Here is a 57671-nt window from a genome sequence, read left to right as displayed (position 1 = left end):
CGACCGTCTTCGCGGACCTGTCGCGGCGCGTCGGCCTCGACGACATCCTCGACTTCCTCGCCGCCACGGGTGGACTGCCGGCCGTGGCGAAAGCGGCCTGACCGGCCATGGCGCGCCTGTTCCTGAAAGCACCGCTCGCCATTCTGGCCGAAGGGGCCGAAGGCGGGCTCGTGGTGGAGAACGGTCGCATCGCCGAACTCGTCCGCAGCGGTGGCGAACCCTCCGCGCCTGTGGACGAGACCGTCGACGCTTCCGCTCACGTCGTCCTGCCCGGCCTCGTCAACGCGCATCACCATTTCTACCAGACGCTGACGCGCGCCCATCCCGCAGCCGTCGACAAGGAGCTCTTTCCCTGGCTGCAGGCGCTCTATCCGATCTGGGCGCGGCTCGATCCGGAGAGTTTTCGCCTGTCGGTGCGCCTCGCGCTGACCGAACTGCTTCTTTCCGGCTGCACCACGGCAGCGGACCACCACTACCTCTTTCCGCCGGGGCTCGATCGCGCGATCGACATCGAGGCGGAAGAGGCGCGGGGCCTGGGGATCCGCGTGACGCTGACGCGCGGCTCGATGAACCTATCGGCCAAGGACGGTGGCCTGCCGCCCGATAGCGTGGTGCAGGACGAGGACGAGATCCTCGTCGATTCCGAACGCCTGCTGTCGACGCTCCACGAGCCCGGCGAGGGGGCTATGGTGCAGGTGGCGCTCGCGCCCTGCTCGCCCTTTTCTGTCACGAAGAGCCTGATGGAGAAGAGCGCCTCGCTCGCCGCGCGCTTCGACGCCCGACTTCATACGCATCTCGGCGAAACCGAGGACGAGAACCGCTTCTGCCTCGAGCGCTTCCAGTGCCGCCCGGTCGACTATCTGGAGGAGGTCGGTTGGCTGGGGCCTCGGACCTGGCTAGCGCACGGCATTCACTTCACCAGCGAGGAGTGCCGGCGTCTCGGCGCGCACCGGGTCGGCGTTTGCCACTGTCCGACCTCGAACGCCGTCCTCGCGTCCGGCTTCTGCCCGACGGCCGAACTGGAAGCCGCCGGCAGTCCGATCGGCCTCGGCGTCGACGGCTCGGCCTCGAACGACAGCGCGAACATGATGGAGGCGGTGCGCCACGCGCTGATGATCAACCGCCTGTCGCGTCGGTCCGCGTCGGCGATGACGGCGCGCGACGCGATCCGCTGGGCGACGGAGGGCTCGGCCGCCTGTCTCGGGCGCGCCGACATCGGCCGCATCGCCGTCGGCGCCCAGGCCGATCTCGCCCTCTTCACGTTGGATGAGCTGCGCTTTTCCGGCGCGCACGACCCGATCGCCGCGCTTGTCCTTTGCGGCGCGACGCGAGCGGACCGCGTTATGGTGGCGGGCCTCTGGCGCGTCCTGGACGGCCGACCGGTCGGCGTCGATCTGGCGAAGCTCCGCCGCGAGCACGGCGAAGCGGCACGCCGCTTCGCCTGAGGGCCGTCAGTTGCCCTGCGGGAGGGCGTAGGCGATCACCGAGTCGCCGCGCTTGGTGCCGAGCGAGCCGTGGCCGCCGGCGACGACGAGCAGGTACTGCCGCCCATCCGCGCCGCGATAGGTCATCGGGGTCGCCTGGCCGCCGGCCGGCAGGCGCGACTTCCAGAGTTCCTCGCCCGTCGTCACGTCGTAGCCGCGCACGTAGTAGTCGATCGTGCCGGACAGGAAGGCGACACCGCCCGCCGTCATCATCGGCCCGCCGAGATTGGGCACGCCCATGCGGAAGGGCAGGGGCACGGGCGAGGCGTCGCGCGTAGTGCCGTTCTTGTGCATCCAGGCGGTCTCGCCCGTGGTGAGGTCGACGCCCGCGACATAGCCCCAGGGCGGCTGCTGGCAGGGCAGGCCGAGCGCCGAGGTGAAGGGGCCGAGCTTGATGGCGTAGGGCGCGCCGAAGTTCTCGTTGAGCGCCGGCAACGCGCCTTTCGGCTGGTTCGGATTGACCACGAGCGACTTGTCGTCCGGACGCGGCACGAGACGCGAGGTGAAGGCGAGGTAGGTGGGCGTCGCGAACATCACGCCACGAGCTGGATCCACGGCCACCGAGCCCCAGTTGAAGACGCCGAAATTGCCGGGATAGATCAGCGATCCGTCCAGCGAGGGCGGCGTGAAGCGCCCGCCGTAGTTCAGCCCGTGGAAGGCGATGCGGCAGGCGAGCTGGTCGAACATCGTCGCGCCCCACATGTCGCGTTCGCGAAGCGACGGCGGGTCGAAGGAGATGGCGGATTTCGGCTGGGTCGGCGACGTGCGGTCGGGTGCGACGGCGCCGCCGGGCGCGGGCTTCTCGACCACGGGCATCACCGGCTCGCCGGTGCGCCGGTCGAGCACGAAGATTTCGCCCTGCTTGGTTGGCTGCACGAGCGCCGGCACGATCTCGCCTCCGATCGGCAGGTCGATGAGGCTCGCCTGCGCGGGCACGTCGTAGTCCCAGAGGTCGTGATGCACGGTCTGGAAGTGCCAGCGCGGCTGGCCGGTGCGCACATCCAGCGCGACGATGGAGGAGGAGTACTCCTCGACCTGCGGAGAGCGGTTGGCGCCCCACTGATCCGGCGGCTGGTTGCCAAGCGGCACGTAGACGAGGCCGAGCGCCTCGTCCGCGCTCATGATCGACCACGAGTTCGGGCTGTTCGGCGTATAGGTCTGGCCTTCGCCGATGGGTTGCGTGTCGTTCGGCTTGCCGGAATCCCAGTTCCAGAGAAGGTTGCCGGTGGTGATGTCGAAGGCCCGGATGACGCCCGACGCCTCGGCGGTGGACACGTTGTCGAGCACCGTGCCGCCTACGATCACGCTGTTGCCGGCGACGATCACCGGCGAGGTCGAGTAGTAGGAGCCGGGATTGACGTTGGGCATCCGGTCCCAGAGGTCGATCTGCCCGTCGCCGCCGCCCGCGTTGGAACAGACCGCCCCGGTTTCCGGGTCGAGGATCACGATGCGTCCGTCGGCGGTCGGCATGAAGAGCTTGTCGTCGCAGGTCGCGGTGCGCGCGTTGGCGACGGCGACCGGCAGGCCGGGGTCCGTGTTGCCGCCGGACTGGTCGACCGGTGCACCGTTGGAACCGTTCGGCGTCGAGCCGCTGTCCTGCGGGGCGGTCAGGCCGCCCTCGGCGGACAGCTCGGTCGCCGTGCCCTGTGGTGCGGGCGCGGCGGCTTGGCTGGCGGCCGCTTGCGGCGCACCCGTGGGCTGGCCGGCAGCGTTCGCCGCCTCCGCGCGCTGGTAGGACAGGCCGCGGCAAGTGAGATGCTGAAGCGCGAGCTCGCCCTGGATCACCGGATCGTAGCGCCAGACCTCGGCGCCGGTCGTCGCGTCGAGCGCGATGACGTTCTGATGCGGCGTGCAGAGATACAGCCGCTCGCCGATCTTCAGGGGCGTGACCTGGAAGGTCGTCTCCTCCGGATCGCCCGGCTGCGGTTCGTCGCCGGTCTCGAAGGACCAGGCGACCGCCAGCGACGACACGTTGGCCGGCGTGATGTCGGCGAGCGGCGAATAGCGCTGTCCCATCTGGCTGCGGCCATAGGCGAGCCATTCGCCTTCGGGAATGCCGCCGTCGCCGGCACCGACGCGCGTGCCGGGAAGCTCGCCCTCCTTGGCGTGAAGATCGGTGAACCACGAGCTTGCCGCGACGCCGACGGCCACGAGCAACGAGGCGGTCAGGACCGCGCCGTGGCCCTTCAGCGGCGAAAGTTTGCGCTCGCGTCCGTCCAACGCGTCGGCGACGGTGCGGGGGCTCAGCGGGCGCGTGACCCAGGGCAGAAGCAGGAGGGCGCCGATGACGAACACCACGTCGCCGCGCGCCGCGAGCGGCCACCAGTCGAAGCCGACCTCGTAGAGCGCCCAGATCAGCGTGCCGATCACCAGCACCGCGAAGACGCTGAGCGCCTCGGGCCGAGCGCGGTGGAGGAGAAAGGCCGTCGCGAGAAAGAACACGGCGGCGACGACGTAATAGGCGGAGCCGCCGATCGCGGCGAGCCAGCCGCCGCCGAGAAGCAGCGCGATGCCGCACAGCCCGACCAGCCAGGTCATGACGCGCAGAAACGTTCGGGAGGTTCGGGTCGGCATCGGATGTCCCTCTGGGTCCCGTGCGGACCCATGCCCGGATGGCCTGCGACCTCCTCGCGAAGCCGTGAACCAGAGCCGGTCTGCGCGGACATGTCGCGATGATGCGGCGCGTCAAGCGCTCCGACGACTCAACCGTCCACGAGAACCGGGGCTTCGAGGAAGAACTCCGCCAGATTGCCGCCCGATCCGCCTCGATCGACCACCAGGAAGTCGGACCGTTCGCCCAGCGCGATCAACGGGTGGTGCCAGGTGCCGCGCGCATAGGAGACCCCTTGCGACCCGTCGGCCAGGAAGGCCACCGGCTCGCCCGGCCGCCCGTCGCGATCGGGCGCCACGACGACCAGGTAGCGACGCCCCTCGAGCGGCATGAAGGCCTGGCTGCCGAGCGGATGGCGTTCCAGCATCTCGACCCGGAAGGGCAAGTCGAAGGGCTTGCCGCGGAAGATCGAGATCAGCGCATGGCCGCCGCCCGAGGCGACGTCCACCGGCGCGATGTCGTGGAATCGCGTCGTGGTGCCGTTGTTGATGAGGCGGATCTCGGTGCAGTTGTCGGGCTCGATCACCTCGCCGAAGGGGCGGAAGGCCTCTGCCGTCAGCGGCTGGGCGGGTATCGTCCTGAGAGTCATGCGGCAGGCGCTCCGAGAATGGCGTCGAGGCGCAGCCGCGCGATGCGCTCCACCTCAGTGCAGGCCGTGCGGAACTCGGTCTCCTCGTCGTTCCCGACCCGCGTCTCGAAGCTGGCGAGGATGTCGTGCTTCGAGAGGCCTCGCACGGCGATGATGAAGGGAAAGCCGAAGCGCGTCTGGTAGCGCGTGTTCAGCTCGGTGAAGCGGGCGAGTTCGTCGGGCGTCAGCCGATCGAGCCCGGCGGAGACCTGTTCGGCCGAGGACTCGGCCGTCAGTTCCCCCGCGAGCGCCAGCCGGCCCGCAAGGTCGGGATGGGCGCGCAGGACGCCGAGCCGCTCCTCGCGGCTGGCGCGGCGGAATTGGACGCGGAGCGCCGAGGCCAGCCCTTCCGCCGTGTCGTTGGCGGCCCCGAGGCCACGCTCGAAGGCGCGCTCGGCGATAAAGGGCGAGTGCTCGTAGACCCCGCCGAACAGGTCGAGGAACACGGCGCGCTCCATGCGGTGCGGGCTGATCGTCTCGCGGTAGGGGAAGCGGGCGCGCCAATGGCGGGCGATGTCGGCCCGCGTGGCGACCCAGACGTCGGGCTTGGCCCGGACGTAGTCGAGGAAGCGTGCGAGCGCCGCCGAGCGGCCCGGCCGGCCGACGAGGCGGCAATGAAGGCCGATGTTCAGCATCTTGGCCGCGCCGGCCTCGCCTTCGGCATAGAGCGCGTCGAAGGCGTCGGTGAGATAGGTGTAGAACTGCTCGCCCGTGTTGAAGCCCTGCGGCGTCGCGAAGCGCATGTCGTTCGAGTCGAGCGTGTAGGGCAGGACGAGGATGGGCTTCGATCGGGTCTCCTGCCAGTAGGGCAGGTCGTCGGCATAGGCGTCGGAGACGTAGAGGAAGTCGCGCTCGGCGGCGAGTTCCAGCGTGTGTTCCGACGAGCGGCCGGTGTACCAGCCGACCGGCGCCTCGCCGGTCACGGCCTCGTGGAGGGCCAGCGCCTCGTCCATGTCGGCGCGCTCGGCCTCGATCGCGTGGTCGCGGTAGTCGATCCACTTCAGCCCGTGCGAGGCGATCTCCCAGCCGGCTTCCCGCATGGCCGCTACCTGTTCGGGGCTGCGCTCCAGGGCGGTGGCCACGCCGTAGACCGTGACCGGCATCTGCCTCTCGGTGAACAGGCGCCAGAGCCGCCAGAAGCCGGCGCGCGCGCCGTATTCGTAGATGGATTCCATGTTCATGTGGCGCTGGCCGGGCCAGGCCGCGGCGCCGACGATCTCCGACAGGAAGGCTTCCGACGCCTTGTCTCCGTGCAGGATCGCGTTCTCGCCGCCTTCCTCGTAGTTCACCACGAACTGGACGCAGATCCTGGCAGGGCCCGAGCCTTGCGGATTGGGCCATTGCGGGTCCGGCGCGTTGCGGCCGTAGCCGCGGAGATCGCGAGGATAGGACGTGGTCATCAAGGTGGCCTCGGATGTGTCGCGTCGATCCCCTTTCGATATGCGCTTATCGCCCTCGTTGCCAAGCGCGCGACCATGCGAAGCCTTCCAACCTTTCCGCTGGACGAGGCCGCGAAAACGGGTGCAAACTGGCCAGTCGAATGCCTGAATACGGAACGGACCCTCTCGCCATGGCTGACACGCAACCCGGTTCCGGCCGGCTGACGACGCATGTTCTGGACACCGCGCAAGGGTTGCCGGCGCGCGGGCTGGAACTCGTCCTCCACCGGCTGGAGGGCGAGCGGCGGGATCTCGTGGGCGAAGGGCGCACCAATGCGGACGGGCGCTGCGAGGCGCCGCTGATGCAGGGCGATGGTTTTCGCCACGGCACCTACGAGATCACCTTCTTCTGCGGCCCCTATTTCGACGCGCAAGGCGTCGCGCTCGCCGAGCCGAAATTTCTCGACGACGTGGTGATCCGCTTCGGCATCTCGGAGGACCGGCACTACCACGTGCCGTTGCTCCTCTCGCCCTTCGGCTACTCCACCTACCGGGGCAGCTGATGGCGCCGATCCGCTTCATCCTGAACGGCCGGGAGCGCGTGGTGGAGGGTCTGCCCCCGACCACCACGGTCCTGCAGTACCTGCGCGGCCCTGCCGAGCGCCTCACCGGCACCAAGGAGGGCTGCGCCGAGGGCGACTGCGGCGCCTGCACCGTGATGGTCGAGGAGCCGGACGGGAGGGGCGGCCTGAAGCGCCGTGCGATGAACGCCTGCATCCTCTTCCTGCCGGCCCTGCACGGGCGCGCGGTCGAGACGGTGGAGCACCTGGCATCCGGTGATGGGCTTCACCCGATCCAGGAGGCGATGGTGGAGCGGCATGCGAGCCAGTGCGGCTTCTGCACGCCCGGCTTCGTGATGCAGCTCTATGCCGGCTGGCGCACGGGCGCCCTCACCGACCGCCAGTCGGTCAAGGACGTCGTCTCCGGCAACCTGTGCCGCTGCACCGGATACGGGCCGATCGTGGAGGCGGGGCTCGATCTCGCCAAGGTGCCCGTGCCCGACACCCGGCCCGAGGACGCGCTGCGCTCCGAGGCGCTGGAGTCGCTGCGCGGCCCCGATCTCTTCCACTACGAGGCCGGCGGCGCGACCTGGCTGTCGCCTACCCAAGTGGACGACCTCGCCGACACCTATGCCGCCCATCCGACGGCGACGCTGGTGGCAGGCGCGACCGATGTCGGGCTTTGGGTGACGAAGCAGCACCGCACCTTCGACACCCTGATCGACGTGTCCCGCGTCCAGGACCTGCGCCATGTCGAGGAGGGGCCGGAAAGCCTGTTCTTCGGCGCCGCCGTCACCCATGCCGACGCGCGCGAGCGGCTGGCGGAGCTGCATCCCGATCTCGGCGAGGTGATGCGCCGCTTCGCCGGCTATCAGGTGCGCAATGCCGGGACGGTCGGCGGCAACATCGCCAACGGCTCGCCGATCGGTGACCTGCCCCCCGTTCTGATCGCGCTCGGCGCGACGCTGTATCTGCGCCAGGGCGACGCGGTGCGCCGTCTGCCGCTGGAGGACTATTTCCTCGAATACGGCAAACAGGACCGGCGCGAGGGCGAGTTCGTGGTCGCCGTCGAGGTGCCGCTCCTGAAGGAGGGCGAGCGCTTCTCGGCCTCCAAGATTTCCAAGCGCATGGATTCAGACATCTCGGCGGTGCTGGCCGCCTTCCGGCTCGGCTTCGACGGCGAGCGTGTGGTGAGCGCGCGGCTCGCCTTCGGTGGCATGGCCGGGACGCCGAAGCGCGCGCTGGGCGCGGAAGCCGCGCTGGTTGGTCGGCTCTTCGACGAAGCGGCGGTGCGGGACGCGGCGCAGGCGCTGGCACAGGATTTTCAGCCGCTGAGCGACATGCGCGCGACGGCGGACTATCGCCTCAAGGCGGCAGCCAGCTGCCTCGAACGCTTCCGGCTTCAGCTGTCCGGGGTGCCGACCCGCATCGGGGAGGTCGCGTGATGGACGAGACCCGCATCCAGGACCGAGGCGAAGCCGGCACGATCGATCCGGTGTCGCTCGACGAGGCACCCCCCGCACACCGCGCGCGCCTGAACGGCGGCGTCGGCCAGCCGATTCCCCACGACAGCGGCGCCAAGCACGTCACCGGAGCTGCCCGCTACACGGACGACGAGCCCGAGCTGCCCGGCACGCTCCAGGTCTTCATCGCCATGAGCCCGCGCGCCAACGCCAAGGTTCTCTCGATCGACCTCGCGCCCGTGCGCGCGGCCGCTGGTGTCGTCTGCGCGCTGGGCGCGGGCGACATTCCCGGCACCAACGATTATTCGCCCGTCTTCGGCGACGACCCGATCTTTGCCGAGACCCACGTGCACTATGTCGGCCAGCCGCTCTTCGCCGTGGCCGCGAGCGACCTGCGCACTGCGCGCATGGCCGCCAAGCTCGCCAAGGTCGAGTACGAGGACGCAGCGCCCGCTGTTACAATCGACGAGGCGCTCGGCGCCGCGGATGCCGCGGGCGAGGATCTGCTGCCCGCCCACGAGATGCGGCTCGGCGACGCGGGAGCCGCGATCGCGGCCGCCCCGCATGTCGTGGTGGGCCGGGTGGAGACCGGCGGGCAGGATCATTTCTATCTCGAAGGCCACATCGCCTACGCCGTTCCGCTCGAGGATGGCGACGTTCTCGTGCGTTCCTCGACGCAGCACCCGTCCGAGGTGCAGCACAACGTGGCCAAGGCCCTCGGGCGTCCGGACAACGCGGTCACCATCGAGGTGCGCCGCATGGGCGGCGGCTTCGGCGGCAAGGAATCGCAGCCCGCTCTCTTCGCCGCCGTCTGCGCGTTGGTCGCGTTGAAGACGGGACGGCCGGCGAAGTGCCGTCTCGATCGCGACGACGACATGGAGATGACCGGCAAGCGCCACGAGATGCGCACCGACTACCGCGTCGGCCACGACGGCGAGGGGCGCATCCTCGGCGCCGAGTTCCGGCACGCGGTGCGCTGCGGCTATTCCAAGGATCTGTCCGGTGCGATCGCCGACCGCGCGATGTTCCACGCCGACAACGCCTACGACCTCAAGGTCGCACTGATCCATTCGCGCCGCCTGAAGACCAACACGGTCTCCAACACCGCCTTTCGCGGCTTCGGCGGGCCGCAAGGGATGGTGGCGATCGAGCGGACGATGGACCGCATCGCCTTCGACCTCCAACTCGATCCGCTGGATGTGCGCAAGCGCAACTTCTACGCCGCGATGGGGGAGGGGGCGCCGGGGCGCACTCCCTATCACATGGCGGTCGAGGATTGCGTGATCGCAGAGATCGTGGCCGAGCTCGAAGCCTCCAGCGACTACCGCACGCGGCGCGAGGCGGTGCGCGCGTTCAACGCGTCGAGCCCGGTGCTCAAGAAGGGCCTGGCGCTGACGCCGGTGAAGTTCGGCATCTCCTTCACCACCTCGCACCTCAACCAGGCCGGCGCGCTGGTCCACGTCTACAAGGACGGCTCGGTCCACCTCAACCACGGCGGCACGGAGATGGGGCAGGGCCTCTTCACCAAGGTGGCGCAGGTCGTGGCCGAGGAATTCCAGATCGACGTCTCGGACGTGAAGATCACCGCCACCACCACGGCCAAGGTCCCCAACACCTCGGCGACGGCCGCATCGTCCGGTTCCGACCTCAACGGCATGGCGGCTCAGGCCGCCGCCCGCACCATCAAGGAGCGCCTGATCGACTATGCCGTGTCGCGCTACGGCGTGGCGCGCGACGCGGTTGAGTTCGCGCCGGGCCGGGTGCGGATCGGCGCGAAGGAGCTGCGCTTCCGCGACCTCGTGGGCGAGGCCTATCTCGCGCGGGTCTCGCTCTCCTCGACCGGTTTCTATGCGACGCCCGGCATCGCTTACGACCGCGAAACGGCGAGCGGCAAGCCGTTCTACTACTTCGCCTACGGCGCCGCCTGCTCGGAGGTGGTGATCGACACGCTGACCGGCGAGAACCGGCTCACGCGCGCCGACATCCTGCACGACGTCGGGCGCTCGCTGAACCCGGCGCTGGACCTCGGCCAGATCGAGGGCGGCTTCATCCAGGGGATGGGCTGGCTCACGATGGAGGAGCTATGGTGGGATAAGGCGGGGCGCCTGCGCACCCATGCGCCCTCCACCTACAAGATCCCCACCGCCAACGACCGGCCGGACGACCTGCGGGTGAAGCTCTGGGACAAGGGCCGCAATCCCGCCGACACGATCTTCCGCTCCAAGGCCGTCGGCGAACCGCCCTTCATGCTGGCGCTCTCGGTCTTCTCGGCGCTCGCCGACGCGGTTTGCGCCGCCGGCGACTATAGGCGTTTCCCCGATCTCGACGCACCGGCGACGCCCGAGCGTATCCTGGCCGCCGTCGAGACGGTGCGGAGGGCGTGAGCTTGCTCGCCGACCTGAAGGCTGCGCTCGCGGCGCGCGATCCCGCCATCGTGGTGCGGGTCGAGAAGGCGGACGGCTCGACCCCGCGCGAGGCGGGGGCCACGATGCTGGTCACCGCGACCGGCCATTTCGGCACGGTCGGCGGCGGCGCGCTGGAGATGGAGGGGATCGCCGAGGCGCGGCGCATGCTGGCGGCGGGCGAGCGCGACAGCACGCTCGACATCCCGCTTGGTCCTGCCATCGGCCAGTGCTGCGGCGGCCGCGTCGTGCTGGGCCTTCAACGCGGCACCGCGGCCATGCTGGAACGGCTGGAGCAGGCCGACGAGACGGCGCGCCTCGCCTGGCCGCATGTCTATCTCTTCGGTGCCGGCCACACGGGCCAGGCGACCGCGCGCGCGCTGGCGCCGCTCCCCTTGCGCACCCTCGTGATCGACACGCGCGCCGATCGGCTGGCCGAGCTGCCGCCCGGCATCGAGCGGCGCCGGTCGGCATTGCCGGAAGCCGAAATCGCGGATGCTCCGAAGGGGTCGGCCTTCGTCGTGATGACCCACGACCACGGCCTCGACTTCCTGATCGCGGCGGCGGCGCTCGCGAGGGACGACGCGGCCTATGTCGGCATGATCGGCTCCGCCACGAAGCGCGAGAAGTTCCGCCGCTTCCTCATGGATCGCGGAGAGGGGGCACGATTCGGCCGCCTGACGCTGCCGATCGGCGGCACGGCGGTGCGCGACAAGCGACCGGCGGTGATCGCGGCCATGGTCGCGGCCGAACTCGTCGTTCAACTTCTTGGGCAAAACATGGATCAGGATTGCGCAGGCTTTGCGCCTGCGTAAAGTCAATGCAATAACGAAGGCGGGTGTCCCGCCGGTCGGAGTTCCATGGCGCATCGTCTTGAATTGAAGGGCATTTCGAAGCGCTTCCCCGGCGTCGTCGCCAACGACGACATCTCGTTTTCCGTCGAGCCCGGTCGCATCCATGCGCTGCTCGGAGAGAACGGCGCGGGCAAGTCCACCCTCGTAAAGATCATCTACGGCGTGCAGCAGGCCGACGAGGGCGTGATGCTGTTCGACGGGCGCGCCGTTCGGGTGGGCTCGCCGCGCGAAGCACGGGGTCTGGGCATCGGCATGGTGTTCCAGCACTTCTGCCTGTTCGAGGCGATGACGGTGCTGGAGAACATCGCCCTCGGCATGGACGATCCGCCGCCGCGCCGCGAACTCGAGGCGCGGGTCCGCGACGTCATGGCCGCCTACGGCCTCGGGCTCGACCCGCATCGCGAGGTGCACACGCTCTCCGTCGGCGAACGCCAGCGCATCGAGATCGTGCGCGCGCTGCTCGGGCGTCCGAAGATCCTGATCATGGACGAGCCCACCTCGGTCCTGACCCCGCAGGAGGTCGAGGCGCTGTTCGGCGTGCTGCGCCAGCTTGCGAGCGAAGGCTGCTCGATCCTCTACATCTCGCACAAGCTCGGCGAGATCAAAGCCCTGTGCTCGTCCGCCACGATCCTGCGCGGCGGGCGCGTCGTCGCCTCCTGCGACCCGCGCGAGGAAACAGCCCGGTCCATGGCCGAGCTGATGATCGGCGGCTCGCTGAAGACTCTGAACCCGAAGGCATCCGGCTACATCGGTGCCGTACGGCTCGGCGTCGAGGAACTCAGCGTGCCCGGCGACCCGCCCTTCGGCACGAGCCTGAAGGAGGTCTCGTTTTCGGTCCGCTCCTACGAGATCTTCGGCATCGCCGGTGTCGCGGGCAACGGGCAGAACGAACTTCTGGAAGTACTGTCGGGTGAGAAGCTGGCCGGCGTCACCGGATCGATCGAGCTTCAGAAGACGCGCGTGGAGCGCGAGGGCGTCTCCGCCCGCCGGCGCCTTGGCCTTGCCACCGTGCCGGAGGAGCGCAACGGCCATGCCGCCGTGCCGGCCCTGTCGCTGACCGAGAACGCCATCCTGTCCGCGCGCGCGCGCAAGGGGCTCAGCCGTCGCGGGATGCTGCGCCTCAAGGCTGCGCGAGACTATGCGACGAGCGTCATCTCGGCCTTCTCCGTCAAGGCGACGGGCGAGGCGGCGTCGGCCGGCAGCCTGTCGGGCGGCAACCTGCAGAAGTTCATCATGGGCCGCGAGATCGGGCAGGAGCCGGAGGTTCTCGTCGTATCCCAGCCCACCTGGGGCGTCGACGCGGGAGCGGCGTCCTTCATCCGGCAGGCGATGATCGATCTGGCCGGACGCGGCACCGCCATCGTCGTCGTCAGCCAGGACCTCGACGAGCTCCTGGAGCTCTGCGACCGCATCGCCGTTCTCAACGAAGGCCGCTTGTCGGAGGCCATGGACGTGAAGGGCATCTCGATCGAGCGCGTCGGCCTGCTGATGGGCGGGCTCCACGGCGAGACGCAGCCCGACGCCGAGGCCGCCTGATGGCTCTGCGCTTCGTACCCCGCCGCGAGCCGAGCCGCGCGATGCTGTTCGCGACGCCGGTGCTGGCCGTCGCGCTGACGCTTCTCGTCGGCACGGTGGTGTTCGGCCTCCTCGGCTACGACGGGCTGGGCGCTGCGCGCGAGATCTTCGTGACGCCGCTCTTCAACCCCTACCGCTGGCAGGACCTCCTGGTGAAGGCGGCGCCGCTCGCCACCATCGCCATCGGCCTGTCCGTCGGGTTCCGCGCCAATGTCTGGAACATCGGGGCGGAAGGCCAGTACGTCATCGGTGGGCTCGCCGGCACCGGCATCGCGCTTCTCACCATGGACATGGATGGGATCTGGATCCTGCCCGCCATGATCGCCATGGGCGTGGTCGGCGGCGTGGCCTGGGCCGCCATCCCGGCCTTCCTGCGCAACCGGCTCGGCGTCTCGGAAATCCTGTCGTCGCTGATGCTGAACTATGTCGCGATCCAGATCCTCTACTACCTGATGCGCGGGCCCTGGAAGGACCCGATGGGTTTTAACTTCCCGCAGACGGCGATGTTCTCGTCCGCGCAGACGCTGCCCATCGTGGTGCCGGGGACGCTGATCCACATCGGCATCCCCGTGGCGCTGGCGCTGGCGCTGGCGGTCTGGTTCCTGATCGCGCGGACGATCGCGGGTTTCCAGGTGCGCGTCGTCGGCCTCAGCCCGCAGGCCGCGCGCTATGGGGGCTTTCGCGAGTCGCGCGTCGTCTGGCTGTGCATGGCGCTCGGCGGCGGCATGGCGGGGCTCGCCGGCATCTTCGAGGCGGCCGGGCCCTTCGGCCAGATGGTGCCGAGCTTTCCCGTCGGCTACGGCTTCACCGCGATCATCGTCGCCTTTCTTGGCCGTCTCCATCCGATCGGCATCGTGCTGGCCGCCCTCGTTCTGGCGCTGACCTATGTCGGGGGCGAGAGCGCGCAGACGACGATCGGCCTGCCGGCCGCCGCCATCGGCGTCTTCCAGGCTATGATGCTGTTCTTCCTGCTGGCGGTCGACATCCTGGTCCGCTACCGGCTGACCGCCGGGACGGGTGCCCCCGCGCCCGCGCCGGTCGCGCCTGCGCCGGCGCCTAACCTTGCCCCCGGGACCAACTCCGGACGGGGAGCCGCCGCATGAGCCCCGAACTCTTCGTCGCCATTCTGGTCGCCGTGGTGGCGTCGGCGACGCCGATCCTCATCGCCGCGCTCGGCGAACTCGTGGTCGAGAAGTCGGGCGTCCTCAACCTCGGCGTCGAGGGCATGATGCTCATCGGCGCGGTGACGGGCTTCGCGGTCTCGGTCACCGTCGGCTCGCCCTATGCCGGCGCGTTGGCCGCAATCGTGGCGGGCGCCGCGTCCTCGCTGATCTTCGCCTGGCTGACCCTGACGCTGACCGCCAACCAGGTCGCGACGGGCCTTGCCCTCACCATCTTCGGCACCGGTGTTTCGGCACTGGCGGGCGCCGGGTTCGTCGGAATCACAACGCCGGTGCTGGGCTCCTTCTTTCCCGCCGCGCTTGCCGCCGACCCGATCTGGCGCGTCCTCTTCGGCTATTCGCCGATCGTCTACCTCTCGCTTCTCCTGACGCTCGGCGTCTGGTGGTTCCTGAGGCATTCCCGCGCCGGCCTGATCTTGCGGGCGGTGGGCGAAAGCGACAGCTCCGCCCATTCGATCGGCTACCCCGTCCTCCGGGTGCGCTATCTCGCGGTGCTGTTCGGCGGTGCGATGGCGGGGCTCGCCGGCGCCTATTATTCGCTGGTGCTCACCCCGATGTGGGCCGAGCGGCTGACGGCGGGACGCGGCTGGATCGCGATCGCGCTCGTGGTCTTCGCCTCCTGGCGTCCGGGCCGCCTTCTTCTGGGGGCCTACCTTTTCGGCGCCGTCATCACGCTCGAACTCCAGGCCAAGGCTGCCGGCTGGTCGCTGCTCGCGCCGGAGTTCCTGACAAGTCTTCCCTATCTCGCGACCGTGCTCGTGCTCGCCCTCATCTCGGGCAGCGCGCGGACGCGAAACGCCGCGCCGGCCTGCCTCGGCAAGCCGTTCCGGGCGACCGCCTGACCGACAACTTGCCCTCCCAAGGAGCCCTCATGAGCCTCTTCACCCGCCGCCAAGTCCTCCTCGGGGGCGCCGCGATCGCTGCCGTCACCGCGCTCGGTCTGCCGGCCTTCGCGCAGGTCTCCGACCGTCCGGTCAAGGCCGCCTTCGTCTATGTCGGCCCGGTCGGCGATTTCGGCTATTCCTTCGCCCACGACCAGGGCCGGAAGTATCTCGCCGAGAAACTCGGCGACAAGGTGCAGACGAGCTTCGTCGAGAACGTCGCCGAGGGGCCGGATGCCGAGCGCGTCATCCGCCAGCTCGCGCAGGACGGCAACGACATCATCTTCGCCACGTCCTTCGGCTTCATGAACCCGACGCTGAAGGTGGCCAAGCAGTTCCCGAACGTGAAGTTCGAGCACGCCACGGGCTACCAGACCGCGCCGAACATGGCGGCCTACAACTCCAAGTTCTACCAGGGCCGCGCCGTGCTCGGCACCATCGCCGCCATGATGTCGAAGACCGGCAAGGCTGGCTACGTCGCCTCCTTCCCGATCCCGGAAGTGGTGATGGGCATCAACGCCTTCACGCTCGCCGCACGCAAGGTGAACCCGGCCTTCGAGACGCAGGTCGTCTGGGTCAACTCCTGGTACGACCCGGCGAAGGAGGCGCAGGCCGCCGGCGCGCTGCTGGACCAGGGCGCCGACGTCATCACCCAGCACACCGACAGCCCGGGCCCGTTGCAGGAAGCCGAGAAGCGCGGCGCCATCGCCTTCGGCCAGGCCTGGGACATGAAGAGCTTCGCCCCCAACGCCCACATGACCGCGATCGTCGACCAGTGGGGCCCCTACTACGTCGACCGCGTCAACGCGGTGATCGACGGCTCGTGGAAGACGCAGGACGTCTGGCTCGGCATGAAGGAGGGCGAGGTCGAGATGGCTCCCTTCAACGACAAGATGCCGGCCGACGTGAAGGCCGCCGCGCAGAAGGTCGTGGACGACACCAAGGCCGGCACCTACGAGGTCTTCACCGGCCCGATCAAGGACCAGTCGGGCGCCGAGAAGATCGCCGCCGGCACCCGCATCCCGGACGGCGACCTCCTGAAGATGGACTGGTACGTCGAGGGCGTGCGCAACTAAGGCTTCGTTTCGCCTCGCGACCCACTTGCCCGGTCGATCCCGGGCAGGGCATTCTGGAAGCATTCGAGGGGCGTCCGCGCCCTTCGAACCCAACGCCTGCCCCTCCCACCGTCTCCTGAACGGCGAGGGGCCGCTGAAGGCACATCGGATCAATGTGGGGAGCGTCCGCGACAAGGGGGCGGCGTTCCGGGGCTCATCCCATGTGGACCTATTTCGCCGAATGGCTGCAATTCGGCGTGCGCTGGCTGCACGTCATCACCGCGATCGCCTGGATCGGCTCGTCCTTCTACTTCATCGCGCTCGATCTTGGACTGCGCAGGCCGCACGGGGCGCCGATGGTCGGTGTCGGCGGCGAGGCCTGGCAGGTCCATGGCGGCGGCTTCTACCATATCCAGAAATACATGGTCGCACCGCCGCACATGCCGGAGGACCTGACCTGGTTCAAATGGGAGAGCTACGCGACCTGGCTCTCGGGCTTCGCGCTCCTGTTCCTCGTCTACTATCTGGGCGCCGAGCTTTACCTCGTCGACCCCGCGAAGGCGGACCTGCCGGTCTGGGGCGCGTCGCTCATCGGCATCCTCGGTCTTGCGCTTGGCTGGATCGTCTACGACGCGATCTGCAAGTCGCCCTTGCGCAACAACGATTCCGCGCTCCTCGGCGTCCTCTTCGTCTATGTGGTGGCGGCGAGTTTCGTGTTCAGCCAGATCTTCTCCGGACGCGGCGCGATGCTGCACACCGGCGCGATGATCGCGACGATCATGACGGCCAACGTCGCCATGTTGATCATCCCCAACCAGAAGATCGTGGTGGCCGACCTCAAGGCCGGCCGCACGCCCGACCCGAGCCTCGGAGCGGCCGCCAAGCAGCGCTCGCTCCACAACAACTACCTGACGCTCCCCGTCGTCTTCCTGATGCTCTCCAACCACTACCCGCTGGCCTTCGCCACGCAGTGGAACTGGGCGATTGCCGGCTTGGTGCTCCTGATCGGCGCGGTGGTCCGGCACTTCTTCAACACCATGCACAAGACGGGGCAGCAGCTCTGGTGGTGCTGGGCGGTGGCGGGTGCGCTGTTCGCCGCCGTGATCACGCTGTCCGGTGCGCCGGGTTGGCGCGCCGCCCCGGGTTCGGAGCCGACGGCGGCCGAGACCAGCCTAGACTTCCCGGCCGACCCGCAGGTCGCGCTCGCCCGTTCGGCCGACTTCACTGAAGCCGAGAGCATCATCCAGTCGCGCTGCTCCATGTGCCATGCCCGCGCACCCCTGTGGCCCGGCATCGGCCATGCGCCGAAGGCCGTTCTGCTCGAGACCGGTCGCGACATCGTCCTCAACGCCTCGCTGATCGATCGACAGGCTGTGCGAAGCCATGCCATGCCGCCCGGCAACGTCACGGGCCTGGAGCCGCAGGAGCGGCTGGCCCTCGCTCGCTGGATCCGATCCGGCGACGGCACCTGGCGGCCATAAGAGACCGAACCCATGACCACTATGTCTTCAGCCGGCGGCACGCTGGCCATTCGCGCGCGCGTCCTGACCTATCACGCGCATCCGCTCGTCGAGGGCGCGCAAGGCTCGCACCGCTACGTCGAGGACGGGCTCGTCGTGGTGCGCGACGGGGTGATCGAGGCGGTGGGGGAGGCGGTCGATCTCCTGGCCGATCTCGATCCCGCCATGCCTGTCGCCGACCACCGTCCGCACCTTCTGATGTCCGGCTTCATCGACCCGCATCTCCACATGCCGCAAAGCCAGGTGATCGGCTCCTTCGGCACGGAGCTGATGGAATGGCTGTCGAAATACACCTTCCCCGAAGAGTCGCGCTACGGCGACCCGGCGGTGTCGGACGCTGCCGCCCGCTTCCTGATGGCCGAACTCCTGCGCAACGGCACCACGACGGCGGTCGCCTTCTGCACCTCGCATCCGCAATCGGCGACGAGCTTCTTCACCGAAGCGGATCGGCTGGGCCTGCGCATGGTCGGCGGCAAGGTGATGATGGACCGCAACGCGCCGGACGCGCTTCTCGACACGCCCGAGCGCGGCTACGACGAATCGAAGGACCTCATCCGCCGCTGGCACGGCAACCGACGCCTCTCCTACGCGATCTCGCCGCGTTTCGCGCCGACCTCGACGGAAGCGCAGTTGGAGGCGACGCAGGCGCTGGCGGCCGAATATCCCAGCCTCCATATCCAGACGCACCTCTCCGAGAACGCGCAGGAGATCGCCTTCGTCGCCGAGCTTTTTCCCTGGGCTGAGGATTATACCGCCGTCTACGAGCGCTATGGCCTCGTGCGTCCCAAGGCGCTCTTCGGCCACTGCATCCACCTGTCCGAGCGCGAGCGTGGCGCGCTGGCCGATGCGCAGGCGACCGCGGTGTTCTGCCCGACCTCCAACCTTTTCCTCGGCTCCGGCCTCTTCGACCGCGACGCGGCGCTCGCGGCCGGCCTGAGGACCGGCATCGCCACCGACATCGGCGGCGGCACGTCCTATTCGATGCTCACCACCGCGGCCGAGGGGTACAAGGTGCTGGCGCTGCGCGGCCAGAAGCTGCGCGGCCATGCGGCTTTCTACATGCTGACGGCCGGCAATGCCGACGCGATCGGGTTCGGTGACCGGATCGGGCAGGTGGCGCCAGGCTTCGAAGCCGACTTCGCGATCCTCGACACGACCGCGACTCCCGCGCAGCGCCGCCGGGCTGAGCGGGTGGAGACGTTGGAAGAAGAACTCTTCGTCCTGATGACGACCGGCGACGAGCGCAACGTCGCCGCGACCTATGCCAACGGGCGCAGGGTCCATGTGCGGGATGTGGCGGGCGAGCTGCCGGCGCGGCTCGACCAGCCGGCAGCCGCGCAAGGGTTTGCCGGCGGGCTGCAGGACGGGACGGCGCAGGAGCGCTGACGAAGCACCTCGCGGGGTTTTGTCGTCGGCGAGACGCCTCGTCGGGCTGGGCCTCTGGCTTCCGCCATCCCCTTCGGCCTATGGCTGAAGCGGAAGGGGCGTGGCCCCTGCAACGGAAAGGGTGACCCATGCGACTGGTACGATTTGGCGAGCCGGGAGCCGAGAAGCCCGGTCTGATCGATGCCGAGAACCATCTGCGCGATCTGTCGGGCGAGATCGACGACATCGCGGGGGCCGTGCTTTCGCGCGCCGGGCTCGAGAAGCTGCGCGCGCTCGATCCGAAAAGCCTGCCCAAGACCGACCCGAGCCACCGTCTCGGCGCGCCCGTCGGCGGGACGCGCAACTTCGTCGCCGTCGGCCGGAACTACGCCGAGCATGCCGCCGAGACGGGTTCCGACGTTCCGACGGAACCGCTGCTCTTCAACAAGGCGGTGTCGTCGATCGCGGGCCCGCGCGACGGCGTCGTGATCCCCAAGGGCGCCAGCCAGGTTGACTGGGAGGTCGAGGTCGCGGTCGTCATCGGCGAGCGCTGCTACCAGGTGTCGAAGGCGCAGGCGATGGATCACGTCGCCGGCTTCTGCCTTTGCAACGACGTGTCGGAGCGCACGTGGCAGAAGGAGCGCGGCGGGCAGTGGCTGAAGGGCAAGAGCGCGCCCGGCTTCGGGCCCCTCGGCCCATGGCTGGTCACGGCCGACGAGATCGAGGACGCGGGCAAGCTGGAGCTCTGGCTCGACGTCAACGGCCAGCGGATGCAGACCGGCTCCACCGCCGACATGATCTTCGATTTCGCCACCATCGTCTCCTATGCCTCCGAGTTCTTCGCGCTGGAGCCGGGCGACATCGTCACCACCGGCACGCCGCATGGCGTGGGCGCCGGCATGAAGCCGCCGGTCTTCCTGAAGGGCGGGGACATCGTCACGCTCGGCAACGCCCATCTCGGCGAGCAGCGGCAGGTCTTCTCCGCGTAAGGGGGGACGATTCCCTGAGCGGCTAGACAAAGAAAGGGCCGGGCAAAAAGGCCGTCTGCACTGGAACCGGCGCGCCCGGCCCCTATTCCTTCTGCGCGTCGAGGCGGGCTCATCAAGCTGCCCGCCCGGCCCCTCGACTGGCAGCAGGAAGGTCCGTTCATGTCCCAGGCCGTATCCGACTCGAAGCCCAAGAAGCGCGAAGCGGCCGGCCGAAAGGCATCCGCCGCGGCCTCGCTGGAGCGCCTGCAGCGTCTGGCTGCCGATCGCGTCGCCATCGAGGGCGTCGAGCCCGAGATCGACGGCGGTCGCTTCGCGGTCAAGCGCGCGGAGGGCGAGCCGCTCACCGTCACCGCCGACATCTTTTCCGACGGGCACGAGATCATCGCAGCCGCGCTGCTGACCCGTGGGGTGGACGACGCCCATTGGCAGGAGACGCCCTTCGCGTTCGTCGCCAACGACCGGTGGGGCGCGACCGTGCGCTTCGACAAGCCGGGACCCTATCGCTACACCATCCTCGCCTGGCGCGACACGTTCGCGACCTGGGCCAGCGACACCCGGAAGAAGCGGGACGCCGGCGTCGATATCGCGCTGGAACTGCGCGAGGGTGCGATCCTTCTGGAGAGGGCTGCCCGGTCGGGGCGCGGCACGAAGGAGCAGGGGAAGGCGCTGAAGGTGCTGCGCGAGCGCATCGCCAAGCTCGCCGCCAAGGGTGACGCGGAGGCCGTCTATGCCGCCTTCGAAGAGGAGACGACGATCGCGCTCCTTCGCGACGTCGGCCTTCGCGAGAACCTGTCGTCCTACGGCAAGGAAGTGCCCGTCTGGGTCGACCGCGAGCGGGCGGCCTTCTCGTCCTGGTACGAGTTGATGCCGCGCTCGCAGTCGGGCGACGTCAATCGCCACGGCACGTTCGACGACGTGATCGCGCGCCTGCCCGACATTCGCGAGATGGGCTTCGACGTCCTCTACTTCCCGCCGATTCACCCGATCGGCAAGACCAACCGCAAGGGCAAGAACAATTCGGTCACGGCGGAGGAAGGCGAGCCCGGCAGCCCCTATGCGATCGGCTCCGCGGAAGGCGGCCACAAGGACCTTCATCCCGAACTCGGCTCGTTTGCGGACTTCCAGCGGCTCGTCACCCGCGCGGCCGACCACGGACTCGAGATCGCGATCGACTTCGCCATTCAGTGCTCGCCGGACCACCCCTGGATCAAGCAGCATCCGGACTGGTTCGACTGGCGACCGGACGGCTCGATCAAATACGCCGAGAACCCGCCAAAGAAGTACCAGGACATCGTCAACGTCGACTTCTACCGCGATGGCGCGATCCCCTCGCTCTGGCAGGAACTGCTCGACGTCGTCTTGTTCTGGCTCGCCAAGGGCGTGCGCATCTTCCGCGTCGACAACCCGCACACCAAGCCGTTTCCCTTCTGGGAATGGCTGATCGCCGAGGTGCGGGCGGTGGACCCGGGCGCCGTGTTCCTGGCTGAGGCCTTCACGCGGCCCAAGCTCATGAAGCGGCTCGCCAAGGTCGGCTACAACCAGTCCTATTCCTACTTCACGTGGCGCAATCAGAAGTGGGAGTTGCGCGAGTACCTGACCGAACTGACGCGCGAGGAATGCGCCGAGTTCATGCGGCCGAACTTCTTCGTCAACACGCCGGACATCAACCCGCTCTTCCTCCACACGAGCGGGCGGCCGGGCTTCCAGATCCGCCTGGCGCTGGCGGCGACGCTCGCGGGCAATTACGGCGTCTATTCCGGCTTCGAGCTCTGCGAGTACGAGCCGCTGGTGAAAGGCAAGGAGGAGTACAAGGACTCCGAGAAATACGAGATCCGCGCCTTCGACTGGAAGCGGGAGGGCAACATCCGCGAGGACATCGCCTTCTTCAACCGGATCCGGCGGTCCGAACCGGCGCTCAAGGACTTCCGCAATCTCGAGTTCCTCAATTTCTGGAACGACAACGTCCTCTACTTCGCCAAGCGCACGGCCGACCGCTCGTCCTATATCCTCGTCATGGTGAGCCTCGATCCGCACAACCCGCAGGGTGGCCATTTCGAGGTGCCTCTGTGGGAACTCGGGCTGGGGGACGACGCTTCCGTGAAGGTCGAGGATCTTGCCGACGACCGGCAGTTCGTCTGGGTGGGCAAGATCCAGCATTGGTGGTTCCGCCCGGACGAGCGGCCCTACGCCGTGTTCCGGATCTCGGCCTGACCTTCGGGCGCTCGGGGCCGCAGGCGCGGTCCCGCCCGGTGGCGTGAACCCCTAGCGAGAGTGCCAGCATGACCCACTCATCCTCCAGGCCGGACGACGGGCCGAGCGCGGGCTTCGACCCGGCGTCCCTGTCCCCGGCTGCGCTCATCGAGTTCGCCGGGCGGCAGCGCTGGTTTGCCGGCCGCTCCGAGCGGATCGCGGGCGCTGACTTCGAGCCGGTCGAAGCACCGATCGGCGGCGCGGAACTCGGCGAACTCGTCGTGCATGTCGAGGGCGGCGAGGCGCAGCGCTATTTCCTGCCGCTCTGCCCTGCCGGCGAGGGCGCGGCGGCCTACAGCCTCGATGCCGGGCCCGCCGGCGGACTTCTGGCGGACGCCGCACGCGATCCGGCCTTCTGCGCGGCGGTTGTCGCTTTTCTGGTGCGGGGCGAGGGGGAGGGCGGGGCGCTCCTTGCGCGCCGCAGTCGCGCGGCGGCCGATCGCCTCGCCGCCGTCGCGGCGGTCCCGGCGGCGGACATCAAGGTCCTTTCGGGCGAGCAGTCCAACACGTCGGTCGGCATCGGCCGGCTCGGCATCCTGAAGTTCTACCGACGCCTTCGTGACGGTGAGCAGCCGGAACTCGAAGTCACCGAGTTCCTGACCGAGCAGACCGGCTTCACCGGTGCACCGGCCCTCTACGGCTCGCTCGAGCTGCGGCGGGCGGACGGAAGCCATGCCGCCGTGGCGGCGCTCTTCGAGCGCGTCGCGAACCGTGGCGACGCCTGGGCCGTGGTGGTGGACGATATCGTCGCCGAACTGTCGGGTGGTGCGCAGTCCGCGGAGCGTTTCGATGTCGGCCGCACGCTCGGACGGCGCACCGGCGAGATGCATGCGGGCCTTGCCACGCGCACCGGCAATGCCGCCTTCGATCCGGAGCCGCTGGACGCGGCCTCCCTACAGCGCATCGTCGACGAGGCTCGCTTCGAGGCCGGCGCGGCGCTCGACGTCCTCGCCCGCGAGGCCGAGCGCAGCCCGGAATTGAAGGGCGAGATCGACCGGCTCCTCGCGGCGCGTGCCGCGATCGACGCCTGGTTCGCCGGCTTCTCGGCGGGCGAGGTCGGCGGCTGGCGCACGCGCATCCACGGCGACTACCATCTCGGCCAGGTGCTGGTCTCGGGCGAGGATGCGGTAATCCTCGATTTCGAGGGCGAGCCGGGCCGCCCGTTGCCCGAGCGCCGGGCCAAGACCTCGCCGCTGCGCGACGTCGCCGGCATGCTGCGGTCCTTCGACTACGCGGCCTTCGCCGCGCGCGATCGATTGGGCGAGGACGGGGAGCGCGTGCGAGACGCGGCCGACATTTGGCGCGATCGCACGAGCGCGGAGTTTCTCAAGGCGTGGGAGGCGGCAAGCGGGGTTCCTCTCACAGCCGAGTCGAACCTGCGCCTGCTCGACCTCTTCGTCCTGCAGAAAGCCTTCTACGAACTGCGCTACGAGGCGGCGATGCGCCCCGCGTGGCTCTCAATCCCGCTCCGGGGCATCGTTTCCCTTCTCGAAAAGCGTCAGGTCGTCCGATGAGCCAGACTGAAACCAACAGTTCGCAGGCGTTTGCCGGCGTCGACCATGGTCTGCATGGGGACGAGGCCCGGGCGCTCGGGCTCGGGCGTCACGAGAACCCGTTCGCCGTGCTCGGAGCCCATCGGACGGAAGGCGGCGCGGTGATCCGCACGATGCGCCCCGGCGCCGAGCGCGCCGAGGTGATCGACGCGTCGGGCAACGTCCTCGGTGCTCTGGAGCGTGGCGAGGTGGACGGCTTGTTCTCCGGCTTCATCGCCGGGGAGCTGCCGTCCTACCGCTTCCGCTTCCGCCATGGCGAGGTGACCTGGGAGGAGGAGGACACCTACCGCTTCGGCACGATCCTGTCCGACTTCGACGCCTATCTTCTGGCCGAGGGGCGGCACTACAAGCTGTACGAGAAGCTCGGCGCCCACCCCAGCGAGATGGACGGCGTCAAGGGCGTCGCCTTTGCGGTCTGGGCACCGGACGCGCGCCGCGTTTCGGTGGTCGGCAACTTCAACGCCTGGGACGGGCGGCGCCATGTCATGCGCAAGCGCCTCGACACCGGCGTCTTCGAGATCTTCATTCCCGGCCTCCAGCGCGGCGAGGTCTACAAATACGAGATCATCGGCAAGCACGGCGACGTCCTGCCTTTGAAGGCAGACCCGGTCGGCTTCCGCCAGGAGCTCGCGCCCTCCACGGCCTCGATCGTGGACGGGCTCGTCGAGCACGAGTGGAACGACGACGCCTTCCGCGCCAAGCCGCGGGACTGGCAGGACCGCGAGAAGCCCGTCTCGATCTACGAGGTGCATCTCGGCTCCTGGAAGCGGGGCGACGGAGACACGTTCCTCGACTACGACGCGCTGGCCGTGGAACTCACCGCCTACGTCAAGGACATGGGCTTCACCCATGTCGAGTTCATGCCGGTCTCCGAGCATCCGTTCTACGGCTCGTGGGGCTACCAGCCGATCGGTCTCTACGCGCCGACCGCTCGCTTCGGGGATCCGGCCGGTTTCGCGCGGCTCGTCGACGCGCTGCACCAGGCCGATATCGGCGTTCTTCTCGACTGGGTGCCCGGCCATTTCCCGACCGACGTGCACGGCCTCGGGCGATTCGACGGAACGGCGCTCTACGAGCATGCCGATCCGCGGCGGGGCTTCCACAAGGACTGGAACACGCTGATCTACGACTACGGGCGTACCGAGGTGAAGAACTACCTCGTCGCCAACGGCCTCTACTGGCTCGATCGCTTTCATGTCGACGGGTTGCGCGTCGATGCGGTCGCCTCGATGCTCTACCTCGACTACTCGCGCAACCATGGCGAATGGGAGCCCAACATCTATGGCGGGCGCGAGAACCTCGAGGCGATGGCCTTCCTGAAGGAGACCAACGAGCAGGTCGGCGGGCAGTATCCCAACGCCTCGACCCACGCCGAGGAATCGACCTCGTTCCCCAACGTGTCGCGCCCGACCTACGCCGGCGGCCTCGGCTTCCACTTCAAGTGGAACATGGGCTGGATGCACGACACCCTGCATTTCATGCAGGAGGATCCGATCAACCGCAAATACCACATGCACCACATGACCTTCGGCATGGTGTATGCGTATTCGGAGAACTTCGTCCTGCCGCTCAGCCACGACGAGGTGGTCTACGGAAAGGGCTCGATCCTCGACAAGATGCCCGGCGACAGGTGGCAGAAGTTCGCCAACCTGCGCGCCTACTACGGTTTCATGTGGGCGCATCCCGGCAAGAAGCTGCTCTTCATGGGCGGCGAGTTCGGTCAGGTGAAGGAGTGGAACCACGACCAGTCGCTCGACTGGCACCTCCTTCAGTATGGCGAGCACCAGGGCGTCCAGCGCCTGATCCGCGACCTCAACACGCTGTATCGCGGCGTGCCGGCGCTCTACGAGAACGACTGCGATCCGCATGGCTTCGAGTGGGTCGACACGTCCAACGTCGACCAGTCGATCCTGTCCTTCCTGCGAAAGGACAAGCATGGCGGGGTAGCGCTGGTGGTCTGCAACTTTACGCCCAACGTCCACCACGACTATCGCATCGGCGTGCCGCACGGCGGCTTCTGGTCCGAGGCGCTGAACACGGACGCCGAGATCTACGGCGGATCGAACGTCGGCAACATGGGCGGCAAGGAGGCCGATGAGATCCACGCCAACGGCCGGCCGTACTCCGTGGCGCTGAGCCTGCCGCCGCTGTCGACCGTGGTTCTGGTTCCGACCGAGCGCTAGAGCCGTTCCCGCGAAAGCCGCCTCGGCTTTCGCGCACGGACAGTGCGACGACCAAGCGTCCGGCTCGCGGCTTGCGAACCGGACGTGACCCCGGGGCGTCAGGCGGCCAGCGCCTCCGGCTCGACCCGGTTGCGGCCCAGCCGCTTGGCGCGATAGAGCGCGCGGTCGGCGGCGGCCATGGTCTCGTCGAGACCTCGCCCCATGCTGGAGGCGAGGCCGACGCTGACCGTCACCGCGACCGTCTTGGGGCCGGCCTCGGCCGCGTCCTGGAAGCGTCGGCGGAGCCGGTCCGCGATCTGCTCGCCCTCGCGCATGTCGCAGTGGGGAACGAAGGCGGCGAACTCCTCGCCGCCAAGGCGTCCGATCACGGTGTTGGGATTCATCTCGCTTTCCGCCACCCTCGCGAACAGCCGGATCACCTCGTCGCCCATCTGATGGCCGAACGTGTCGTTGACCGCCTTGAAGTGATCGAGGTCGAAAAGCATGAGGACGCCGGCCGACCCTTCGGGCGTGATCTTCTCGCCCGCCTGCTGGGTGAAGCTGCGCCGGTTGGCGAGGCCCGTGAGGAAGTCGGTCTGCGCCGCGACGAGAAGACGGTTCTCGCCTTCCTCGCGCACCATGGCGAGAAGCACTATGGGGGCGGCGACCGCATAGAGCACGCCTTCGCCCATAGTCAGCACGGAAAAGACCTTGATGATGGTGAGGTCCTTCACGGGGTCGAGGAGCGGCATGGCGATGACGCGGCTCAGGTAGACCAGGCCGTGGAGGGCGAAGACCCCGACGGCGATCGGCCGAGAGCGCAGGGCGCGCAAGGGGGGCGCCGAGAGCGCCACGACGCCCGCGAACTGGATGCACGCGATCACCAGCGCGGCCATCGCATGCCAGATCGGAAGCGGCAGGTTGGGACCCGCCCAAAGCCAGAGAGCGGTGCCGCCGACCACGGCGCCGATCGGCGGCGCCACGGAGCGTCCGCCGATGCAGGTGATGCCGGCGACCATGAGGCCGTAGCCGCTGAAGATCAGGATGTTGGACAGGCCCGAGCCCAGAACCGTCGGCAACTCCTCGCGCCACGACACCAGCATCAAGCCGGCAAGGAGCATCAGATAGGCCACCGACCAGATCCGCAGGGCCTTCTGGTGCCGCTTATTGAACAGGCTCTCACCGAACGCCATGGCGCTCGCCACGCTGAGCACTGCGGCGCATAGGACGTAGATGGTGAAGAGGTCGATTTGCATCGAGCACAGCCTTTCGATCGGCCGCACTGTGCCCGCGCATCAGCGAACGAATCCTTGCCCGCACCCGCCGAGCGTGTCGCGACGTGCGGGTGTCCCTAACAATCCGGTAACGCGTCGGCGACCGGCACCATGTCGACGGAATGGCGATGCTTCTGCGGCCCGGTGGTGATCAGCACCCCGTCGATCGGCGCGACATCCGCGTAATCGCGCCCGAGGGCCACGAGAACGTGGTCGTCGCCGGCAAGGCAGCCATTGGTCGGATCGAGCCCGATCCAGCCGGCCTCGGGACCCACCCACGCCTCGACCCAGGCATGCATGGCGTCGGCGCCCTCGAGGCGAGGCTGTCCGGGGGGCGGTTCCGTGCGCAGGAAGCCGCTGGCATAGGCGGCGGGGATGCCGCAGCCGCGCAGCCCCGCGATCATCATATGGGAGAAGTCCTGGCAGACGCCGCGGCGTGTGGCGAACGTCTCCTCCACGCGCGTCGCGACGGTCGAGACGCCGGCTTCGAACCGAAACTCCGAGCGGATGCGACGGGCGAGCGCCAGAAGGCCGAGGCCGATCGAAGGGGCCTCGTTCAGCGTTTCCGCGACATAGGCAGCAACCGGCGCGGACGGAGCGACGATCTGGCCGGCGCCCCCGAAATGGATCGGACTGTCGCCCTCGCTCGCCCGGCTCTCCGCGACGAGACCGCGGACGGTGCCGGGCGACGGGGTCGCGGCCAGGCGCGGCGCGGGGCGTTGCACCGATACGCGGGTCACGAGTTCGACACGCAGCGTGTCGTGCGGCTGGGCGAGAAGGAGATGGGCCGTGCGGTTGCCGAAGAAGTCGACTTCTTCGTGCATCTCCCCCGGCGTCGGTCGCACGTCCAGACGCCGCGACACCACGCGCTGGCCGCGGTCCTCGCGTGGCTCGACGCGAAGGATGTGCCGGGCGTCGTTGACGAAGCCGGGGTAGTGATAGGCGATCAGAAGGCGGATGTCGTAGAGCACGGATGGGCCTACTCGCTGCCGAGACGCTCGATCGCGGCTTCGGGGGCCACCGCGAAATAGCGCGCGGACAGAAGATCGGAAATGTCGCGCAGGTCCCGTGCCACCCGCCGGAGAAAGTCGGGTGTGACCTCGGCCGGGACGGCGGTCTCCAGGCGCACGTGAAGCCTTGCGATGCGCCGCGCGGCCGGGTCGAGGCTTTCGCCTGCGTGGATGCCCGGAAGGTCGGCCATGGCGCGCCGCGCGGCCGCGACCTGATAGGCCACGGAACGCGGGTTGAGCGGATCGAGGAGGCAGAGATCCGCTACGGTCTCGGGATGAAGCTCCACCGAGAAGCGGCGGCGATAGGTGAGGCGGCTGTCGGTGAATTCGAGCAGCGCCTCGGAGACGCCCTCCCCACCGGCCGCCAGGAATTCGGCACAGGCCGACGCCGTCGCCTCGCCGCGCTCGATGCGGCGACCGCACTGGAGAAAGCGCCAGCCGGCGAACTGGTACATGTTCTCCTCGACGAGGCCGGAGAAACCGGCGAGGCGGGTGAGGAGTCGTCCCGCCAGGGCGGCGTGGTCGGTGGGGGCCGCAGCCCTGCGCGCTTCGGTAAGAAGCTCCACCACCTCGGCAAGCACGCGCCAGGCGTCCGGCGAGAAGCGGTCGCGGATCCGCGAGGCGATGTCGAAGGCCGTGCGGGCGGTGCGGTGGATGCCGGTCAACGCGTCCGCGGCAGCGATTCCGGAACGGGTCAGGATCGCGCGGCGTGCGGCGTCGACGGCGCTCGCTCGCTCCTCGCCGCCGCGCTCCAGGCTCGCGCGCCAGAGACGGATCGCGACCTCGGTGCGTTCGGCGCTGCGCCCGAGCCAGAAGAGGTTGTCGGCTGCGCGCGCCGGGAGCGATCCCGGAAGGCGGCGGCGGAAATCCCGAGCCGAGGACAGAAGCGTGATCGGCACGTCCGCCTCGTCGCCGGGAATCCAGACATCCATGGATCGCCCGCCGGCCCCGATCGCCGGCACAGCCTCGCCTGGTGCATGGGAGGCCCGGGCGAAGCCTCCCGGCATGACATCCCAGCCTTCTGACGACCGGGCCAGGAACACCCGCAGCGTGACGGGACGGGACACCATGTCGCCGCCCAGCTCCATCGGCGCACGGGACAGCGGCGGAACGCGGCGCGCCACGAGATGCACGGCGTCGCCCGGTTCCGGCGGAAGGGCGAGGTCGGGGAGGGCGCGTCCCGTCTGCCCGGGAAACGCGGGACCGAGCGTCCAATCGCCGCCCCGCACCTCGGCGTGGCTCGCCGGGTCGGCGCACCAGAGGGTATCCACCGAACGCAGCGCCAGCGGCTCGCCGATCAGCCGCTTCGCCAGCGCCGTTTCGAAGGCGGCGAAGGCCGGGGTCTCAAGGATGCCGGAGCCGAGCGCGTTGACGAGTTCGAGCTTGCCCGCGCGCACCGCCCGCAGGAGGCCGGGCGTGCCGATGCGCGACTGCGAGAAGAGCTCCAGCGGATCGGCATAGTCGGCATCGAGACGTCGCCACAGGACGCCGACGGGCCGCAGCCCGTCCACCGTGCGTAGCTTCGCTTCGTCGCCCTGCACCACGAGGTCGCCGCCTTCAAGCAGGTGGAAGCCGAGGTAGCGGGCGAGATAGGCGTGCTCGAAATAGGTTTCGTTGAAGGGTCCGGGCGTCAGGAGGCCGACGCGCGCCCCGTCCTGGTCGTTCAAGGTTTCCAGCGTCTCGCGGAACCGCGCGAAGAAGCCGGCGAGACGGCGCACGTGGAGCTGGCGGGCGAGGTCGGGGAGCGCACGCGACGTGGCAACGCGGTTTTCGAGTGCGAAGCCCGTGCCGGACGGGGCCTGCGTGCGGTCTCCCAGAACACGCCATGTGCCATCGGGGCCGCGTCCGAGATCCACGGCCACAAAGCGGATCAGGGGCTTGGGCCCGAGGCCCTGTCGGGACAGCGGGCGCAGGAACTCCGGGTTGTGCCCGAGGAGGCGGCCGGGAAGAATGCCCTCGCGCACGAGCGCGCGCTCGCCGTAGAGATCGGCGACCAGCCGCTCCAGATAGGTCGCCCGCTGCACCAGCGCCGCCTCGAGCGCCCGCCATTCCACCGGGTCGATCACGAAGGGCGGGAAGGCGAGCGGCCAGAGCCTCGCGCCGCCGTCCTCGTCGGCGCGGTAGTAGACGCCGGCCTCGCGCAGGTATTGCTCGGCCGCGCCGAACCGTGCCACGCGCTCCGGTCCCGACAGGGCCTGAAGCGCGTCGACGACCGGGCGATAGGCGGGGCGCACGCTTCCGTCCGGTGCGACCATCTCGTCGAACGCACCGGCGACCGCCCGTCTCGCGACCAGGCCGGGCGAGGGGGACGCTTGCGTCTGCGACTGCGTCTGGGACACGTCAGAGCGCAAGGAAGGCCGGCCGCCGTAGATCGAGCGTCGTCGGGAAGCTCGGATCCGGCATCTCGGACGCGGGGTGGAAGGCCCCCGGCGTGTGGCCGATGTCCTCGAAGCGGGCGAGACGCCGGGCCTCGGCCTCGTTGGCATTGACCGGGAACGTGTCGTAGGAGCGTCCGCCGGGATGGGCGACGTGGTAGACGCAGCCGCCGAGCGAGCGATTCGACCAGCGGTCGTAGATGTCGAAGGTCAGCGGCGCATGGACCGGGATCGTCGGGTGCAGGCCCGAAGCCGGCTGCCAGGCCTTGAACCGCACGCCGCCGACCGCGGTCCCGATGTCGATGCCCGGCGCGAGGGGAACCGGGCGCCGGTTGCAGGTGACGACGTGACGGGCGGGATCGAAGCCGGCCACCTTCACTTGAAGCCGCTCGACCGAGGAATCCACGAAGCGCACCGTGCCGCCGATCGCACCCGTCTCGCCCATGACGTGCCAGGGCTCCAGCGCCTGGCGCAGCTCCAGCGAGACGCCGCCCTCGCGTTCGACCTTGCCGCAGAAGGGGAAGCGGAATTCCCACTGCGCCTCGAACCATTCGGGTCGGACGGGATAGCCTGCGTCGCCGAGTTCGCCGAGCACCGACAGGAAGTCGGCCCAGATGAACTCGGGCAGCATGAAGCGGTCGTGGAGCTGCGTGCCCCAGCGCGCGAAGCGGCCCGCCAGAGGCCGGCGCCAGAAGGCGGCGACCAGGGCACGGATCAGGAGTTGTTGTGCCAGGCTCATGCGCGCGTCCGGCGGCATCTCGAAGCCGCGGAACTCGACGAGGCCGAGCCGGCCCGTCGGCCCGTCCGGCGAATAGAGCTTGTCGATGCAGATCTCGGAGCGATGGGTGTTGCCCGTCACGTCCACGAGGAGATTGCGGAACAGGCGGTCCACCAGCCAGGGCGGCGGCGCGGCGCCCTCTGCGGGGGCGGGCACTTGCGCCATCGCGATCTCGAGCTCGTAGAGCTGATCGTGGCGCGCCTCGTCGATCCGGGGCGCCTGGCTCGTCGGCCCGACGAAGAGACCGGAGAAGAGATAGGACAGCGAAGGGTGGCGCTGCCAGTGCAGCACCAGCGACTTCAGGAGGTCAGGCCGGCGCAGGAAGGGCGAGTCGGCCGGCGTCGCGCCGCCGACCACCACATGGTTGCCGCCGCCCGTTCCGGCATGCCGCCCGTCGACCATGAACTTGTCGGTGCCGAGCCGCGACTGCCGGGCGGCCTCGTAGACGGCCGTGGTGATGGCGACGGCCTCGTCCCATGAACGGGCGGGGTGGACGTTGACCTCGATCACGCCGGGATCGGGCGCGACGCGCACCACGTCGAGGCGCGGGTCGAAGGGGGGCGCGTAGCCCTCGATGCGAACCGGCTGGCCGAGGCTTGCCGCCGCATCCTCGACGGCGGCGAGGAGGTCGAGATAGGCCTCCACCGTCTCCAGCGGCGGCATGAAGACGTGCAGGATGCCATCGCGCGGCTCGATGCCGAGCGCGGTGCGCACGGAGCCGCCGATCTCGGCTTCCGCTCCCGCCTCCGGCGGGCTCCACGCCGGTTGAGGATCCGGCTTCTCGATCCGCTCCTGCACCTGTCCGAGGGCTTCCCGTTGCGGCAGGGGCGCGAACCGCTGCTGCGGGTCGGCGGGATGGGTGTAGGGGTAGCGGGCGGGGGGCAGATGCTCGAGCGAGGCCAGCGGCAGGCGGTAGCCCATGGCGCTGTCGCCCGGCACCAGGAACACGTGGCCGCGCCGCGTCGTCCAGCGCTCCGACATCCATCGCGAGGGCAGGGCCTGCCAAGCCTGAACGGGAAGCACCACCCCGACCGGTTGCGCGAGGCCACGGTCGAACACCTTGGCGATGCGGGAGCGCTCCTCGGCATCGTCGAGGCGCGAGTCGCCGGCCGTGACGTTCTCGGGGAGCCTCGCCTCGCGCGTCAGCCAGTATGCCGGGTCCTCGAAGGTGGTCAGGGCGTTGTCCGGATCGACGGCAAGCCGCTCGGCGACCCCGCGGACCAACGCCTGCGCCTCTTCCACCGTCGCGGCGGCGGGCTTGTCGCCATCGGCGGCGAGCAGCCGCGGATCGCGCCAGATCGGTTGGCCGTCTCGGCGCCAGTAGATCGAATAGGTCCAGCGCGGCAGCGTCTCGCCCGGATACCACTTGCCCTGGCCGTGATGCAGGAAGCCGCCGGGGGCGAAGCGGGCCTGAAGACGGCGCAGCAACCCGTCGGCGAGGCCCGCCTTGGCTGGTCCGGTGGCATCGGCGTTCCATTCGCCGCTCTCGAAGTCGTCGATCGACACGAAGGTCGGCTCGCCGCCCATGGTCAGGCGAACGTCCATCGCCTCGAGGCCGGCGTCGACCTCAGCACCGAGCGCGTCCAGCGCCTGCCAGCTTTCCTCCGAGAACGGCTTGGAGACGCGCGGCGCTTCCGACACGCGCGTGACGTTCATGTCGAAGTCGAACTGGACCTCCGCCGCCTCGACGGCCCCGGCAATGGGCGCGGCGGAGCGGTAGTGCGGCGTGGCGGCGAGCGGCACGTGGCTCTCGCCGGTCATCAGGCCGGAGGTCGGGTCGAAGCCGATCCACCCAGCGCCCGGCACGTAGATCTCGACCCAGGCATGGAGGTCGCAGAAGTCATGGGCCGTGCCCGCGGGGCCGTCGAGCGCGACGCGATCGGGCTTCAGCTGAATGAGGTAACCGGAGACGAAGCGGGCGGCGAGGCCGAGATGGCGGCAGGCCTGGACGAGCAGCCAGGACGAATCGCGGCACGAGCCCGACGTCTTCTCCAGCGTTTCCTCCGGCGTCTGGACGCCCGGCTCCATGCGGATCGTGTAGTCGATCGCCTGTTCCACCTTGCGGTTCAGCGCGACGAGGAAGTCGATCGTGCGAACGGGCGTCAGGTCGACGGCGTGAAGGAACGACTGGAGGCGCGGGCCGGCGGCCTCGGTCTGCAGATAGGGCTTGAGGTCGGTCGCGAGGTCCTCGCCATAGGCGAAGGGAAAGGTCTCGGCCCATTCCTCTACGAAGAAGTCGAACGGATTGTAGACCGTCATGTCGGCGAGGAGATCGACCTCGATGCGCAGCTCGCGCGCCTTCTCGGGGAAGACGACGCGCGCCAGCCAGTTGCCGAACGGGTCCTGTTGCCAGTTGATGAAATGCCCGGCGGGTTCGATTCGCAGGGCGTAGGCGGGAACCCGCGTGCGCGAATGGGGCGCCGGGCGCAGGCGGATCGTCTGGGGCCCAAGCGCGACAGGCCGGTCGTATCGGTAGTGGGTCAGGTGACGCAGCGCGGCGAGGATCGGCATCGGTTCCCGGACCTGAACGTTGGATTCGACGAGACGCACTGTAGGCACAAGGCGAGGCGTCGGAAACTGCTGCGATGCGGCAAAGTCGGATTTGGCATGTGGACGCTTGGGTTTGGTCGCTGGAACCCTTTGTGCGCGACCGAGTTACCGCGCCGACCCCGCCTCCCGGCCGGCGGGCGCCCCGAGGGATCCCCGATGAAGCTGTTCTCCTGCCCGTCCTGCGATCAGGTCGTCTTCTTCAACAACGTGCTCTGCGAGCGGTGCGGCCATGCGCTCGGCTACGAGCCGCGCACCAACCGCGTCCTGGCGCTCGAGCCGGCGGGCACCGACTTCGTGTCGGTCGGGAGGGGCAGCGACGGCTCGCACTGGCGCTATTGCGACAACTACCAGTACGGCGTCTGCAACTGGCTCATTCCGGCCGAGAACCCCGAGCTCCTTTGCCTCGCCGACCGGCACAACCTGATGGTGCCGGACCTCTCGAACCCGGAGAACCAGGCGCTCTGGGCCAAGATGGAGGCCGCCAAGCATCGTCTGTTCTATACGCTGCTTCGCCTGCAACTGCCTCTCTACACCCGTGACGAGCACCCTGAGGGTCTGGGCTTCAAGTTCCTGGCCGACGATCCGGCATCGAGCGAGAAAGTGATGACCGGCCACGATCAGGGCGTCATCACCGTCGCTCTGGCGGAGGCCGACGATGCCGAGCGCGAGGCGCGACGCACCGCGATGGGCGAGCCCTATCGGACCCTTCTCGGCCATTTCCGTCACGAGGTCGGCCACTGGTACTGGGACATCCTGGTGCGCGACGGCGGTGCGCTGGACGAATGCCGCGCCATGTTCGGCGACGACCGCCAGGACTACGGCGAGGCGCTGAAGATCCACTATGCCAACGGTCCGAAGCCCAACTGGCAGGAGGAGTTCGTCTCGTCCTATGCCGCCGTTCATCCGTGGGAGGACTTCGCCGAGACCTGGGCGCACTACCTTCATATCGTCGATTCGCTGGAAGTCGCCGGTTCCTGGGGCATGACGATCCACCCTCGGCTCGATCGCGACGGGATTCTGACCACCGACCTCGACTTCAAGGTGTATGACGACGAGACCACGATCACCCAGATCAACGACGGTTGGCTCGCTGTCAGCCAGGCGCTGAACTCGATGAATCGCGCCATGGGGTTGCAGGACCTCTACCCCTTCGTCCTGTCGCCGACGGTGATCGCCAAGCTCGGCTTCATCCACGATCTCGTCCACGGCCGGATCGGCCACGCCGCGCGTCCCCTGGAACGGGCTGCGCCGGTCGTGACGGACGCGACGGGCGCCGGGGCGTCGGCCGCCGCCTGAAGGCGGGCGGCGGGCGCCCGCACGAAACGTCCATCCCGCTATGCAATAAAGCTCCGTCCGGCCCCCTGCCGGACGGTTCTCCCGCTCCACTTAACGCTCGACGTCGCGGCCCGCAGTTCCAGTCCGCCGCGTTTCATCCAGCGTGGGTGCCCCGGCGCCCGTTTCAAGCATCGACATGAGGCACAGTGGGCATGAGCGGCCGCGATACCTTCTCCTTCGATACGAGCTGGGGCGCGCGTTATGCGCCCGAGGGCAGCCGCTTCCGTCTGTGGGCCCCGAGCGTCAAGAGCGTGGAACTTGCCGTCGCCGAAGCGGACAGCAACGAGCCTGATCACTACCAGCCGCTGGTGAAGACCGACGATGGGTGGTGGGAGACGATCGCCACGTCGGTCGGACCCGGCATGTCTTACGGTTTCCGCATCGACGGCGAGAGCCTGGTCGCCGATCCCGCCGCCCGCGCGCAGTCGGGCGACGTCCACTGGCTGTCGCGTCTCGTCGATCCGACCGCGCACCAGTGGCGTACGGCCGACTGGAAGGGGCGGCCCTGGCACGAATGCGTCTTCTACGAGCTGCATGTCGGCACCTTCACCGACGAAGGCACGTTCGACGCCATCATCCCGAAGCTCGACTACCTCCGCGACATCGGCATCACCGCCATCGAACTTCTGCCCATCGCCCAGTTCGGCGGCCAGCGCGGCTGGGGCTACGACGGCACGCTGCTCTATTGCCCGCATCAGGTCTATGGCGGACCGGAGGGGCTGAAGCGCCTCGTGGACGCTGCGCACGAGCGCGGCCTGATGGTGTTCCTCGACGTCGTCTACAATCACTTCGGGCCGGACGGGAACTACATCCCTTCCTATGTCCCGGAGTTCTTCCATGCGGAAATCTCGACCGCCTGGGGCGCGGCCATCGCCTATGACGAGAAGCCGGTGCGCGACTTCATGATCGAGAACGCGCTCTATTGGCTGACCGAGTACCGCATCGACGGTCTGCGCCTCGATGCGATCGACAGCATCAAGGACACGACCGACACGCCGCTCGTCAAGGAACTGGCGGCGCGGGTGCGCGAGGTGGTCGCGGACCGCCACGTCCACATCACGACCGAGGACGACCGGAACATCACCTGGCACATCGAACGGCGCGAGGACGGCACGGTGCCGCTGGTGTCGGGCGAGTGGAACGACGACTTCCACCACACCGCCCATGTTCTGGGAACGGGCGAGCAGGAAGCCTACTATCGCGACTACGACCCGCGCAGCACGGAGCAGATGGCCCGCGCCCTTGCGACGGGCTTCGTGTTCCAGGGCGACATGTCGGCGCATCGTGAGCGGGAGGTCGGCAACCCGTCGGCGCACCTGCCGCCGACCGCCTTCGTGAACTTCATCCAGAACCACGACCAGATCGGCAACCGGGCCTTCGGCGACCGTCTCCGCTCGCTCAGCAGCGCCCGGATCTACGACTGCCTCCAGTCGATCCTGCTCCTGTCGCCCCAGATCCCGCTGATGTTCCAGGGCGACGAGTTCGGCGACTGCAACTCCTTCTGCTTCTTTACCGATTTCGACGGCGAACTGGCGAGCGCCGTGTCGAAGGGGCGGAAGAAGGAATTCCGAAAGTTCGCGGCCTTCGAGGACGAGGAGGCCGCCGAGGTCTTCCCCGATCCCAATTCCGAACGCACCTTCGAGATCTCGCGCATCGACTGGGACCTCATCTCCCGCCCGATCCAGCGCCGCCGCATGCAGGTGACGACCAAGCTCCTGACCCAGCGACGCGATGTCCTGATGCCGTTGCTGGATGGCGCGCGGGGCGGCTGCGGCAAGGCCTTCAGCGACCGGCTTTCGCTCGTGGTCTCCTGGGAACTGCAACCGGGCCGGGTCTATCACCTCTTCGCCAACCTCTCCGACGACGCGTACACGCTTCCGGCGGGGCTGGACGCTGCAAAGATCGCCGACGCCGAAATCGTCTACACGAACCACAAGTCGGCACCCGGCGCCCTGGCCGAGGGAAGCCTGCCGGGAATGACCGTCCTCTTCGCGCTTTCGGACGTGCAGCTCTTTGCGGGATTGAAGTGATGGCGGACGGCTCGCTTGACCGGCTTGCCGAAAGCCACGGCATCCAGATCCGCTACAAGTCGGAGCTCGGCGAGGCGAAGGAGATCCCCGATGCCGCCAAATCGGCGCTTCTCAGCGCTCTGAAAGTCGATCCGGAGGAGGGCGAGACCGGCACGTTCGGTGATGCGGAGCATCGCCCTTCGCTCGCCTGCATGCTGCCGGAAGGCGCGGCCGCGCCGCGCCGATGGGGCGTCACCTGCCAGCTCTATGCCCTGCGGTCCGCGCGCAGCCTCGGCATCGGCGATTTCCAGGATCTCGGACACCTCGCCGAGATCGCGGCCGCGGAAGGGGCGAGCTTCGTCGGGGTCAACCCGCTGCACGCGCTCTTCCTGTCCGACGCCGGGCGCTACAGTCCCTATTCGCCGTCCACCCGCCGCTTCCTCAATCCCTTCTACCTCGCGATCGACGCGCTTCCCGGCGGCGCACAGGCCATCGAGCGCGCGCGGCGCGAAACGCCGGAGTCCTTCGAACGGCTGGATGGCGATCTCGTCGACTACGGCGCGATGGGCGCGCTGAAACATCGGCTCCTGCGCGCCGTGTACGGGGCGGCGCGCGACGGGCTGGCCGCGGACGAGGACTTCCGCGCCTATCTCGAAAAGGGCGGCGACGCGCTGCGCGACTTCGCCCTCTTCGAGGCGATCTCCGCCGACATGCGGGGGCAGGGTGGGAGCGCCGGCTGGCACGCATGGCCGGACGCGTTCCACAAGCGGTCGAGCGAGGCGGTGCGCGCCTTCGAGACAGGGAACGCCGACGCCGTGCGGTTCCACGAATGGCTGCAGTTCCAGTGCGATCGGCAGTTGGGCGAGGCGCAGCGCCGCGCGCGAGGCGCCGGCATGGCCATCGGCCTCTACCTGGACTTTGCGGTCGGCGTGTCCCCCGACGGAGCGGAAACCTGGGCCGACCCGGACCTCACGGTGCGCGAGGCGCGCGTCGGCTCGCCGCCCGACATGTTCAACTCGGACGGCCAGGACTGGGGCCTCGCGCCGCTCTCGCCGCGGGCGCTGGCGGAGCGCAACTATGCACCGCTCTCCTCGGCCTATGCAGCGCTGATGGAGCATGCCGGGGCCATCCGCATCGACCACGCGATGGGGCTCGCACGGCTCTGGTGGATCCCCGAGACTGCCCGTTCCGGCGGTGGCGGCTATGTGCGCTACCCCCTCGGCGCCATGGTGGATGCCGTGGCGCGCGTGTCGCAGGACATGCGCTGCATGGTGATCGGCGAGGATCTCGGCACCGTTCCCGAGGGCTTCCGCGACGTGATGCACGACGCCAACATCCTGGCCTACAAGGTTCTGTACTTCGAGCGCTGGGACGACGGGCTGTTCAAGTCGATCGACCAATACCCCGAGCGTTCGCTCGCCTGCATCTCGACCCATGACCTTGCGACGCTCGCCGGCTGGTGGCGCGGGGCCGACATCCGCTTGCGGTCCGAGACGGGGCGGCAGGACGAGGCCGCAACGGCGCGCGACCTCAAGGGTCGGGCGCGGGATCGGCGCACGCTCCTCGCCGCACTGGACCATGAAGGCCTCCTGCCGCCCGAATGGATGGCCGCAGCGCGAGGCGAGGGTGAACTGCCCGCCGACCTCGGTCTGGAGCTCGCGCTCGCGATCCATCGCTTCGGCGCGCGCACGGGTTCCATGCTCTTTGCCGTGCAGGTGGAGGACATGGTCATGGCCGAACGCCAGCCCAACCTGCCCGGCACGATGGACGAATATCCCAACTGGCGCATCCGATCCGAGGTGACCCTCGAGGATCTGGGCGCCGACACACGTTTCCAGGCGATGGCGCGCGCCATGCGCCAGGAAAGACCGGAGATCGCATGAGCCGACCCCTCGTCGCCACCTATCGTCTCCAGTTCCGGGAAGGCACCGGCTTCGGGGAGGCCGAGGGGCTGATCCCCTATCTCCGGACGCTCGGCGTCAGTCACCTCTACGCCTCGCCGATCTTCGCCGCCTCGCCCGGGTCGACCCACGGCTACGACGTCGTGGACTACAACCATTTCGAGGACGACCTCGGCGGCGACACCGGCTTCAAGAAGCTGTCGGATGCCCTGTCGTCGGCCGATCTCGGCCTGATCCTCGACTTCGTTCCCAACCATATGGGTGTCTCGCCGGCCAATGCCTGGTGGGAGGACGTCCTGCGCTGGGGGCAGGACAGCCATTTCGCGCAGACCTTCGACATTTCCTGGGAGGCCGAGAAGATCCTCGTTCCAACCCTCGGCAAGCCCTATGGCGAGGCGCTGAAGGACGGCGACCTGTCGGTGGTCTACAACGAGGAACGCCGGGAGTTGCGCTTCTCGGCCGGCGGCTACGAACTGCCGCTCGATCCGCGCACGCTCAGCCACGTCTTCGCCTTCGTCGATCACGCCGAGCGCGATCGCATGGTGCGGCGCTTCTCGGCGGCGGTCCCGGCGGACGGGGAGGAGTTGAACGAGCGCTTCGCCGAGCACGTGACCGATCCCACCTTCCTCGCCGAGCTGAAGCGCGGCGTCGAGGCGATCAATGCCGACAGGAACGCCCTTCATACGCTGCACGAGGCGCAGGCCTGGCGCCTCGCCTGGTGGCGCCTTGCGCGTGAGAAGCTGTCCTACCGCCGCTTCTTCGAGATCGCCGATCTCATCGGCGTGCGGCAGGAGATGCGCCGCGTTTTCCGCGAATCGCACCGCACGATCCTGCGTCTTGCGCGCGAGCGACGGCTCGACGGCATCCGCATCGACCATGTGGACGGTGTCGCGGACCCGAAGAACTACCTCGCCGACCTCGCTCGCGCTTTCGAGGCGATCGGGCGCGACGTGACGATCCACGTCGAGAAGATCCTCACCGGACCGGAGCGCCTGCGTCGATCCTGGAATATCGCCGGCACCACCGGCTACGAGTTCATCACCGCCTTGTCCGGCCTTTATGTCGACGCTTCGCAGGAAGAGGCGATGACGAAGGCCTATGCCGATTTCGTCGGGACGGAGGAGGACCTCCGACAGATGATCGTCGAGCAGAAGCGCCTGATCTTCAGCCACAACCTGGCGGGCGAACTGGCCTTCCTCACGGACGAGGCGCTCGCGGTGGCGGCGCGCGATCTCGACACTCGCGACTTCGGCCGGGACGCGATGACGCGCTCGATCGTCGAGGTTGCCGCCGCGCTGCCGGTGTACCGCACCTATGCCAGCGTCGACGGCGTGCCGGAGGCGGATATCCAGGTGATCGACGACGCGGTGGCGCTCGCCCAGAGCCGGCGCGAGGTGGAGGCCAACCGGCCCGTCGCCTTCGTCGGCAAGCTTCTCAAGCTTGACTTCGAGGACGGGCGCGACGTGACCGGTGCCTTGAACTTCGCCCGGCGCTTCCAGCAGACCACCGGCGCGGTGATGGCGAAGGCCGTCGAGGACACCACCTTCTATCGCTACAACCGCCTGATTGCGCTCAACGAGGTGGGTGGCGAGCCCGATCACTACGGCGCGGACGTGGCGGCGTTCCACGCAGAGATGGCGATCCGTCTTGAAGACCAGCCGGCGGGGCTGATGGCCTCCTCCACGCACGACACCAAGCGCGGCGAGGACGCCCGCGCGCGCCTCTACACGATCAGCGAGGCGCCCGAGCGCTGGGCCGAGATCGTGAAGACCGCCGCCGAAGCGATGTCGGCATGGCGCAAGGACGCGGGCGAGGGGCTCGTGTCGCCCGACCCGGCCACCGAATGGGGCTTCTATCAGGCGCTCCTCGGCGTCATCCCGGCCGACTTCGATCCGGCCGACGAAGCGATGCGCAAGGAACTCTCGCAGCGGCTCGTCGCCTTCGCGCAGAAGGCCGCGCGCGAGGCGAAGCGCTACACGACATGGACCGCACCGGACGAGGTCTACGAGGGCGCGCTGCAAGGCTTCGTCGAAGCGGCGCTGTCGAAGCGCGAGAGCGGCGACTTCCTCGAGGTGTTCTGGCGCGCCGTCCAGCCCTTCGTGGTGGCCGGCGCGCTGACGTCGCTGTCGCAGACGTTGCTCAAGCTGACGGCGCCCGGCGTGCCCGACATCTACCAGGGCACCGAGTTCTACGATCTCAGCCTCGTGGACCCCGACAACCGGCGCAAGATCGACTTCCGAGCCCGCGAGGCCGCGATGACGGACGGGCACGGTGTCGCCGAGACGCTCTCCGCCTGGCGGGACGGGCGGGTGAAGGCGAAGCTGACGGCCGCCGCGCTGAAGGCCCGCATCAAGGCCCCGGAGCTCTTCACCACCGGCCGCTACATGGCCCTGGAGGTGACGGGAGCGAAGAGCGACCACGTGGTCGCCTTCGCGCGGGCGGACGAGCAGGGGCGCTATGCGCTCGTGGTCGCGCCCCGTCTGGCGCTCGGGCTGCTCGGCGAGCGCGCGCAAACCCCGATGCCGGATCCCGCCGCCTGGGGCGACACGGCCGTGCGCCTGCCGTCGCAGCTGTCGGGTGCACGCTTCGAGGACATCCTCAACCTCAAGTCCGTCGCAGGCGCGCCCTCGCTGCCGCTCGCGTCCCTTCTGGCGGATCTGCCCGTCGCCCTGCTGATCGCCGACTGAGAAGCACCGGCGGCACGCACGCATGCGCGCCGCCGACCGCATACGAGTGGAGGAACCTGATCTCATGCCGATCCGCACCGTCGTCTGGAACGAGTTCCTCCATGAGCACGAGAACGCGGCCGTGCGTTCGATCTACCCCGACGGCATCCACCGCACGATCGCCGACGCGCTCGGCGCGGATGCCGAGATCGAGGCCAGCACCGCCACTCTGGAGGAGCCCGAGCACGGCCTGCCTCAGGCGCGGCTCGACGAGACCGACGTTCTGGTCTGGTGGGGACATAAGGCACACGGGCGCGTGTCGGACGAGATCGTCGACCGCGTTCAGCAGCGGGTGAACGAGGGAATGGGGCTGCTGGTGCTCCATTCCGGGCATTTCTCGAAGATCTTCAAGCGCATGATGGGCACGCCCTGTTCGCTGCGCTGGCGCGAGGCGGGCGAGCGGGAGCGGCTCTGGGTGATCAACCCCTCGCACCCGATCGCCCGAGGCATCGACCGGGCGATCGAGCTGCCGAACTCCGAGATGTACGGCGAGCCCTTCCTGGTTCCCGAACCGCTCGAGACCGTCTTCGTCTCCTGGTTCGAGGGCGGCGAGGTGTTCCGTTCAGGGCTCACCTATCAGCGCGGGGCCGGTCGGATCTTCTACTTCGAGCCCGGACACGAGACCTATCCGATCTACCATGACACGCAGATCCAGACCGTCCTGCGCAACGCGGTGCGATGGGCCTACAATCCGGCGAGGCCCTGGAAGGACGTGTCCGACGCGCCCAACGTGCCGGTCGAGGCGGCGCGAGAGAAGATCGTCAGGAAGGGCCTGTCGCTGCACGCGGCAGGCGAGGAAGGCTTCCGTTGAGTGGCGAGAAGCGCATCCTGATCCTCGGAACAGGGTCGATCGCGCATCGCCACGCCGAGCACTTCGCCGGCATTCCCGGCTGCCGACTGGTGGCGGCGGTCGATACCAACGAGGCGCGCGCGCGTCTGTTCGCCGACGAGCACGCGATCCCCGACGCCTTCGGCTCGCTCGACGATGCGATCGCCTGGGGAGCGTTCGACGCCGCCGTGAACTCGACGCCGGACGGGGCGCATAAAGCGACGAGCCTCCAGCTGATCGCAGCCGGCAAGCCGGTCTTCTGCGAGAAGCCGCTGGCCCTGAACCACCCGGACGCGCTGGAGATGACGCAGGCCGCGGAGTCCGCCGGCCTCGTCAACATGGTCAACCTCACCTATCGCAACGCCCATGCCATCCAGATGGCGCGGCGCATGGTGGAGGAGGGGCGCATCGGCACGGTCAGGCATTTCGAGGCCAGCTATCTCCAGAGCTGGCTCACCAGCCCGCACTGGGGCGACTGGCGCACGGACGAGCGTTGGCTCTGGCGCCTGTCCTCGGCTCACGGATCGAAGGGCGTGCTCGGCGACATCGGCATTCATATCCTCGACTTCGTCTGCTTCGGCACGACCTTGAGCGTCGCCGCGCTGCAAGCGAGGATGAAGACCTACGACAAGGCCGAGGGGGCCAAGATCGGCGCATATGCGCTCGACGTCAACGACAGCGTGGCGATGACGGTCGAGATGGAGAACGGCGCGCTCGGCACCATCCACATGACGCGCTACGCCACAGGCAAGCTCAACGACCTGAATCTCGCGATCTACGGCGAGACGGGGGCTCTGCGCATCTGGGCCAATCACGCGGACTCGCGCCTGGAAGCCTGTCTCGGAGCCGATATCGAAACGCAGACCTGGCGTGTCGTCGAATGTCCGGTCACCCCGCGCAACGAGCATCGCTTCGCCATGGCGCTGATGTCGGGCGACAACGGGCAGCCCGACTTTCGGCACGCGGCCGAGGTGCAGAAGCTGCTCGACATGTGCTTCGTGTCGGACATCGAGGGGCGCTGGCTTACGGTAGCGTGATACCTGTCGGCGCAAGTCGGCAACAACGGCGCATTCTTACCGCCGTCATCCGGATTTCATGCTTTCGCCGCAATGGCGAGGCCCCGCGAATCGTCATCACGCGGCATGCCAATCGGTAAGAGAAGATGATCGGAATCAGCCATTTGGCGTCGTTGCGGCGACGCACATAAACGGACTATCAACCGTCATGCGCGATGTTGCGCATGCCGACCGCCCTCAACACGAAAACGCGCCCTACGGGGCAGATGATCGCCAGATCGCGACGCCGGCTCGTCCCTGTTCCCGCACCCTCGAAGCCGCACTGCGATGCATACCGGAATCCTACTCGCCTTCCTGGCGTACCTCGCCTATTCCTGCTCGGACGCCGCCGCCAAGGCCCTCGGCTCCTCCTCGATGCCGGTCTTCGAAATCGGCTTCTTCATCTCCCTCTTCGCTCTTCTCCCGGCGCTGCTCTCCAAGCGGCCGGAAGACACGTGGCGCTCGATCGTTCGCCCGAAGCGCCCTTGGCTGGTGCTGGCCCGCATGGCCACCGGCACGATCGGCGGCATGACCGCGACCTACGCCTTCGTCTCTCTGCCGCTGGCCGAGGCCTATGCGCTCATCTTCCTGCTCCCGGTCTTCGTTGCGGTCCTCTCCGCGGTGTTCCTGAAGGAAGTGGTGGGTCTCGGGCGCTGGGCGTCGCTGCTCGGCGGCCTCGCCGGGGTGATCCTCGTCGTGCGGCCGGGCTTCAACGCGCTGACGCTCGGCCATCTGGCAGCGCTCATCTGCGCTTTCGTCGGGGCGCTCACGGTGATCATCCTGCGCACCCTCGGGCCGACGGAAAAGCGTCTGACGCTCGTCGGCGCGGTGCTCCTTGCGGCGGTCTGTGTGAACGGTGTCCTGATGATCCCGCACTTCGTGGTGCCGACGGTCGCGGACATGCCGATCCTCGTCTTCGGCGGGCTCTGCGCCGGCATCGGCCACATCACCATCGTGATGGCGGCCCGGATCACGCAGGCCAGCCAGATCGCCCCGACGCAATACAGCCAGATCGTCTGGGCGGCGGTGCTGGGCGCTCTGTTCTTCGGCGAGGTTCCGGACCCGATCGCCGTGGCCGGCATGGCCCTCGTCGGCTTCTGCGGCCTGTCGACGCTCAGCGGCGGCTCGTCCGGCGCGGCGACGCCTGCCCGCAGCTGGAGAACGCGCCTCCTGCGCGCCTGACGCGCTGGCGGCAGCCATTCCCGGCCTGATACGAGCCCGCCCGCGCCATGCGCCGGCGGGCTTCTTCATATCGAGGCTTTTGCATCGCGGTCGGCTCGGCCTATTGCCTCCGGCAGATCTGCTGCAGAGGGACACGCACGATGGCCAAGCTCATTCATTCGATGATCCGCGTTCGCGACGAAGCGCGCTCCGTCGACTTCTACGCCCGTGCCTTCGCGCTTGCCGTGGCCGAGCGGCTGGCGTTCGAGACTTTCACGCTGATCTACCTGTCGAACGCCGAGAGCGGCTTCGAACTGGAGCTGACGGTCAACAACGACCGCGCTGCACCCTACGATCTCGGCGATGGCTATGGCCATCTGGCGGTCAGTGTCGCCGATCTCGATACCGAGCATACGCGCTTCGAAGCCGAGGGCCTGTCGCCTCAGCCGATCCGCGTGCTGTCGCACTCGTCCGGCGGCGAGGCGCGCTTCTTCTTCGTGGTCGATCCCGACGGCTACCGGATCGAAGTCCTCGAGCGCGGCTGGCGGTTCGCCTGAACGAGCCTGCGCTCGATTGCCGTGACGCAGGCTGCTGCGCTGCCGTCGTGTTGCATTGCAACCGGCAGCGTTCTGTCGTTAGCTCGGCAACTGCAGTGGAAATTCGTTCCGGGGGGAAGCGTTCGTGCCCATCACCAAGATCCTTGTCGCCAATCGGTCAGAGATTGCGATCCGCGTGTTCCGCGCGGCCAACGAGCTGGGCTTGCGGACGGTGGCGATCTGGGCGGAGGAGGACAAGTACGCGCTGCATCGCTTCAAGGCGGACGAGAGCTACCAGGTCGGGCGCGGGCCGCATCTCGCACGAGATCTCGGGCCGATCGAATCCTATCTCTCGATCGAGGAGGTGATCCGGGTCGCCAGGGAGTCGGGCGCGGACGCCATCCATCCCGGCTACGGCCTCCTGTCGGAGAGCCCGGAGTTCGTCGATGCCTGTGCGGAGGCCGGGATCACCTTCATCGGCCCGACGGCGGACACGATGCGCCGCTTGGGCAACAAGGTCGCCGCGCGCAACCTTGCGGTGGAGGTCGGGGTGCCGGTGGTGCCGGCGACCGACCCGCTGCCCGAGGACATGGCCGAGGTCGCGCGCCTTGCCGAGACGATCGGCTATCCCCTGATGCTGAAGGCCTCCTGGGGCGGGGGCGGGCGCGGCATGCGCGCGATCCGCCAGCCGCAGGACCTCGCGCGCGAGGTGACGGAGGCCAAGCGCGAGGCGAAAGCCGCCTTCGGCAAGGACGAGGTCTATCTCGAAAAGCTCGTCGAACGCGCGCGCCATGTCGAGGTGCAGATCCTCGGCGACACCCATGGCACCGTCGTCGACCTCTTCGAGCGTGACTGCTCCATCCAGCGCCGCAACCAGAAGGTCGTGGAGCGCGCGCCCGCGCCCTATCTCGACGACGCCAAGCGGCGCGAGCTCGCGGCCTATGCGCGAACGATCTGCGCGGCGACGAACTACGTGGGCGCGGGCACCGTCGAGTTCCTGATGGATGCCGACACGGGCGCCTTCTACTTCATCGAGGTCAACCCGCGCATCCAGGTCGAGCACACCGTGACGGAGGTCGTCACCGGCATCGACATCGTCAAGGCGCAGATCCACATCCTCGACGGGCATGCGATCGGCACGCCGGAATCGGGTGTCCCCGCCCAGGAGGACATCCGCCTCAACGGCCACGCCCTCCAGTGCCGGATCACGACGGAAGACCCCGAGCAGAACTTTATCCCGGACTATGGCCGCATCACCGCCTATCGCGGCGCGACGGGCTTCGGCATCCGACTCGACGGTGGCACGGCCTATTCGGGCGCCGTGATCACCCGCTTCTACGACCCGCTTCTGGAGAAGGTGACGGCCTGGGCGCCGAGCCCCGGGGAGGCGATCGCGCGCATGCACCGCGCGCTGCGCGAGTTCCGCATCCGGGGCGTGGCGACGAACCTCACCTTCCTCGAAGCGATCATCACGCACCCGGCCTTTGCCGATAACAGCTACACGACGCGCTTCATCGACACGACGCCCGAGCTCTTTGCGCAGGTGAAGCGCCGCGATCGTGCCACGAAGCTCCTGACGTACCTTGCCGACGTGACCGTCAACGGACATCCGGAGACGCGCGGACGCCCAAAGCCGCCAGCGGACGCGAGGAAGCCGGCGGCGCCGCGCTTCGATGCCGCGATCCGGCCCGGCTCCCGCCAGAAGCTGGAGGAATTCGGAGCCAAGGGCTTCGCCGACTGGATGCTGGCGCAGGGCGAGGTGCTCGTCACCGACACGACCATGCGCGACGGGCATCAGTCGCTCTTGGCGACGCGCATGCGCACCCACGACATCGTCGGCATCGCGGACGCCTATGCCCGCGCGCTGCCGCAGCTTCTGTCGCTCGAATGCTGGGGCGGGGCGACCTTCGACGTCGCCATGCGCTTCCTCACCGAAGACCCGTGGGAGCGCCTTAGCGCCATCCGCGACAAGGCGCCCAACATCCTTCTCCAGATGCTGCTGCGCGGCTCCAACGGCGTCGGCTACACCAACTATCCCGACAACGTCGTGAAGCGGTTCGTGGCGGAGGCGGCACGGGGGGGCGTCGATCTCTTCCGCGTCTTCGACTGCCTGAACTGGGTCGAGAACATGCGCGTCTCGATGGACGCGGTGCTGGAATCGGGCAAGCTGTGCGAGGGCGCGATCTGCTACACCGGCGATCTCTTCGATCCGGCCCGCTCGAAGTACGACCTCAAGTACTACGTCGATCTCGCCAAGGAGATGGAGCGCGCGGGCGCCCATATCCTCGGCGTCAAGGACATGGCGGGGCTCCTCAAGCCGGCCGCAGCCCGCGTGCTGATCGGGACGCTGAAGGAGGAGGTGGGCATCCCCATCCACCTCCACACGCATGATACGTCGGGCATCGCGGCCGCGACGATCCTCGCGGCGGTGGATGCCGGCGTCGACGCGGTGGACGCGGCGATGGACGCGCTCTCGGGCAACACCTCGCAGGCCTGCCTCGGCTCGCTCAACGAGGCGCTGAAGGGCTCAGGTCGCGACCCCGGCCTCGACCAGGACGCGATCCGCCGCATCTCCTTCTACTGGGAGGCCGTGCGCAACCAGTACGCCGCCTTCGAGAGCGACCTGAAGGGGCCGGCCTCGGAGGTCTATCTCCACGAGATGCCGGGCGGCCAGTTCACCAACCTGAAGGAGCAGGCCCGCTCGCTCGGCCTCGACACGCGCTGGCACGAGGTGGCCAAAGCCTATTCCGAGGCGAACCTGATGTTCGGCGACATCGTCAAGGTGACGCCGTCCTCGAAGGTCGTCGGCGACATGGCGCTGATGATGGTGGCGCAGGACCTCTCCGTCGCCGATGTCGAGAACCCCTCGCGTGACATCGCCTTCCCGGAGTCGGTCGTCTCCATGCTGCACGGCGATCTCGGCCAGCCGCCGGGCGGTTGGCCGGAAGGGCTGCAGCGCAAGGCACTGAAGGGCGAGGCGCCGATCACCGCGCGCCCCGGCTCGCTGATCCCGGACGCCGATCTCGGCGCCGAACGGACGAAGATCGAGGAGAAGCTCGGCCGCACGGTCTCAAGTCAGGAGTTCGCCTCCTACCTCATGTATCCGAAGGTCTTCGCCGACTTCGCGTCTGCCGCCGAGACCTATGGGCCCGTCTCGACGCTTCCGACGCCGAACTACTTCTACGGCATCGAGACGGAGGAGGAGATCCTCGTCGATCTCGAGCCCGGCAAGACGCTGGTGATCCGCTGCCTCGGCTCGGCCGACACGGACGAGAAGGGCAAGAAGACGGTGTTCTTCGAGCTCAACGGCCAGCCGCGCCGCATCAAGGTGCCGGACCGCGCCAGGGGCAACGGCTCAGGGACCGCGCGGCCGAAGGCCGAACCCGGCAACGCCGCCCATGTCGCAGCCCCGATGCCCGGCGTCGTCTCGACGCTCGCCGTCCGCCCCGGCCAGAGCGTGAAGGCCGGCGACGTCCTCCTCTCCATCGAGGCGATGAAGATGGAGACCGCGCTCCATGCCGAAGCCGACGGCACCGTCGAGGCCGTACACGTGAAGGCCGGCGATCAGATCGACGCAAAGGATCTGCTCGTCGTCTTCCAGTAGGCGCCTGCTTGTCGGAATGAGCCCGGACTGATGCCGAGTTCATCCGGTTTGACCGAACGCGCATGAACGTGCATGGAGGGTCTCCGAACGAGGAGACGTTCCATGGGCGAGGCTTCGCCACATCTCTTGGCCGAACAGCGGCAGGCCGTGATCCGCGAATGGTTGAAGCGGGACGGCCGGGTGCTCGCGGTCCAGCTGGCCGCCAACTTCGGCGTGTCGGAGGACACCGTGCGCCGGGATCTGCGAGAGCTCGCCGCGCGCGACGAGTGCCGCCGTGTCTATGGCGGAGCGCTTCCGCCAGCGCCCGTGGATGGCTCGCTCAACGAGCGTCTCACACGGGATCGCTGTCGCAAGGTTCTTCTGGGTCGTGCGATCGCTCGCACGATCATGCCGGGTTCGTCGCTTTTCATCGATGCCGGTTCCGCGAATATGGCCGTGGCCCAGGCCCTGCCGGCGGATTCGGGGCTGACGGTGATCACCAACACCCCGTCCATCGCTTGCGCCCTGCAGGACAAGCGAGGCGTGTCCGTGGTGCTGCTCGGCGGGCGTCTCGATCCGGTCAGCGGCGCGTGCCTCGGGGCGCAGACGCTGCGCGAGGCGGAGCGGATGCGACCGTCCGTGCTGGTGCTCGGCGTGTGCGGCGTCGATGCGGGGGCGGGGGTCACCTCGCACGATCTCGAGGAGGCCGACCTCAAGGCGCTGCTGGCCGCACGGGCCGGCGAGATCGCCGTCGCCGTCACCAACGAGAAGATCGGCACCGCCGCATCGTTTCATGTCACCCCGATCGACCAGCGGGCGCATCTCTTCGTCGAGCACGATTGTCCGGTCGCAGCGCTGGAGCCCTTCCTGGCGAAGGGGGTGGCAGTCACCCGCGCCGATGCCGAAACCGCCGCCATTCGCCGCGCAAACGCGCGCACCCTTGAGGACACGACCCGATGACCGCCGACGCACTTCGTCCCGTATCCTGGCGGCATGCGTGGCCGCGCGAGCGGTTGGCCGTCTCTGCCGCCTTTCTCGCCAACGGCTTCGTGCTCGGGAACTGGACGCCCCAGATCCCGCTGCTGCAGCAGCGTCTCGGGCTTTCGGAAGCGCAGCTAGGCCTCATGATCCTTGCATTCGGTCTCGGCGCTGTCCTGGCGATGCCGCTCCTCGGCGCGGCGACCGCGCGCTTCGGCTCACGCCAGACCTCGCTCGTGATGCATGCGGTGCTCGCGATCTCTCTGCCCATCCTCGTCCTGGCGCCCAACGTCGCGACCGCCGGCCTCGCCATCCTTCTCTTCGGCGCGGCCATGGGCGGGATGGATGTCGCGATGAACGCCAACGCCGTGTCGGTGGAGCGGCAGCGCCCGCGCGCCATCATGTCGTCGTGTCACGGTTTCTGGTCGGTCGGAGGCTTCATCGGCGCCGCGACGGGCGGCTTCCTGATCGTGTCGCTCGGAAGCGTCGGGCACTTCGTCCTCGTCGCGGCGATCCTTCTTGCCGCACTCTGGCCGATCGGCCGGTCGATGCTGGAAGACCGCGACGCCGCGGAGACCACGGCAAGGGCGACGGACGGGAAGGGCACGCCGGGAGCAACCTCCGGCGCGCGGCTCGCCGTCATTGGCATCGGGGTCTGCGCCTTGTTCGGCATGGTACCGGAAGGGGCGACGATCGACTGGAGCGCGATCTACCTGCGCTCGGAGCTCGGCGCGGACGTCGCCATGTCGGGCTTCGCCTTCGCCGCCTTCTCCGCCGTCATGGCGCTGTTCCGGTTCCTCGGCGACGGCATCCGCGACCGGCTCGGCGCGGTCCGCACTCTGCGCCTCTCGGCGCTCGCCGGCATCGGCGCGCTGACCATCGTCGGGCTGGCGCCGAACCTGACCGTGGCGATCCTCGGCTTTGCGCTTCTCGGCATCGGCCTGTCGAACATCGCGCCGATCGCCTTCTCGGCGGCGGGCAACGTACCGGGGCTGAAGCCCGGCGTCGGCATCTCGATGGCGACGACGATCGGCTACTCCGGCATCCTGATCGCGCCCTCGGCGATCGGCTACCTCGCCGAGCATTTCGGCTTTCAGGCCGTGTTCCTAGGGCTCAGTGCCTGCCTGCTCGTGATCCTGGCGCTGTCGCCGCTGACTGGCGGCGCCGATCGGCCGCCGGAAGCCTGAAGGCCTCCGGCAACCGACGAAAAAGGCGTCAGATACGGCCGAGCAGGAGCAGGACGAGGACGACCACCAGCAGGAAGCCGAGAATGCCGCTCGGTCCATAGCCCCAGGACCGGGAATAGCCCCATCCCGGAAAGGCACCGATGAGGAGCAGGATGAGGATGATGAGGAGGATGGTTCCGAGAGACATACGCAACTCCTTGTGACGCGAGACCGGACGCCATCACAACGACGTTATGTCGCACCGGTTCCGCCGGCGCGACGCGCATGCACCGCGGTCAGATGAGCACCGTGACCCAGGCCATCACCACGACCGTGAAGAAGACGCCGAATGCGATGGCCGGGCGGTAGCTCCAGCCGCGCGACCACGGCCAGATCGGCAGGAGCGCGGCCAGCATGAGGAACGCGAAGAGGGCAAGGGCGGCGCCGGGTGGCATCGGATCTCCGGTTGGCTTGGGGGAACCCGTGGCCGCAATAGGGGCGTGGAGGAGGTCGGGCAAGCCCCGCGGCGCCGACCGTCACGGTCGCGACACGATGATCCTCTTTTCATGGACGAGACGAACGGCGATATAGGCCTCGACCCATCCTGCCGAGGCGCGCCGCACGGCTGCGCCCCGACTGATCCTTGAGACGGACCCCGATGACGCTGCAAGCCCCCGTCGACCCGGTTCTGGCCGATCCCCTTCCGCGCCGCCGGACGGTCGGCGTCGATGTCGGCGGCGTGGTGGTCGGCGGCCCGTCGCCCGTCATCGTTCAGTCGATGACCAATACGGACACGGCCGACGTGGACGCCACGGTCCGCCAGGTCGCCGAACTCGCCAAGGCGGGGTCGGAGATCGTGCGCATCACGGTGGACCGCAACGAGTCCGCCGCCGCCGTGCCGCGCATCCGCGACCGGCTCCAGCGCCTCGGCATCGACGTGCCGCTCGTCGGCGACTTCCACTACATCGGCCACAAGCTGCTCGCTGATCATCCGGATTGCGCGGCGGCGCTCGCCAAGTACCGCATCAATCCCGGCAATGTCGGCTTCAAGGACAAGAAGGACCGGCAGTTCGTCGAGATCATCGAAATGGCGATCCGGCACGACAAGCCGGTGCGCATCGGCGTCAACTGGGGCTCGCTCGACCAGGAGCTGCTGACGCGGTTGATGGACGAGAACTCCAAGCTCGCCAAGCCGCTCGGGGCACGGGCCGTGATGCGCGAATCGATCATTCAGTCGGCGCTGCACTCGGCGGCGCTTGCGGAGGAAACGGGGCTCGCGCGCGAGAAGATCATCCTCTCGGCCAAGGTCTCCAACGTCCAGGATCTCATCGCCGTCTACCGCGACCTGTCGCGTCGCACCGACCATGCCCTGCACCTCGGCTTGACGGAGGCCGGCATGGGGTCGAAGGGCATCGTCGCCTCGTCGGCGGCGCTCGGCATCCTCCTGCAGGAGGGGATCGGCGACACGATCCGCGTCTCGCTGACGCCCGAGCCCGGCGGCGATCGTACCAAGGAGGTACAGGTCGCGCAGGAAATCCTGCAGACCATGGGCTTCCGGCAGTTCATCCCGATCGTGGCGGCTTGTCCCGGCTGCGGACGGACCACATCGACCCTCTTCCAGGAACTCGCGGAGACGATCCAGACCGACATCCGGGTCAACATGCCGGTATGGCGCGAGCGCTATCCCGGCGTCGAGGCCCTGTCGGTTGCGGTGATGGGCTGCATTGTCAACGGCCCGGGCGAATCCAAGCATGCCGATATCGGCATCTCGCTGCCCGGCACCGCGGAGGTTCCGTCCGCGCCGGTCTACATGGACGGCGAGAAGGTGGCGACGCTGCGCGGCGCCAACATCGCGGCGGAATTCCATCAGATGGTGCTCGCCTATATCGATCGCCGCTTCGGGCGGCCCGCCGCGGCGGAATGATCCGGCGGGCCCTCCTGACACTTGCGGTCGCCGGCGCAGCGCTCGGGGCCGGAAGCGCGACGGCGGCCGAGCCGAAGGCGGACCCGCGCGTCGGGCAGATCTGCGATCTCATTGCCGAGAACGCGGCCGCCGTCGGCATGGTGCCGGACTTCTTCGCCCGGCTGATCTGGAAGGAATCACGCTTCGACGAGGGCGCGCGCTCGCCGGTCGGCGCGCAGGGCATCGCCCAGTTCATGCCCTACACCGCGAAAGAACGGGGCCTCGCCGACCCCTACGACAAGGAACAGGCCCTGCGTCATTCGGCGACGTATCTTCGCGACCTGCGCGCCGAGCTCGGATCCTGGGGCCTTGCCGCCGCGGCCTACAATGGCGGCATCAATCGCGTGAAGCGCTGGATGGCGTCGGGCGGGCGGCTTCCCTACGAGACCGAGGACTATGTCCTCTCGATCACCGCCCAGCCCGCCGCCTGGTTCCGCGAGGAGAAGCGGGAGGCGGAGGTCAAGCCGCTGGTGGCCGATCTCGAGTTCGCGGTCGCCTGCCGCCGGCTGCCGATCCTGCCGACGCGCGCGGTCTTCGCGGTGGCCGAAAGCGCGCCGATGCGGCCCTGGGGCGCGCAGGTCGCGGGTCACCCCAACGAAGCGATCGCGGTGCGCATCTATCGCAAGCTGCAGGACCGGTATCCCGGCGTCCTCGGCGGCGTCGAGCCGATCGTGATGCGAGCCCGGCCGATCTCGGGTCCTCGCCGGATCACCGCCGTTCGCATCGGCGCCAATTCGCGCAAAGAGGCGGACGCCTTCTGCGCGAAGTATCGCGGCGTCGGCGGCTCCTGCGTCGTCACGCGCAACCGGTAGTCTGCGCTGGGGCGTGTCGACGCTTGTCGTCTCTGCCCGAACGCCAGGTCAGAGCCCGACATGGCGCAGGGTCGCCATGGCGACGCAGCCCGCCGTCACGCTCGCCAGCACCGAGAGGCGCAGCGACAGAAGGCCGGCGGCGACGATCACCAGGCGTTCCGTCCAGCCGCCGTCGACGAAGACGGGGGTGACGATCGTGATGAGCATGGCGGGCGGCACGGCATCGAGGGCGGCCTCGACGCGCGGCGGAACGTGCTCGAAGCGCGACAGGACGAGATGGCCGGCGACGCGCGTGCCGTAGGTCAGGATCGCGGCGAGGATCGCGAGGAACCAGATCTCGGTCACGGCACGCTCCTCTCCGGCGGGGTGCGCAGGACGGCGGCTGCGATGCCGGCGAGACCGCCGATCGTCACGTGCCAGGGCGAGCCGAGCGTGAGGTAGACGACGACCGAGGTGATGGCCGAGACGACGAAGACGACGGCGAAACCGGCACGTCGCCGGAAACCGAGCGTCAGGGCCAGGAAGTAGATCGGCAGGAGGACGTCGAGACCGATCGCGCGCTGGTCGCCGATCAGCTTGCCGAAGGCGATGCCGGCATAGGTCGAGGCGAGCCAGGCGAGGTAGAGCAGCACAGCATAGGTGAAATAGAACCGCTTCGTCAGTGGTCGGTGCGCTGCGCGTTCCTCGGCGGCCGCGAAGATCGGATCGACCAAGAAATAGAAGGCGAGCGCCTTCTCGCCCGTGTTGAACCGCCCGAGCCGCCGCCCGAGCGAGGCGGAATACAGGACGTGGCGGAAGTTCAGCGCGACGACGGCGACAAGGATCGACCAGAGCGGCGTGCCCAGCGCCACGAGCTGCAGCACCACGAGCTGCGAGGCACCCGCGTAGATCGCCGCGGAAAACCCCATGGCCTGAAGCGTGGTCAGCCCGGCGTCCATCGCCAGCGCGCCGAACACCATGCCGAAGGGCGCGACGGCGATCAGGACGGGCAGCACCTGCCGAAGCCCGGCCGCGACTTCGGCCCCAGGCTCCACCTCGGCGTGGGACGAGGTCACTTGGCTCGCCACGCGACGAAGCGTGCGGTCTGGCGCAAGGTCTCGCCGCGCGTGCCGAAGGGGTCGAGCAGCGCCTCGGCCTCCGCCACCAGGCGATCGAGCTCGGCGCGCGTCCAGTCGATCCCGCGAAGGGCGGGCAGGGTCTTCTTGCCGCGCGCGGCATCCTTGCCGGCCGCCTTGCCGAGCGTCGCGGCGTCGGCGGTCTCGTCGAGAAGGTCGTCGGCGAGCTGGAAGGCGAGGCCGACGATCTCGCCGTACCGCCGCAGCGTCTTGCGCTCGGCGGGCGAGGCGCCTCCAACGACCGCGCCGGCCTCCGCCGCGAAGGCGATCAGCGCACCGGTCTTCATCGCCTGCATACGGGCGATCTCGGCCTCGTCCAGAGTCGCCGTCTCGGCCGCGAGGTCGAGCGCCTGTCCACCCGCCATGCCGGCCGCACCGGCCTCGCGCGACAGAAGGCGAATGAGCGTCAGCTGGGCGGCAGGCTCGATCGGCGCCTGCGTCTCGGCGACGAGGCCAAAGGCGAGCGTCAGCAACGCGTCGCCGGCGAGAATCGCCGTCGCCTCGTCGTAGGCACGGTGGACCGTCGGGCGGCCGCGGCGCAGGTCGTCGTCGTCCATGGCCGGCAGGTCGTCGTGGATCAGCGAGTAGCAGTGGATGCATTCGAGCGCCAAGGCGACCGGCGCGGCAAAGGCGGGGTCGGCTCCGAAGAGGGCGGCCGTCTCCTCGACCAGGAACGGGCGAAGCCGCTTGCCGCCGTCGAGCGTCCCGTGCCGCATGGCCGCGAGCAGCCGCTCGGGCGCGCCGGCGAGCAGGAAGGACGAGCCGGACAGGGCAGCGGCAAGCCCCGCTTCCAGGCGTTCTGCGGCTTCGCCGAGGCGCTTGTCGAGGGACGGGTCCACGGTCTGGCTCATCGGTTGCGTCTCGTGTCCTCGTGGTCGCTAACGGGGATGTGTGTGCCCATCATCGCCGCGGGCGGCAAGGGGGAAGCGGATGTGTTGCCGGGGTTTCCCAGGCTTTGCTATGAGAGGCGAGCGCCTTCCGCCCTCTCGCCCAAGACAGGACACGAATGATCCGACGCATGCTCCATGTCGCCGCGTTCGTGATCGTGCTTCTGGTCGCCATCCCCGCGCTTCTCGTGCCGATCTATGCGCTGCCGGTCGTTCGCCCGATCTCGACCCTGATGCTGGCCGAGCATTTCTCCTTCCAGCCCTTCGAGCGCGAGTGGACGCCGCTCTCGGAGATCGCCCCGGTCCTCGTACGCTCGGTGATGATGTCGGAGGACGGGCAGTACTGCTTCCATGGCGGAGTGGACTGGAGCGCCATGCGCACGGTGGTCGATCGGGCGATCGGCGACGGCGAGGCCGGGCGGGGCGCTTCGACGATCCCCATGCAGACGGTGAAGAACCTGTTTCTCTGGAACGGCCGGTCGTTCGTGCGCAAGGGCCTGGAACTGCCGCTGGCGCTCTATGCGGACCTCGTGTGGTCGAAGAGCCGGACCATGGAGATCTACCTCAACGTCGCCGAATGGGGGAACGGCATCTACGGCATCGGGGCGGCGTCGCGATACTACTTCAACCGCCCGGCGTCCGGGCTCACCGCGCGCCAGGCCGCCCTCCTGGCCGTCAGCCTGCCGGCGCCGCTGACGCGCGATCCCGCCAATCCGTCCGCCGGCTTGAGGCGTCTGGCCGGTACGGTGGAGGCGCGGGCGCGTGCGTCCGGCGACTATATCGGCTGCATTGACGGCGTGTAGTCCACGGATTTGGCGGCCGCCCCTTTGCAAACCGGGCCGAGTTTGCTATGGCGACCCACGATTTCCCGTCAGTGCGAAGGGCAGGATCGATCCGAGGTCACGGGTCGGGCGCCGGTCGTCGGTTCGGGAAGGGCCGGGCGCATGTCGCGCTGGCGGCCCGCCAAAGATGAACCCCTTGAACGGCTCGGGCTCCCCAGCGGATCCTCATGCCGGCGACCTGAACGGAGAGACCGATGGCCGTCCCCAAGCGAAAGACTTCCCCCTCCAAGCGCGGCATGCGCCGCTCGGCCGACGCGCTCGCCGCGCCGACCTACATCGAGGACAAGAACTCGGGCGAACTGCGCCGTCCGCACCACATCGACCTGAAGACGGGCATGTACCGCGGCAAGCAGATCCTGACGGTCAAGGAAAACGCCTGACCCGTCCGGCGGCGCTCCTCGTCGAGCGACGCCACGTATCGAAAAGGGCCGGACGCCTCGCGCGCCGGCCCTTTTTCTATGCGGTCGAGGCGGGCGCGAGTGCCGCGCCGGCCGCTCAGGCCTTCTTGGCGTCCAGCGCCTCCAGCCGGCGCTGCATCTCGGCGAGCTGATCGCGCATTGCGGACAGGTCGTCCTGGCTCGGCGGCGTTGCCGCAGATGCCGGAGCGGTGGCCGCGCCCTTCGCCCCGTTCGCGGCCTCGCCCAGCGCATTGGCCATGAACGGGTTGAACACGGCCATCGCCTCGCGGAACATCTCGGTGTTGCGGCGGACCTGCGTTTCCATCATCTGCAACGGGTTGGCCGCGGTGCCGCGAAAGCTTTCCTGCTCGCGCAGGAAGGCGGCCATGGATTGCTCGAGATAGGCCGGAACCACCATCTGCATCTGGTCGCCGTAGAAACGGATGAGCTGGCGAAGGAAGGTGATGGGCATCAGG

44 protein-coding genes (2 of these 44 only partly in view) are annotated in these 57671 nt (G+C 68.7%); 31 read left to right on the top strand and 13 right to left on the bottom strand.

Annotated features, from left to right (window positions below):
* Both ureG and AUL34_RS02325 read left to right on the top strand, forming a co-directional pair.
* Positions 1 to 101: the end of an urease accessory protein UreG gene (gene ureG / locus AUL34_RS02330; protein WP_061930663.1), read on the top strand. The gene continues 556 nt to the left of window position 1, outside the view; the window shows 101 of its 657 coding nt (coding positions 557–657); its start codon lies beyond the left edge, outside the window; the stop codon is at positions 99 to 101.
* A 6-nt stretch (positions 102 to 107) separates the two neighbouring features.
* The gene (locus AUL34_RS02325; protein ID WP_061930487.1) at positions 108 to 1445 is read left to right on the top strand and encodes an 8-oxoguanine deaminase; all 1338 of its coding nucleotides are present in this window, start codon (positions 108 to 110) and stop codon (positions 1443 to 1445) included.
* A gap of 6 nt (positions 1446 to 1451) precedes the next feature.
* Here AUL34_RS02325 and AUL34_RS02320 read toward each other — a convergent pair whose 3' ends face one another.
* From AUL34_RS02320 to puuE, 3 genes are all read right to left on the bottom strand, one after another.
* Positions 1452 to 4058, bottom strand: coding sequence for a PQQ-binding-like beta-propeller repeat protein (locus tag AUL34_RS02320; protein WP_061930485.1), 2607 nt, complete (start codon positions 4056 to 4058; stop codon positions 1452 to 1454).
* Between the two features lie 128 nt (positions 4059 to 4186).
* Positions 4187 to 4684 (bottom strand): ureidoglycolate lyase, encoded by a 498-nt coding sequence (locus AUL34_RS02315; RefSeq protein WP_061930481.1) that lies wholly within the window; start codon positions 4682 to 4684, stop codon positions 4187 to 4189.
* Positions 4681 to 6123, bottom strand: coding sequence for an allantoinase PuuE (puuE, locus tag AUL34_RS02310; RefSeq protein WP_061930478.1), 1443 nt, complete (start codon positions 6121 to 6123; stop codon positions 4681 to 4683). The genes AUL34_RS02315 and puuE overlap by 4 nt, the downstream gene beginning before the upstream one ends.
* A gap of 170 nt (positions 6124 to 6293) precedes the next feature.
* Here puuE and uraH point away from each other — a divergent pair, with 170 nt between their 5' ends.
* From uraH to glgB, 14 genes are all read left to right on the top strand, one after another.
* Positions 6294 to 6665: a hydroxyisourate hydrolase gene (gene uraH / locus AUL34_RS02305; RefSeq protein ID WP_061930475.1), complete on the top strand. Its 372-nt coding sequence runs from the start codon at positions 6294 to 6296 to the stop codon at positions 6663 to 6665.
* Complete coding sequence (xdhA, locus tag AUL34_RS02300) at positions 6665 to 8107, top strand: xanthine dehydrogenase small subunit (protein ID WP_061930473.1); 1443 nt, start codon at positions 6665 to 6667, stop codon at positions 8105 to 8107. The genes uraH and xdhA overlap by 1 nt, the downstream gene beginning before the upstream one ends.
* Positions 8107 to 10509 carry a xanthine dehydrogenase molybdopterin binding subunit gene (xdhB, locus tag AUL34_RS02295; RefSeq protein WP_082653090.1) on the top strand — a complete coding sequence of 801 codons (2403 nt, stop codon included), beginning with the start codon at positions 8107 to 8109 and terminating at the stop codon, positions 10507 to 10509. Before xdhA ends, xdhB begins: the two co-directional genes overlap by 1 nt.
* Before the next feature lie 2 nt (positions 10510 to 10511).
* Positions 10512 to 11342 carry a xanthine dehydrogenase accessory protein XdhC gene (gene xdhC / locus AUL34_RS02290; protein ID WP_061930470.1) on the top strand — a complete coding sequence of 277 codons (831 nt, stop codon included), beginning with the start codon at positions 10512 to 10514 and terminating at the stop codon, positions 11340 to 11342.
* A gap of 45 nt (positions 11343 to 11387) precedes the next feature.
* Complete coding sequence (locus tag AUL34_RS02285; protein WP_061930467.1) at positions 11388 to 12917, top strand: ABC transporter ATP-binding protein; 1530 nt, start codon at positions 11388 to 11390, stop codon at positions 12915 to 12917.
* Positions 12917 to 14059 (top strand): ABC transporter permease, encoded by a 1143-nt coding sequence (locus AUL34_RS02280; protein ID WP_061930464.1) that lies wholly within the window; start codon positions 12917 to 12919, stop codon positions 14057 to 14059. The genes AUL34_RS02285 and AUL34_RS02280 overlap by 1 nt, the downstream gene beginning before the upstream one ends.
* Entirely contained in the window at positions 14056 to 14979 is a 924-nt protein-coding gene (locus AUL34_RS02275; RefSeq protein ID WP_061930461.1) for an ABC transporter permease, read from the top strand. The genes AUL34_RS02280 and AUL34_RS02275 overlap by 4 nt, the downstream gene beginning before the upstream one ends.
* A gap of 29 nt (positions 14980 to 15008) precedes the next feature.
* Complete coding sequence (locus AUL34_RS02270) at positions 15009 to 16094, top strand: BMP family ABC transporter substrate-binding protein (RefSeq protein ID WP_061930458.1); 1086 nt, start codon at positions 15009 to 15011, stop codon at positions 16092 to 16094.
* A gap of 200 nt (positions 16095 to 16294) precedes the next feature.
* Positions 16295 to 17554, top strand: coding sequence for a urate hydroxylase PuuD (locus AUL34_RS02265; RefSeq protein ID WP_061930455.1), 1260 nt, complete (start codon positions 16295 to 16297; stop codon positions 17552 to 17554).
* A 12-nt stretch (positions 17555 to 17566) separates the two neighbouring features.
* Entirely contained in the window at positions 17567 to 18979 is a 1413-nt protein-coding gene (gene guaD / locus AUL34_RS02260; protein WP_082653088.1) for a guanine deaminase, read from the top strand.
* 128 nt (positions 18980 to 19107) lie between these two features.
* Positions 19108 to 19947: a fumarylacetoacetate hydrolase family protein gene (locus tag AUL34_RS02255; RefSeq protein ID WP_061930452.1), complete on the top strand. Its 840-nt coding sequence runs from the start codon at positions 19108 to 19110 to the stop codon at positions 19945 to 19947.
* 159 nt (positions 19948 to 20106) lie between these two features.
* Positions 20107 to 22158, top strand: coding sequence for an alpha-1,4-glucan--maltose-1-phosphate maltosyltransferase (locus AUL34_RS02250; RefSeq protein ID WP_082653087.1), 2052 nt, complete (start codon positions 20107 to 20109; stop codon positions 22156 to 22158).
* Between the two features lie 68 nt (positions 22159 to 22226).
* The gene (locus AUL34_RS02245) at positions 22227 to 23711 is read left to right on the top strand and encodes a phosphotransferase (protein ID WP_061930449.1); all 1485 of its coding nucleotides are present in this window, start codon (positions 22227 to 22229) and stop codon (positions 23709 to 23711) included.
* Complete coding sequence (glgB, locus tag AUL34_RS02240) at positions 23708 to 25933, top strand: 1,4-alpha-glucan branching protein GlgB (protein ID WP_082653086.1); 2226 nt, start codon at positions 23708 to 23710, stop codon at positions 25931 to 25933. Before AUL34_RS02245 ends, glgB begins: the two co-directional genes overlap by 4 nt.
* Positions 25934 to 26031: 98 nt before the next feature.
* Here the strand turns inward: glgB and AUL34_RS02235 are convergent, their stop codons facing one another.
* From AUL34_RS02235 to AUL34_RS02220, 4 genes are all read right to left on the bottom strand, one after another.
* On the bottom strand, positions 26032 to 27168 hold the full coding sequence (locus tag AUL34_RS02235) for a diguanylate cyclase (protein WP_061930446.1): 1137 nt from the start codon (positions 27166 to 27168) through the stop codon (positions 26032 to 26034).
* Between the two features lie 95 nt (positions 27169 to 27263).
* Positions 27264 to 28157 carry a transglutaminase family protein gene (locus tag AUL34_RS02230; protein WP_061930443.1) on the bottom strand — a complete coding sequence of 298 codons (894 nt, stop codon included), beginning with the start codon at positions 28155 to 28157 and terminating at the stop codon, positions 27264 to 27266.
* Between the two features lie 8 nt (positions 28158 to 28165).
* Positions 28166 to 30535, bottom strand: a complete 2370-nt coding sequence (locus AUL34_RS02225; RefSeq protein ID WP_244492412.1) for a circularly permuted type 2 ATP-grasp protein — start codon at positions 30533 to 30535, stop codon at positions 28166 to 28168.
* Between the two features lies 1 nt (position 30536).
* Positions 30537 to 33860 (bottom strand): DUF2126 domain-containing protein, encoded by a 3324-nt coding sequence (locus AUL34_RS02220; RefSeq protein WP_061930440.1) that lies wholly within the window; start codon positions 33858 to 33860, stop codon positions 30537 to 30539.
* 195 nt (positions 33861 to 34055) lie between these two features.
* Here AUL34_RS02220 and AUL34_RS02215 point away from each other — a divergent pair, with 195 nt between their 5' ends.
* The 11 genes from AUL34_RS02215 (at position 34056) to AUL34_RS02165 (ending at position 51199) form a co-directional block, all read left to right on the top strand.
* A complete protein-coding gene (locus tag AUL34_RS02215; RefSeq protein WP_082653085.1) occupies positions 34056 to 35195 on the top strand; it encodes a putative zinc-binding metallopeptidase in 1140 nt (379 codons plus the stop codon).
* Between the two features lie 191 nt (positions 35196 to 35386).
* Entirely contained in the window at positions 35387 to 37264 is a 1878-nt protein-coding gene (gene treZ, locus AUL34_RS02210) for a malto-oligosyltrehalose trehalohydrolase (RefSeq protein WP_082653084.1), read from the top strand.
* Positions 37264 to 39126, top strand: coding sequence for a 4-alpha-glucanotransferase (gene malQ, locus AUL34_RS02205; RefSeq protein ID WP_061930437.1), 1863 nt, complete (start codon positions 37264 to 37266; stop codon positions 39124 to 39126). Before treZ ends, malQ begins: the two co-directional genes overlap by 1 nt.
* Positions 39123 to 41831: a malto-oligosyltrehalose synthase gene (treY, locus tag AUL34_RS02200; protein WP_061930434.1), complete on the top strand. Its 2709-nt coding sequence runs from the start codon at positions 39123 to 39125 to the stop codon at positions 41829 to 41831. Before malQ ends, treY begins: the two co-directional genes overlap by 4 nt.
* Positions 41832 to 41895: 64 nt before the next feature.
* Positions 41896 to 42681, top strand: a complete 786-nt coding sequence (locus AUL34_RS02195) for a ThuA domain-containing protein (protein WP_061930431.1) — start codon at positions 41896 to 41898, stop codon at positions 42679 to 42681.
* Entirely contained in the window at positions 42678 to 43736 is a 1059-nt protein-coding gene (locus AUL34_RS02190) for a Gfo/Idh/MocA family protein (protein ID WP_061930428.1), read from the top strand. Before AUL34_RS02195 ends, AUL34_RS02190 begins: the two co-directional genes overlap by 4 nt.
* A 306-nt stretch (positions 43737 to 44042) precedes the next feature.
* Positions 44043 to 44936: a DMT family transporter gene (locus tag AUL34_RS02185; RefSeq protein WP_061930425.1), complete on the top strand. Its 894-nt coding sequence runs from the start codon at positions 44043 to 44045 to the stop codon at positions 44934 to 44936.
* A 140-nt stretch (positions 44937 to 45076) separates the two neighbouring features.
* A complete protein-coding gene (locus AUL34_RS02180; protein WP_061930422.1) occupies positions 45077 to 45472 on the top strand; it encodes a VOC family protein in 396 nt (131 codons plus the stop codon).
* 124 nt (positions 45473 to 45596) lie between these two features.
* Positions 45597 to 49055 (top strand): pyruvate carboxylase, encoded by a 3459-nt coding sequence (pyc, locus tag AUL34_RS02175; RefSeq protein WP_061930419.1) that lies wholly within the window; start codon positions 45597 to 45599, stop codon positions 49053 to 49055.
* A 102-nt stretch (positions 49056 to 49157) separates the two neighbouring features.
* The gene (locus tag AUL34_RS02170) at positions 49158 to 49994 is read left to right on the top strand and encodes a DeoR/GlpR family DNA-binding transcription regulator (protein WP_061930416.1); all 837 of its coding nucleotides are present in this window, start codon (positions 49158 to 49160) and stop codon (positions 49992 to 49994) included.
* Complete coding sequence (locus tag AUL34_RS02165) at positions 49991 to 51199, top strand: MFS transporter (RefSeq protein ID WP_061930414.1); 1209 nt, start codon at positions 49991 to 49993, stop codon at positions 51197 to 51199. Before AUL34_RS02170 ends, AUL34_RS02165 begins: the two co-directional genes overlap by 4 nt.
* A gap of 28 nt (positions 51200 to 51227) precedes the next feature.
* Here the strand turns inward: AUL34_RS02165 and AUL34_RS21770 are convergent, their stop codons facing one another.
* Both AUL34_RS21770 and AUL34_RS21765 read right to left on the bottom strand, forming a co-directional pair.
* Positions 51228 to 51386: a DUF3309 family protein gene (locus AUL34_RS21770; protein WP_082653083.1), complete on the bottom strand. Its 159-nt coding sequence runs from the start codon at positions 51384 to 51386 to the stop codon at positions 51228 to 51230.
* A gap of 88 nt (positions 51387 to 51474) precedes the next feature.
* Positions 51475 to 51633: a DUF3309 family protein gene (locus AUL34_RS21765; protein WP_082653082.1), complete on the bottom strand. Its 159-nt coding sequence runs from the start codon at positions 51631 to 51633 to the stop codon at positions 51475 to 51477.
* A 203-nt stretch (positions 51634 to 51836) separates the two neighbouring features.
* On the opposite strand from AUL34_RS21765, the gene ispG reads away from it, so the two are divergent.
* Positions 51837 to 53102 (top strand): flavodoxin-dependent (E)-4-hydroxy-3-methylbut-2-enyl-diphosphate synthase, encoded by a 1266-nt coding sequence (ispG, locus tag AUL34_RS02160; RefSeq protein ID WP_061930413.1) that lies wholly within the window; start codon positions 51837 to 51839, stop codon positions 53100 to 53102.
* Complete coding sequence (locus AUL34_RS02155; RefSeq protein WP_061930409.1) at positions 53099 to 53953, top strand: lytic transglycosylase domain-containing protein; 855 nt, start codon at positions 53099 to 53101, stop codon at positions 53951 to 53953. The genes ispG and AUL34_RS02155 overlap by 4 nt, the downstream gene beginning before the upstream one ends.
* Before the next feature lie 48 nt (positions 53954 to 54001).
* Here the strand turns inward: AUL34_RS02155 and AUL34_RS02150 are convergent, their stop codons facing one another.
* Genes AUL34_RS02150 through AUL34_RS02140 form a run of 3 tightly spaced genes read right to left on the bottom strand, consistent with a single transcriptional unit; the run spans position 54002 to position 55919 of the window.
* Positions 54002 to 54298: an AzlD family protein gene (locus AUL34_RS02150; protein ID WP_061930405.1), complete on the bottom strand. Its 297-nt coding sequence runs from the start codon at positions 54296 to 54298 to the stop codon at positions 54002 to 54004.
* Positions 54295 to 55008, bottom strand: a complete 714-nt coding sequence (locus tag AUL34_RS02145) for an AzlC family ABC transporter permease (RefSeq protein WP_244492411.1) — start codon at positions 55006 to 55008, stop codon at positions 54295 to 54297. Before AUL34_RS02145 ends, AUL34_RS02150 begins: the two co-directional genes overlap by 4 nt.
* Positions 55005 to 55919 carry a polyprenyl synthetase family protein gene (locus tag AUL34_RS02140; RefSeq protein WP_061930402.1) on the bottom strand — a complete coding sequence of 305 codons (915 nt, stop codon included), beginning with the start codon at positions 55917 to 55919 and terminating at the stop codon, positions 55005 to 55007. The genes AUL34_RS02145 and AUL34_RS02140 overlap by 4 nt, the downstream gene beginning before the upstream one ends.
* Positions 55920 to 56074: 155 nt before the next feature.
* On the opposite strand from AUL34_RS02140, the gene AUL34_RS02135 reads away from it, so the two are divergent.
* Together AUL34_RS02135 and rpmF are read left to right on the top strand one after the other, a co-directional pair.
* Positions 56075 to 56758, top strand: a complete 684-nt coding sequence (locus AUL34_RS02135) for a biosynthetic peptidoglycan transglycosylase (RefSeq protein WP_061930399.1) — start codon at positions 56075 to 56077, stop codon at positions 56756 to 56758.
* A 233-nt stretch (positions 56759 to 56991) separates the two neighbouring features.
* Positions 56992 to 57177 carry a 50S ribosomal protein L32 gene (rpmF, locus tag AUL34_RS02130; protein WP_061930396.1) on the top strand — a complete coding sequence of 62 codons (186 nt, stop codon included), beginning with the start codon at positions 56992 to 56994 and terminating at the stop codon, positions 57175 to 57177.
* A gap of 115 nt (positions 57178 to 57292) precedes the next feature.
* On the opposite strand, the gene phaR is transcribed toward rpmF, so the two are convergent.
* Positions 57293 to 57671: the 3' portion of a polyhydroxyalkanoate synthesis repressor PhaR gene (gene phaR / locus AUL34_RS02125; RefSeq protein ID WP_061930393.1), read on the bottom strand. 215 nt of this gene lie beyond the right edge of the window; 379 of the gene's 594 nt are visible here — the last part of the coding sequence; its start codon lies off the right edge, out of view; the stop codon is at positions 57293 to 57295.

The sequence above is a fragment of the Aureimonas sp. AU22 genome (assembly GCF_001463745.1).
GTDB lineage: Bacteria > Pseudomonadota > Alphaproteobacteria > Rhizobiales > Rhizobiaceae > Aureimonas.
Note: the sequence above shows the minus strand (reverse complement) of the source record. Positions and strands in the feature narration are given on the sequence as shown.

Bases quoted from the DNA above. Each gene is read 5' to 3' on its own strand.
- AUL34_RS02325 (WP_061930487.1), top strand. From the start codon at position 108: ATGGCGCGCCTGTTCCTGAAAGCACCGCTCGCCATTCTGGCCGAAGGG.
- AUL34_RS02320 (WP_061930485.1), bottom strand. From the start codon at position 4,058: ATGCCGACCCGAACCTCCCGAACGTTTCTGCGCGTCATGACCTGGCTG.
- AUL34_RS02315 (WP_061930481.1), bottom strand. From the start codon at position 4,684: ATGACTCTCAGGACGATACCCGCCCAGCCGCTGACGGCAGAGGCCTTC.
- puuE (WP_061930478.1), bottom strand. From the start codon at position 6,123: ATGACCACGTCCTATCCTCGCGATCTCCGCGGCTACGGCCGCAACGCG.
- uraH (WP_061930475.1), top strand. From the start codon at position 6,294: ATGGCTGACACGCAACCCGGTTCCGGCCGGCTGACGACGCATGTTCTG.
- xdhA (WP_061930473.1), top strand. From the start codon at position 6,665: ATGGCGCCGATCCGCTTCATCCTGAACGGCCGGGAGCGCGTGGTGGAG.
- xdhB (WP_082653090.1), top strand. From the start codon at position 8,107: ATGGACGAGACCCGCATCCAGGACCGAGGCGAAGCCGGCACGATCGAT.
- AUL34_RS02285 (WP_061930467.1), top strand. From the start codon at position 11,388: ATGGCGCATCGTCTTGAATTGAAGGGCATTTCGAAGCGCTTCCCCGGC.
- AUL34_RS02280 (WP_061930464.1), top strand. From the start codon at position 12,917: ATGGCTCTGCGCTTCGTACCCCGCCGCGAGCCGAGCCGCGCGATGCTG.
- AUL34_RS02275 (WP_061930461.1), top strand. From the start codon at position 14,056: ATGAGCCCCGAACTCTTCGTCGCCATTCTGGTCGCCGTGGTGGCGTCG.
- AUL34_RS02270 (WP_061930458.1), top strand. From the start codon at position 15,009: ATGAGCCTCTTCACCCGCCGCCAAGTCCTCCTCGGGGGCGCCGCGATC.
- AUL34_RS02265 (WP_061930455.1), top strand. From the start codon at position 16,295: ATGTGGACCTATTTCGCCGAATGGCTGCAATTCGGCGTGCGCTGGCTG.
- guaD (WP_082653088.1), top strand. From the start codon at position 17,567: ATGACCACTATGTCTTCAGCCGGCGGCACGCTGGCCATTCGCGCGCGC.
- AUL34_RS02255 (WP_061930452.1), top strand. From the start codon at position 19,108: ATGCGACTGGTACGATTTGGCGAGCCGGGAGCCGAGAAGCCCGGTCTG.
- AUL34_RS02250 (WP_082653087.1), top strand. From the start codon at position 20,107: ATGTCCCAGGCCGTATCCGACTCGAAGCCCAAGAAGCGCGAAGCGGCC.
- AUL34_RS02245 (WP_061930449.1), top strand. From the start codon at position 22,227: ATGACCCACTCATCCTCCAGGCCGGACGACGGGCCGAGCGCGGGCTTC.
- glgB (WP_082653086.1), top strand. From the start codon at position 23,708: ATGAGCCAGACTGAAACCAACAGTTCGCAGGCGTTTGCCGGCGTCGAC.
- AUL34_RS02235 (WP_061930446.1), bottom strand. From the start codon at position 27,168: ATGCAAATCGACCTCTTCACCATCTACGTCCTATGCGCCGCAGTGCTC.
- AUL34_RS02220 (WP_061930440.1), bottom strand. From the start codon at position 33,860: ATGCCGATCCTCGCCGCGCTGCGTCACCTGACCCACTACCGATACGAC.
- AUL34_RS02215 (WP_082653085.1), top strand. From the start codon at position 34,056: ATGAAGCTGTTCTCCTGCCCGTCCTGCGATCAGGTCGTCTTCTTCAAC.
- treZ (WP_082653084.1), top strand. From the start codon at position 35,387: ATGAGCGGCCGCGATACCTTCTCCTTCGATACGAGCTGGGGCGCGCGT.
- malQ (WP_061930437.1), top strand. From the start codon at position 37,264: ATGGCGGACGGCTCGCTTGACCGGCTTGCCGAAAGCCACGGCATCCAG.
- treY (WP_061930434.1), top strand. From the start codon at position 39,123: ATGAGCCGACCCCTCGTCGCCACCTATCGTCTCCAGTTCCGGGAAGGC.
- AUL34_RS02195 (WP_061930431.1), top strand. From the start codon at position 41,896: ATGCCGATCCGCACCGTCGTCTGGAACGAGTTCCTCCATGAGCACGAG.
- AUL34_RS02185 (WP_061930425.1), top strand. From the start codon at position 44,043: ATGCATACCGGAATCCTACTCGCCTTCCTGGCGTACCTCGCCTATTCC.
- AUL34_RS02180 (WP_061930422.1), top strand. From the start codon at position 45,077: ATGGCCAAGCTCATTCATTCGATGATCCGCGTTCGCGACGAAGCGCGC.
- AUL34_RS02170 (WP_061930416.1), top strand. From the start codon at position 49,158: ATGGGCGAGGCTTCGCCACATCTCTTGGCCGAACAGCGGCAGGCCGTG.
- AUL34_RS02165 (WP_061930414.1), top strand. From the start codon at position 49,991: ATGACCGCCGACGCACTTCGTCCCGTATCCTGGCGGCATGCGTGGCCG.
- AUL34_RS21770 (WP_082653083.1), bottom strand. From the start codon at position 51,386: ATGTCTCTCGGAACCATCCTCCTCATCATCCTCATCCTGCTCCTCATC.
- AUL34_RS21765 (WP_082653082.1), bottom strand. From the start codon at position 51,633: ATGCCACCCGGCGCCGCCCTTGCCCTCTTCGCGTTCCTCATGCTGGCC.
- ispG (WP_061930413.1), top strand. From the start codon at position 51,837: ATGACGCTGCAAGCCCCCGTCGACCCGGTTCTGGCCGATCCCCTTCCG.
- AUL34_RS02155 (WP_061930409.1), top strand. From the start codon at position 53,099: ATGATCCGGCGGGCCCTCCTGACACTTGCGGTCGCCGGCGCAGCGCTC.
- AUL34_RS02140 (WP_061930402.1), bottom strand. From the start codon at position 55,919: ATGAGCCAGACCGTGGACCCGTCCCTCGACAAGCGCCTCGGCGAAGCC.
- AUL34_RS02135 (WP_061930399.1), top strand. From the start codon at position 56,075: ATGATCCGACGCATGCTCCATGTCGCCGCGTTCGTGATCGTGCTTCTG.
- rpmF (WP_061930396.1), top strand. From the start codon at position 56,992: ATGGCCGTCCCCAAGCGAAAGACTTCCCCCTCCAAGCGCGGCATGCGC.